Raw genomic sequence first — 52,215 nt, forward strand, 5'->3', positions numbered from 1 at the left:
CATTCTCTTTGAATGATATAAAGTAAACGGGAGAAAAACGGAGTAATTCTGAGATAATTTTAATTTATAGAGGGAGGTGGTTAACGATGGGAAAAGATCGTCAAGAAAAGAAGCTACGAGAGAGCGGACGCGTGGAATCAGATCGTGATGTAGGGCTACGTTATAAAGGCTCTACAAAAATGTCAAGTCCCGAAGAAGCTAGAAGATTAAATGATGGAAAAAAATAGCTGGAAATACAGCGACTTGAATCGATTATTCGTTATGAAATAGATAGGAACTCAACCCTATAATAAACATGATCCAAGATACAAAACGTATATATTTGCGATATCGGTTAAAAACGCGAGCTTACAATGTAATAGGTCGCGTTTTTTATGTACTATAGAAGTATAAGAAACGATTACGATTTGATGAATGAAAAAGATGAATAGACTAATGTATACTATAATAACAACTAGATGTATTCTTCTTATTCACAGCTTCTTTAGAATATATAAGGATGCCCCAATGTAATTGTCATTTTCATTTACTATACTTAACTTTCCAAGGGGATTATATTCCATATAAAAAATATCACATCGAATTATTAAGAAGTTTTTAGAATGCTTGCTATTCTTTATAGAGCCGAATACAACTACAGCAGCGTGAAATAAGGAAAGTTATTTATTACCGATACATACTTGAAATAAAAAAATGAAAAGGATACCTATTAATACAGGCATACTTGAATTTAGGCTGAAAAATACTTAAAAAACAACAAGAGAAGAAGGGGGTATATACATGTTGCCTAAACAATATTTTACGATTGGCGAGATGGCAAAACTACATCATATATCAGAATCTACGTTACGTTATTATGATGAAAAGGATATCTTTAAACCTAACATGGTTGATCAGCAAACAAATTATCGATATTATACGTTAGACCAATTTTCCATGCTTGATACAATAAAATTTTTAAGAAATTTAGATATTTCACTACAGGATATTAAGCATTTCATGGCCAATCGAACGCCAAATACGGTTTTACATATGTTAGAAAAACAGGCCCAACGCTTACAAGAACAGAAAAATAAGATTGAATTTATGCTAGAAAAAATGAATGATAAAGCAGAGATGATTAAACAATCACTGCAAGCTTCTCCGCGCTCAGTTTGGTTTACGACCATTCCTTTAAGACATATTATTTCAATGCCAGTAGCTCCAGATGCATCAGACGAAATGTTCGACTATTATATTAATTCATTGCAAAACCAGCTATTAATGAAAGATTTTTCTCTTTTCTCAGGAGACATAGGTATAACAATTAAACAAGATTCATTAAGCATTCAACAAACACCTCAAATCAATGATGTGTTCATTATACTTCATCATGTGCCTAATAACATGGAGGATCTATCAACAATAAGCGCTGAAAATTATGCATGCATACATCATATTGGACCATATGACAATATTACGGAGAGCTATGAGATCCTACTATTAGAAATCCAACAGCGCGGCTATGAAATCATAGGTAATGGAATTGAGTTAATGATCATTGACTTAGCTGTAACCGGAAACCAAGAAGAGTATGTAACGGAAATACAAATCCCAGTAAAAGCAAAGACTTAACACGTAACCTGTGTAAAGGGGAAAGGACCAAGCTAAGATCTCATTCACCAAGACTATCTATGAGGCCTAGAAGGAAATAGAGGAAACATGTTTTCACGACATAGAAATAACTAAATTTTTCAGTGATTTTATATATACCAAATGTTAAAATAAATGAAGATAATTATACAATTATAAGATTATAAATGGAAGGGAGTGATATAATTGCTATCATCTCAAAGACTATTATTTCGAAGATATGATAATAATGATTTTCCATTTCTGATGTCATTGTTAAGCGATCCAGCGGTTGTCCAATTTATTGGGAATGGCAAGCCAAGAGATGAAAATGAGGGAAAGAAGTTTTTAAGTTGGATTTATCGTACGTATGAGTCTAATAAAAACATGGGCTTAATGGTATTAGTGAATAAAGCAGATAACACGCTGATCGGTCATGCGGGATTAGTTCCACAAACGATTGATGGTAAAGAGGAAATCGAAATAGGGTACTGGATATCTCGTGAGCACTGGGGGAAAGGATATGCAACAGAGGCAGCACATACATTATTAGAACATGGAACTAAACATCTACAGCATGAACGATTTATTGCTCTTATCCAACCTGATAATTTTGCCTCTCAACATGTAGCACAAAAAATAGGGATGTCATTAGATAAAAAGCTCGTATTGAAAGGTCAGAACGTACATGTATATTCAAAGTACACATAACCATGCTGGGTGACGTTACTATCGCGTGAATGAAAGATGGTAACATCTAGGTATCACTGCCAACGTTGCTGATCAATGGATAGAAGCCAAAATTAACATTAATTGATAAAGTTAAGATGAAAGATAGCAATCGAGAAGAAATCCATAGTTCGTAATTATGTTAATCTTTTAGCTATCCTACTACATTTTCCTTAAAATTCTATACTAGAAGGGTGGTTCAGATGCGAAAATTAATCGCCCAAGAGTTAATGTCTCTTGATGGGTTCTTTGCCGGTTTACATGGAGAAGTGGATTGGCATCGTGTGGGTAGTGAATACGAAGCGTATGCTCAAAATTTTTTAGAATCGTTAGATATGCTTTTATTTGGAAGAATAACGTATCAACATATGGCAAGCTACTGGCCTAGCGCTACCGGAAATATCGCTCGCCTTATGAATGCTCATACGAAGATTGTATTTTCCCATACACTACAGGAAGCGACCTGGGAAAATACGAGACTTATACAACGAAATGCGGAAAACGAAATCAGCAAGTTAAAACAAGAAGCTGGTAAAGATTTAGCAATATTAGGAAGTGCTGACTTCTCATCTAATATGTTAAATGCGGGATTAATTGACGAATATCACATTACCGTTGCACCAGTTGTTCTTGGAAAAGGTAAACCTTTATTCAAAGAAGTACAAGAAAGAGTCACTATGAAGCAAATACACACGCAAACACTTCAATCAGGACATGTACAGCTTTTTTATCAGGTTAAGAATAAATAGAGATTTTAAATGGAAAACATGCTATTACTATATCTTGAATGATCAAAGTAATAAGATAACCGTTAAAAAGTGTGTATGATGCGTACACACTTTTTTTTATAGTCTAGGAAAATGAAGGAAATGATAACATTTGCCCAAGTGGATAAAATATAGGCGTGTTGAGCTGCGTCCAGCTCTAGCGCCCTGAATCCCAGAAAACTAGGTGACTTCACAAATCGCCCTACGATAAGTCATGATCGGCTCGCAAGCTCACCGTGAGCTCTTAATATTCGTTGACTGGCTCCAGTCGCTACGTTTCTAATCGGACGCTTACGCTTTTGTTCTGTACCATGTTTAGATAATAAAAAACTTCAGAAACTAAATCATAACAAAAATGAGGTGGTAGCTTGTTTTCTTATACGATGCCAATACAAACAGCGTTTATCATGTTTTTAGTTTTAGGTTTTTTACTTATCATTCCATGGTTAATTTATTGCTATAGAAAATATGGCTATTTAAGCATTTGGACATCTATTATCGTTTATTCCTTTATTTTTTATATGCTCTCAGCCTTGTTTCTAGTTTTATTGCCACTTCCAAGCACTCGAGATACCTGTGCATTTCAAGCACCGGATACCGTTTATTATTCCATTATTCCCTTTTATTTTGTTTGGGATATCGTACATGGCAGTGCGGTAATTTGGTCACAGCCAGCAACCTATATACAAATTATCAAGGAAAGTGCGTTCTTACAAGCTGTTTTCAATTTTTTATTATTGCTTCCGCTTGGTGTCTATATAAGATATTATTTTCAAGAAAGGTACTATTGGAAAAGTGCTCTCCTAATTGGTTTTACAACATCATTATTTTTCGAAGTTACGCAACTAACGGGTATTTACGGACTGTATACATGCCCTTATCGCATTTTTGATGTCGATGATCTTCTATTGAATAGTAGTGGTGCGCTTTTTGGTTTTCTTATCGGACCTGTAATTCTTGCTTTATTTCCGTCAAAGAAAAAGGTGTTAGCCAAAAAAGATAAAATACTTCGTAAAGACATCGTCTTACCTATTCCGCAGTTACTTGCTATATTTATTGATTTTCTATTAGTCCATATTAGCTGGGAAATTTTAACTGGTTTCTTTCTAACAGACCATCTCATAGAAGTCATTTATAAAACGTTGGCCTTTTTTGTGGTATTTTTTGTTGTACCCGTCTTTTGGAAAGGAAAAACAATTGGTACAACCGTGATGCGATATCGACTCATAGATAAGAAGAAGAGATATCCTGCTTGGCCGCTACTACTCAAGCGATTTATAGCACTCTATATACCATGGGTTATTTATCAGGGTTTAAAGGCTGTATCCCTGATTAACTTAGATATGGAATCTGCTTTCTATTATTATCATGTATGGATTAGCCTTGCTGCTTTCTTTTTCATGTTAATACTGTGGTTAGTTCTCTTTTGCCATATTCTAATGGTTGTTTTAAAGAAGGGAAAGCGCCTTTTTTACTTTGATGATGTTGCCGATGTAACACCAACAAAAAAACAAGAAATTTAAAAAGAGGCTGAGACAAAAGAATGAAGAAACAATGAAGAACGAGCGATAATTAGTTGAAATTAATTATCGCTCGTTTTTAGAAAAATTAAATTAGCACCTGAAATAAGCGAGACTCCGGCGGGAACAGCACCAGTCCGAAGATCCACACTTGGTAACTTGTTTTTCTTTACCAAGTTAGCTGTGGCCGTGCTCGGAAAGCGCGTATATGTTCAGGGTGCGGCGATGATACTCCTATTGATAACATAATTATTCGTATTTTGAGTAAAGAAGTTGTGTTTTGTTCCAGCCACTTTTTCATCTGAAGAAGTAAAGGTTTGGATATCTAATTTTAATAACGAACTGATATCATAAAGTGAAACTTCCTTTTTTACAATATCAAATAAGGATAAAAGTTATGAAGTAAAAAAATCAAATGTCATGAAGAGAGTGGAAAGTTTGATAACATGTTAGTAAGAGTCTAAGTCAGAAAGGGGAAGTGAATAATGAGTCAATCATTTGAAAAAAAGCTAGACCTTATTATTATCATTGGTTTAATCATAACTCTACCATTGCTTTCATTGGATCAGCAAGAACATTTCTTGCAAATTTATTTATTTACCATTCTGTTTATTATTACATACATTATCCGAAATTTTATTTTTCATGTTGATTTACATTCTCTTAAAGGAGGAATCATACTTTTTATCCAATTATTCATCGCTTTAGCTATTAATATTTATGACAATTCCTTCATTTCAGAAATATATTTACTAGTGCTAGTTGGTGAAGCAGCGATGCATCGAACAAAGCAATTTAGCATACCATTTACTTTTCTTGCGTACACATTCTTTGTTATAGGTAGATTTATTAATTATCCATCGTTTGAATCGTTACATTTTATTATCCCAAAAAGCTTAGAGTTTGTTTCATTTTTTGCACTTAGTTACTTAGCAAAAATTATAGTCAATCAAAAACAGCAATTAGCAAAGGCGTACGAGAGTATAAAAAAAGCTGCTTTGTCATTAGAGGAAAACACGCTATTTGCAGAAAGGACCAGAATTTCTAGAGAAATCCATGATACAATTGGACATACATTAACAACAACAATCATGGGTGTTAAGGCCAGTAACAAATTGATAGATCATGACAAGAAAAAAGCAAAGCAACTGTTAAATGACATTCAAATTCAACTTCAAAATGGTTTAAATGATGTGCGAAAATCAGTAAAACTGTTAAATAATCAGCAGTCTTTCATTGAATTTCTACCAAGTATAACTTCATTACTAGAAGATACTATTGATCAAACTGGTATTACTATTGATTATCATATCGATGCCCCTAACCTACACATCAGTCCTAAACAAGAACTAGTAATTTATCGTGCTCTCCAGGAAGGTTTGACGAATGGTATTCGTCATGGCCCAAGTACGCATTTTGAATTCTTGCTATATAAAGAAGATTCCAACACAATTTTTAAGTTAATAGATAATGGAAGAGGTTTTGATATAAAACAAGCAACTCTAGGTTTTGGATTAATCTCTATGCAAGAAAGAGTGCGAGAATTAAAAGGAGAATGGTTAATTACATCACTTCCTAATAATGGTGGTACAGAATTAATGATTAGTCTCCCATCCATATCTCAATCTCAAAAATATGAAAACAAAAAATTGGGGTGATAAAGTGAAGCCTATTCATATTTTAATTGCTGACGATCAACCTATCTTTTGTGATGGACTTGCTGCTATTTTAGAAATTAATGACAATTTCCGAGTTATTGCAAAAGCTTACAATGGAAAAGAAGCGGTGGAAAAAGCAAAAGAATATCAGCCGGATATCGTGCTAATGGATATTAGAATGCCAAATAAGGGCGGACTTATTGCTACAAAAGAAATCAAACAAACCTATCCACATATAATTATCGTAATGCTAACAACATTTTCTAATGATGCGTACATTTTACAAGCAATTAAAAATGGTGCGAATGGTTATTTACTTAAAGATTCAGAGACTGATCAAATAATAAGATCCATTCGTGATAGCTTATCTGGTCAAATGATTATTCCTTCATCTGTACATTCCGTTTTAGTCGATCACTTAAATAATAATGATTATGACAAATCAACAGACTACCTATATTATCAATTAGCAGACAAAAATTTAGAATTCACTAAAACAGAATACCACATTTTGAAACTACTAATCTCCGGCAAAAAGAATAAGGAGATTGCGCAAGAATTATACTTATCCATAGGTACTGTTAAAAATTATGTTAGCCAAATTTATAAAAAGTTAGATGTACGTACGCGGACAGAAGCAATTTTATTACTAAAAGAATTATAATTAGTGCTTCATATTGTTGGATAATGAATGTTTGCGTAGAAACTGTCTGATCTCATCTTTCGTAATTCCGATATTCCTTGCAGTGATAATCAGCCAAAGCCATTCTATATCAAGATTTTCTCGCTTCTTTAACTGTTTCATTTTTTCAACTATCCTCCTCCGTTGTTCCTACTGATGTTTATTAGTTTAAAGAACAGGGAGGAGGTGTGGAAGATAACTATAGTCATGATTTTAGTCATAAAAGTCATTATTTAAAGAAGAAGAGCGAATATAGTAATATATGTCGGGATACTAAATTATGCGAACGATATTACTTAGAAATTTGGTACACTTCAATAATATTGACCTAAAAAGTCAAGCTCCTATACATCAAGACTTAACTCCAGTCAGACGAGGTGAAAAGATCAGATGTATTTAAACTACTTAATAGATTGACAATAATGTAATTAAAAGTAATTCATAAAGAACTAGTGACATTATTATCGGGGTGTAAGGGTCATATCCGTATTGACGATTTGAATTATCTATACTAAGGTATAAATGCCTCTTATCACAGCTAACAATAGTCCCTTCATAAACTTCTCCATCTATCGTTTGCACCCTAACTATCTTATTAACATGAAACCTGCATAAATTGTGTATTTGCTCACGAATGGATTGTAGGTGGGGGACAATGTTGGGGTCACCTCTATACAGAACTTGCATTTGTTGTGTATTACTAGGGGCTAGAAAGCTCAATGTTATACCTCCTCATTTATCTAAAATATTCCCTTTCATTGTATGCCTGCAACTATCAAGTAGTGAAAACAACTAATTTTAGACATTTTTTAAGACCATGGAATGGATAGACGTGTAAATGCTAGCGCTATAAATTATTGGGTCATCTTGTTATTTATGTAAAGCTTAGTTCTTTAAGTATCAATCGAGTTAAAAAACTTGACAAAAAAATTTAATTGTGCTAAAATTTACTTTTATGAAATAAAATTATATAATAGAGTTCTCTTGGCCAAGGGAACTCTATTTTTTTGTTCAAAATAAAGGAGTGTATTTGTGTGAAGCAAGGTGAGTCAAGTTTAACTTCATTAATATCAGCGTTTGGCAGATCCTATCATAGTCAGTTTGATACCCCTAAAATCTTTAACGATTATATAGCAAAAGAGTTAATTTCGCAGGAAGAATTTAATAATATCAAAGAAAATATGGTACAAGGCATAGACTTCTTCAGCCATGATATCGCAAAAAAGTTTAAAGGAGATACAGAAGAAATATTAAAATGGATTACACAGGTTCAACTATCTCCAACACCCCTGGCTCGTGCCAGGTATTGTGAAAAGGTATTACTTAATGAAGCTATGTTAGAGTTAGAACAATACGTGATACTTGGTGCAGGTTTAGATACGTTTTGTTTTCGACATCCAGAACTGGAAAACACCTTAGAGATATTTGAAGTTGATTTTTCTACTACACAGGAATTTAAGAAAAAAAGACTGGATGAAGCTGGTTTTAAAGTTCCAAGTAATCTACATTTTGTTTCTATGGATTTTACCAAAGCATTCTCCGATCAACAACTAAGAAAGGAAGGATTTGATACTAAAAAAACTTTCTTTAGTCTTTTAGGTGTTTCTTATTATTTAACGAAAGAACAAATTTCAAATTTAATAAATAATTTATTCGCCAAAGTCCCGTCAGGAAGTTCCATAGTTTTTGATTATGCTGACGAAAAACTCTTTGAAGAAAAAGGCATCTTTAATAGGGTCGAAAATATGGTGAAAATCGCTGCAGCAAGTGGTGAACCAATGAAGTCATGTTTTTCTTATGATGAAATTGTGGGGATGTTAGAAAAATCCGGTTTACTTATTAATGAACATTTAGCACCCGATACAATTAATGAACTTTATTTTAACGATCGAAAAGACTATCTATCAGCCTTTGAAACCATTCATTACATGCATGCTATAAAAAAATAAAGCATATAAAAAGATACTTAATACCAGTTAAAAGGAAGTACCTATAAAGTGACTAAATAACTCTCAAGCAAGCTTTTCCTGGGAAATTTCCTGTTAATGGATATTTCCTGCCTTGCTTTTTCGAGAGCTACCTAAATAAAGGAATTTTCACCTTGGTATAGTTGCAAAGGTAAAGCTTTGACCCTGTTTTTATTACACAAAATGAGTTAAGAATTAAATAATAAGATATAAGCTATTCCTGCCACATCTGTACTTATAAACCAACGACGTTATTAAGACCTGGATATCTTCTTTATCGAAATCCCATATTAGCCTCTAGAAAAAAACTATATGACTAAAACACAACCTGAAGGTAATTCTTAACAACTTAGGTAAAAAAATCAAACCTTTTAACGGGTCTATAGGGGGAAGCGTCTATGAATTTATCTGATATTTTGAATTTCCAATTATTACCCAAGTCCAACTCAGTGATGGAACTACTCAGTTTAAATGAAAAAACTAAAGAACAAGGCTTGGTTCTCACACCAGATGATATAAAAACATTAGTTGTGTTCAGGAATAAAGTACTTCGTGACTATGCGAGAGTTGAGCTGGGCATTGAAGTGCTACAGGAGTTAATTAAGGTATTTTCTTCTTCCCCTTATATGGAAAAGGATCATTATGTTGATACACTTAATGAGCTCCAGGAGATTTTTTATTATCTTAGAAATGAAACAGAAGATAAGGTGGAGGACATAAAACTTATTATGAAGATGAACGATTATTTTAATGGATCCTGCGCAGGATCTGTAGAGCTATTAAGAAGTAAAATGGAAGAACTTGCAGAGAATTTCAAAAAGGACATGATGTGTCTTGATTCTTTATTTGAAGGTGATGAATCAGCGTGGGATTAGATAACACACAAGATTGTTCTCGCTCAGTTTCCAATATTATTATCGATCGATCTCGGTTAAAACGAAATAACTATATACTGTCTCTTCTGCAGGAAGGTCAGCGGGTGGGAGCGATTACCAGTAAGAAGGCTTATCAGATACAGGGTGAGATTATGCAGGTTCTGCAACAATTGATACGAAAGTATACTCAAGGGAAAAGTACGTCGGTGACATCGGAAACTGCGGAAGATATCATGGTATCTCTGATATACGCTATGGATGTATATGTCCTTCATTTTAACAACCCTGAAGATGCTATTGTTCATTTAAATTTTGAGAGCATAAAGGATATACATGCTAAAGGTGTTGAATTACTTCGCCAATACTATGAGGACGCAAAGCAACTGTATCAAGAAATGAAAAAGATAAGATTAGCTGTGCCAGTGGATGCCTATAATATGACCATTGATGAATCATTACCTGTATTTATGAAACAGTATAATATTATTTTTGGGGCGCAAAATACAATGGCTAGTATCGACTATCCTTTAGCCATTGATGATATGCGACTTCAGGGTGTTATTTATATTAAACAATATTTAGAACGACTACGAATAGAGACAAAGTTCTGCCAATTTTTTAGTCATCAGGATTTAATGTATGTCTTAACGAATTTTGGGAAGATATACCACTTTAATTATCACGTAGAGCTATTTAACATATTTGAATTAATGGTAAACAATGCTGTTTTTTCACTTCTAGCTGGTAAGAAAGCCAGTCAAGTTAGAATCTCTGAAACTCAATATAAACAGTTAAACCGCATGTTAATAGCCTGTTGTGCAGATCAAAGATCTAAGTTGATTCATGAATCGATCAATCAGTTACAAAAAGAGCTACAAACGGATCAAGCACTTACCCATTATATTGATCTGTACCGTAATGAATTGGTTCAAAGGGTAAATAACGCAGCTAAAATCGGTAGTTTCGAGATAATGATTATTAGAGAAATCGAAGAGCACAAAAAACCAATGGTCTTAATGTTGAATGAGAATAATCGAATGAGTGATATTCAAATGCGGAATTTAGTAGATCGCATCACTGGAAGTGACAACACAGAAAAAAAAGTACAACTAATTCGAAGGTATTTTGTTTCACTGCATGATTACCTAGATTTACTAAATTCAGGATGTCTGTTTGCTGATGAATATGATGCGCTTTTTGATACCTTAGGTGATGTCGAACTAGCTATTTTAGCCAAAATCGTATTTTACGAGAAATTACGGGGGGATATTCGAGGTTTTCGATTCGTTGTTGCTGACGGTGTTGAAGCAGAGAGCGAGTGGGAAATGCATTATATTGGATTTATGCAGCAGTTGGATGGTGAGCGGATCGAAGCTGTTGAGCATCTTATCTACGATATTGATTATGAAGATCTATCATTTTATTGAGTAAAACCTATAGAATGAGGATGATTGTATAGACAGATACATCTAATCTTATTTTTGGAAGTTAATCTATATCAGTTATTCTCTTTATTTATAACAGCTTGGCTATCATTAAATTTAATCGTTATGTACAAAATATATATTTCATAAAGTGTACATTCAATCAGTGGGGGTTTTATTTATCCCCCGCTGATTGGTAGCACCAAAAGTGGATGACTCAAAGGCCTTTGAACCCATCAGACATTTCCTTGCAGTCGATCCCTCACTTACCAATAGTTTGAAGACGAGGTATTATTGCCAATTATCTGTGAGGTAACATATTTCATGTTGAAAAGAATAATGAGACATTTTTGCAATTTATTTTTTCAATAGTCATGGTAATAGATTGTCATAAGTTAATGCTGGGGGCAACATACTATTTTTGCAAGCATAGCATTAAGTGCGCAATGTTTAACAAAGCAACTAACAAACAAGTATGAGCGTTTTCATAAGGACTTGATGATATTGTGTAAATGGCAATATTTTTCTATATTTAAAAGTACATCTATAGATTTGGAAGAAGCGAAATCAAATGATATTCGTATAGGCTAGACTTTTTAAGTTCTGTAATTTGGCTAAATAAAGGGAAAAGAAATAAGATTATATTTTTAGCAAATTAGAAGAAATCTGTAGTCATCATCTGCGTTAAACTGAAGAAAACAAAAAAGGGAGCAGATTATATGAAAAAAACCCAAAAGGATTTGCAACTACCACCTATTGTTTCACGAGATGAATGGCTTATCGCTCGTAAGGAATTGCTGGCAAAGGAGAAGGAGTTCACTATAGCGCGGGATGGACTGAATGCTATGCGTCGCCAACTCCCAATGGTAGAGATTAACAAGGATTATGTCTTTGATAGCCCGCATGGTAAAACAAGTCTGCTTGATCTGTTTGAAGGACGTCCGCAGCTGATTGTGCAGCACTTCATGTTCGACCCTGATTGGGAGGCAGGTTGTCCTGCTTGCTCTCTCGCTACGGACAACGTCGGTCATCTGTCTCACCTACATGCACGAAACACGTCACTGGCTATGATATCCCGTGCTCCACTCTCAAAGATCCAACATTATAAGAAGCGTATGGGGTGGGACATTCCTTGGTACTCATCCTTTAATAGTGACTTTAATTATGATTTCCATGCTACATTAGACGAATCTGTGACTCCAATTGAATACAACTATTTGACTAAAGAAGAGCTTATGGAAAAGGGCGTACCCCTCGATTCTGAACAGTCCATGGAAGTTCCTGGTTTCAGTTCCTTTCTTCGCAATGGTGATAGAATTTTTCACACGTATACCACTTATGCCCGTGGAACTGACATATTAATTGGAACCTTCAACTACCTCGATTTAACAGCTCTTGGTAGGCAAGAGGATTGGGAAGATCCATCTGGACGCAGTGATGGCAATGGGAAGACATGGCTTCGTCGTCATGACGAATATGAACACTCTTTGGAAATGAATGCTTGTTGTCCTTCAAAAAAGAAAAATCTATAATCCATGTAGTTCATCTATGTATATGAATAGTAGTTAACAGAGGAAGCGATAGATTTGGCTTGATAAGAGAGGTAGCTTGTTTTGCCTCAACGCAACGGGTTATGAGAAAAACAGAAACATCGGAGTTAAAATATATGATGGCCCAATAGATCACGTGTGATATATACGTATTTATCTCAAATGTTTTTAGATTACGGATGTCTCCGTTTTTGCACATTAGCTATAGGTAAGCAAAATGCTGTAATAATAAAATATGTAGAACACCTAAGCGACTTTTGAAGGAGTTACTCTACCAAAATGTCGCTTTTTTGGTGTGTCTAAATTTTGGAGTAGGGAGAGTGAAATTATAACATTATATACGCATATCCATTTACGGAGATACAAACAAAGTAAAGGGCTGGGTATGCAGAGAATCATTACCCAAATTTAGATGTGCAGTTAGAGAAAGAGGAAATTCAAATATCCGTTTTATCTGTGCTTTTGAATAAAGCTATATAACTAGGACTAAAAATAAAATAGAAAATTTATTGCTAAATGTCATCATAGCCACTGTTTGTAATCCTCTACTGACGAATGTCTCACCTTATATTACAAAAGCAGGAGGATTTTTATGATTGGTTTTGATCGTTTATGATTGACTATGAATGAAAATGATTGTATTATTTATGTAAGCGATTAATTCATGAATAGAGGGATACTTATAATGTTAACGATCGAACGTCAAGAGCTAATCATTGGACTGTTGAAAGCGAAAGAGATCGTGTCTGTTCGTCAGATTTGCGAGTCAACAGGGGCATCTGAATCAACCATACGTCGTGATCTAACTGAATTAGAAAATAAACAATTGATCAAAAGGGTGCACGGCGGTGCTTCTCTGTTAAAGAAGAAGCTAGAAGAACCAACACTTTTAGAAAAGACAGCACAATTTCAAATAGAAAAAGAGGCGATCGCGAGTAAAGCTGCCACTTTTATTGAGGATGGAGATTCTATTTACCTAGATGCAGGCACCTCCACCATGCAAATGATTCCTTTGCTACAAGGTAAGTCAGTTGTCGTTGTCACAAACGGAATCCCACATGTACAGCTCCTTATTGAGTATGGAATCGAAACATATGTCATTTCAGGAAAGGCAAAAAAAGGGACGGCTGCCTTAATTGGAACAAAAGCGGTTGATGCCATCAAGGAATTTCGTTTTGACAAATGCTTTCTCGGTATAAATGGTATTCATGCAAGTCAAGGATTCACCACACCAGATCCTGAGGAAGCAAATGTTAAACAAGCCGCAATCAAGCAATCACAAGCAAGCTTTATATTAGCAGATCCAACAAAATTCGGAGAAGTATCCTTTGCAAGTGTAGCAAATATTGAAAACGCCACCATCATCACAACAGATGGGATATCAACAGAACAACATGAAAAGATTGCAAAATTAACAACTTTAGAGGTGGTGTCACAATGATTTATACCATAACCTTGAACCCTGCCGTTGACTATGTTGTAAAACTTGAATTAGTGGAGCAAGGAACAATTAATAGAAGTCAGGATGATTACAAAGAAGCAGGCGGAAAAGGTATTAACGTATCCCGTGTATTAAATCGCTTAGGAACAACAAGCACGGCTTTGGGCTTTGTTGGCGGTTTTACTGGAAAATTCATTACAGATTATTTGGAAGAAGTTGACATCGTCCATGATTTTGTCTCCTTACAAGAAGACACAAGAATTAATATAAAGCTAAAAGCTGGTAATGAAGAGACAGAGATAAACGGAAAATCACCTACCATCACAGAAAAAAACTACAACTCGTTTGTAAACAAGCTACGAGGCTTAACAACCGAAGATATTGTTGTGCTAGCAGGTAGCTTGCCAACCTTTCTTCCTGATGATACCTACCATTCCATCATAACAATGCTGAACGCACAAGGTGTTTCGGTCATTTTAGATACAAGTGGATTGGCTTTAGAGCAAGCTATCAAAGCAAGCCCAGCATTTATTAAGCCGAATAACTATGAACTTGCAGAGCTATTTTCAGAAAAAGCGGAAACAGATCAGGACATTGTTAGACTTGCGAAGAGATTACATGAAGAAAACCGAATTGATCATGTATTCGTATCGATGGCAAAAGAAGGGGCTATTTATGTAGGGGAAGCTGGAACCTTTAAGCTAAGTGCTCCAAAAGGACAAGCCATTCACTCTGTTGGTGCAGGGGACTCATCTGTAGCAGGCTTCCTTTATAAATGGCAGCAAACCACTAATGCTGTTGAAGCGGCTAGATACGCTGTTGCTTCAGGAAGTGCCACGGCATTTTCTAAGACATTGTGTACAAAGGATGAGGTCGAGAAACTATTAGCCGAGGTTCATGTAACAGCAATATAGAAAGAAACATCATCGAGAAGGGATGAGGTCTATGAATATCACAGAATTATTAAAGCAAGATATTATGATTTTGGAAGTGAAAGCAAACTCAAAAGAGGATGTTATTCAAGCAATGGCTGATCGCTTAGGTCAAGCAGGAAGACTGAATGACAAAGAAGCATATATCGAAGCAATATGGAATAGAGAAAAACAAAGTAGTACAGGGATTGGAGAGGGTGTTGCGATTCCTCATGCCAAAACGAGTGCCGTGAAGACACCCGCTATTGCCTTTGCTCGTTCGAGAGCAGGAGTAGAATTTGATTCATTAGATGCTCAGCCTGCCCACTTATTCTTTATGATTGCGGCAAGTGAAGGAGCAAATAATGATCATCTGCAAACATTATCCAGATTATCCACTTTATTAATGGATGAAGATTTCCGTAAAAGGTTAATGGAAGTGGAAACGGAGGAACAAATCATCAACATTATTGATGCGAAGGAAAAAGAAAAGCTAGGGAAAGAAGAAGAGGCTACTTCAACAAGCGGTCCTGAAATCCTTGCTGTAACGGGGTGTCCAACAGGAATTGCTCATACGTTTATGGCAGCAGATGCTTTAAAGGATAAAGCGGAAGAGCTTGGCGTTTCGATAAAGGTGGAAACGAATGGATCTGATGGTGTGCAAAATCGTTTAACAGAAGAAGATATTGCAAATGCGAAAGCAATTATCGTTGCCGCAGATACAAAGGTAGAATTGGAGCGTTTCGCCGGTAAGCAAGTGTTACAACGAGGAGTAACGGACGGTATCCGTAAACCGGAAGAATTAATTAACATGGCACGGAAAGGTGATGCACCTGTCTATCAAGGTGATAGAAATAACTCCAGTACTAGCTCTGGCGGAACAGGAAAAGGCTTCTATAAACATTTAATGAATGGTGTATCCAACATGCTTCCATTCGTTGTTGGTGGAGGGGTATTAATCGCTATTTCCTTCTTTTTTGGTATTCATTCTGCGGAACCAGACCACGCTACGTATAACGAGTTTGCCGCTGCATTAAAAGCAATAGGTGGCGATTATGCCTTTGGATTAATGGTAGCAGTACTAGCAGGTTTTATTGGAATGAGTATTGCAGATAGACCAGGTTTTGCCCCAGCTATGATTGGTGGTTTCATGGCCTCCATGGGTGGTGCAGGTTTTCTTGGTGGCTTAATTGCCGGTTTCTTAGGTGGTTATGTGGTTGTTCTAGTGAAGAAGCTGCTTGCGGGTTTACCGAAATCCTTTGATGGTATAAAAACGATTCTGTTTTATCCTGTTATCAGTGTTTTTGTTACAGGCTTACTCATGTATTTCGTTATCATTGAGCCAATTGCTTGGATCATGTCTGGGTTAGAAGGCTGGCTAGGAAGTATGTCCGGTGTGAACGCCATGCTATTAGGGCTTATTCTCGGTGGTATGATGGCCGTTGATATGGGAGGCCCTATTAACAAAACAGCTTTTACATTTGGAATCGCCATGATTGAAGCAGGAAACTTCGGCCCACATGCTGCAGTAATGGCTGGAGGTATGGTTCCTCCTCTAGCGTTAGCACTTGCGACAACCTTCTTCCGCAATAAATTCACACAGGAAGAACGAGATGCAGGGAAAACAAACTATGCCCTAGGTGCTTTCTTTATTACAGAAGGTGCAATTCCTTTCGCTGCGGCAGATCCAGGAAGAGTGATTCCTTCCCTTGTGGTAGGATCCTCGATCGCAGGTGGTTTAGCTTTACTGTTTGGAGTCGGTCTACCAGCACCTCATGGTGGTATATTCGTTATTCCGACAGTAGAAGGTAGCTGGCTACTGTATCTTGTAGCAATTGCAATAGGATCTATTGTCTCAGCATTAATGATTGGATTATGGAAAAAACCTTTAAATAAAAGTTAGGGAAGAAGCTGAGACATAGCCAAATTAAGCATCTCAAAACGATAAATTCTATTAAATAGTTATCTAGCTTTAAAGCGTTGGGTAACCCACTTTTCATCTAAACACGATCCAGAATTATAAACTTCCTTCTGTCAAAATAGACAGCGGAAATAAAAATTGTGCTTAGGCGGCCTTTACTCTTTATTCCAAGGGGGTTAAGGCCGTTTATTTGTTATATTATAATTGACAACATACCTACAAGGGTATAATATAAGTTTAATAGATGATAATTACTCATTGAAACATGGGAACGATTGAATGATAGCGATCATTGGAGAATTAGAATAAAACGTATTGTAGGAAAGTTAAGAAGAATTTTAAGGGAATAAAGGCTGCAAAGCAGTTATTGCATCAAGAAATTTCCCCTTAAGATGGTTTCATTATTATCTCCAATGTAGTTGAATGTGTTTAAGATGCTGACAAACTGGTAAAAGCACTGGAACCTTAGAAAAAAGTCTCTAAAAGACAGATAAACTACTGGTATTATCCCTCTTGGGTAGACATAAAAAAAGAGCGAATAGTATTACATTCTTAATAGTCTTTCTGGATTGAGTAGTTCCCGTGCTACATAATTAGTTAAAAACCTTAAAGTAATCGATATGATTGAAGAAGACGTCTTATAATTTTTTTGATAAAATAATACCCCATATAGTATTACAAGAATTTCTCAGTTCCGTACTTTAATAGATAAGGAGTGGTATTATGGCAAAGAAAATTTTAATAGTAGGAGGAGTAGCTGGAGGAGCCTCAGTTGCTGCAAGACTAAGACGATTAGACGAGAGTGCAGAAATTATTATGTTTGAGAAAGGTCCACATATATCCTTTTCTAACTGTTCTTTACCTTATTATATAAGTGGCATTATTGAAGATAGCGAATCATTGGTATTATCAAGTCCAAAAACCTTTAAAGACCGCTATAATATCGAAGCAAGAGTTAATAATGAAGTCGTCGAGATTAAGCGCGATAAGAAATTGATTATAGTCAAAGATACAACAACTGATCACACCTACGAAGAACATTATGATAAGCTTGTTCTTTCTCCAGGTTCAGCACCTATTCGGCCAAATACAATAGAGGGAAGAAACCAGTTGAACGTATTTACGGTTCGAAATGTAGTAGATATCCAACGGCTTAATGCTTATGTGAAAGAAAATGACCTAAAAGATGTTGCCGTAATAGGTGGGGGTTTTATTGGAGTTGAAATAGCAGAAAATCTTCATTTAGCTGGTATCCATGTTTCCGTAATAGAATTTGCTAATCAAATCATGACACCATATGACTATGATATGGCACAAATCCTTCACAAGGAAATGGTGGATCATGGTATAAATTTAATAGTCAATGATGGATTAGCTAAAATTGGTAATAATTTTATCGAAACGCAATCTGGTAAACAAATCGATGCACAAGCAGTGGTATTAGCAATTGGCGTGAGGCCTGAAACAAAACTAGCGGAAAATGCTGGTCTTGCAATTGGTGAAACTGGTGCTATAAAAGTAGACCATAATTATTTAACAAGTGATACAAATATTTATGCAGTTGGAGATGCTATTGAAGTGTATCATCGATTATTGCATAAACCAACACGTCTTGCTTTAGCAGGACCTGCCCAAAAACAAGCAAGAGCTGTAGCAGATCATATTTGCGGTATAATAAATCGAAACTTAGGTGTGATAGGATCGTCCTCCATTCATTTGTTTGATCTAAATGCAGCAGCAACGGGATTGAACGTAAGAACAGCAGAAGATGCAGGGTTTAGCTATGATTCTGTTTATATCATGCCAGGCGACAAAGTAGGTTTAATACCCAACAGCAATGTTATGCACTTTAAGTTAGTATATGAAACACCGACAGGCAAAATTCTTGGGGCGCAAGCGATTGGTAAAGGGAACGTTGATAAACGAATCGATGTTATTGCAACGATGATTACTTTAAATGGAACATTAGATGATCTAAAAGATCTAGAATTGACTTATTCTCCAATGTTAGGCACAGCTAAGGATGTTGTAAATCATGCGGCACTAGTGGCACTAAATCAATTAAACGGAAAATATCGTGAAGTAAAAGTCGCTCAAGTTCGTGAACTAGTGGAGAATAGTGCATTCATTATTGATGCTCGTGAAAAAAATGAATATCATGCTGGCCATTTAAAAAATGCAATCAATATTCCATTAAGTGAATTTAGAAATAGGCTTGATGAAATTCCAAAAGATAAACCAGTTTATGTTCATTGTCGCTCAGGTCAACGTAGTTATAACATGGTAATGGCCTTACAAAACTTAGGCTTTACTAACGTATTGAATATATCCGGCTCCTATCTTGGTATTAATTTATATGAATATTTTAATGATCTCGTAACAGGCAGAGAGAAAATCGTAACAGAATATAACTTTAAATAGGGGTTACCATATCCAAAAAAAGAAGTTGTACATTTTAAGACCAGATAAAAATGTGGCAAATCTTTACTAAATTTATTTATAATGAACGTAATTTATTGACATTGGTGTTATTTTCTCATTTCTTGAAAAGGTTTATTGGTATATTTGCGTATAAATTTAGTAAAGATTAAATACGATAAAATAATAAATGTCGATATATTCTATAAAGTAGTAACTACTCAGCTTCCTCACGGAGGCTTTTTTTAATTACTAGTCTGAAAAAATAATCTAGCATTATATCACATATTATAATATTTGTGACAAAACTGTTAAATTTTTGAATATATAGAGGTTTAAACATATTTAAATAGAAATATATAAACGTACCAAAAAAATATATTATAAAGGAGATCATTTATTATGTTTACAAAAAAACTAGTAACCGTAGCAACTACTGTAGCACTAGGTTGTGGATTAACTGTTGGCATTACTCCCGCTTTTGCGGATTCTAATGAGGCTTCCGCGAATTATACAACACATACTACGATCAAGAAACAAGAACAAATACCCTTTACAGGTTATGTTATTTCAGTGGATGGTAATTATCTAGTTGTTGCAAATACAACTACAAAAGAAGAAGCACTTTCGTATCAAGATGATTGGTGGAAATTGGCTTCTCAAAATAAAATTTTAAGAGTTCCTATTTATGCTGAGGATCATTATCAATTAGGTGAAAAGGTAAATATACTCTCAGCAGGTTGGACTTTCTCCATTCCACCAATTGCTGTTATGCCTACTATTGAAAAAATTGCTGATTAAAACGTACCCTTAATAAAGATGTAAAGATATCTTTGTTTTAAGCTTCATTAAGTAGGAAGCCGATTTCTATTCAAATCGGCTTCTAATAATTAGTGCGACACAGACTCTGACATGTGTCAAGTTGTATACCGTACATACTATTTGTCATATATTTAAACGCATATTTTTTCTGTAAATGGAAGGTGAGATATAGTGTTAACTGAATTACAAAAAAAGTTTTTCTCAAAATTACAAATTACACCAAAAGAAAATGTGAAATTTGAAGATTTACATACCATTATTTTACAAATAGTAAATTTATTTCCTTATAAATACAGAAAAAGGAACGCATGTATTAGAAATGAAAAAAGGGAAGAATGGGGAAACCTCGCATTTTCTCGATTCAGACCTTACTGACACCTGGTCTATTGGTTATGCTTTTTATTTAAACGCGATTAATGACAAAAAAGTGAATTATATACAAAATATGGTAATATAGCATCCTGAATCGCCAGTAAATAAGGGGAGTATTATTTGCAAATTAATTGATCACGGTCATATTGCACTAAGTTTTACAGAAATCTTGCATGGAAAGAAATCTAAAAAGAAATAACAGAGCAACAATATCATCAAATACTTAAAAATAAATTTAATATTTTGTTAGACACGTAATTTTTGATACAAGAAAGATGCCAATTGTACAGTTTACGATGGATTCAAAAGCAATCAACTCCTCATGCAGAGGAGCAAATACAATTAGTAAATCGAAGATCTACGGCCGTAAATAAAGGATGTGCAATAGGAAATATATTAAAGAAAAAAGATGTTCAAATAGATTATGTGTGACAATTTGAAGTACGGAATTATACATGAACGACTTGCATGAGCAAACTCCAATTGTAATGAAAGAGAAGTTTCTTTTTTATATTTAGTTCATTTGAAAATTCTAGTTTACATAATATATATTATAGGAAGTTAGTGATAAAATTTATTTTCCATCTCATAAACTAAGTATTGTTAAGATAGTGAGATATTAAATAAAATCGCTATGAGATCCAATAGCGATTTTATTCAGTTTCTAACTCAATTTAATTTAGATGGATCAATTTGTTTTAATGGCTGTTTTGCTGGCCCATCGATCACTTCTCCTGAATAGGAAAATCTGGAACCATGGCAAGGACAATCCCACGTGCGCTCAGCAGAATTCCATTCAACCTCACAGCCTAAATGCGTGCATGTTGTATCAACAGCATGCAAATTATTTTCAGTATCTTTATATACACCCGTACGATTTCCATTAATTCGTGTTACAGTTGCTTGGTCTCTAGCCAATTCAATCGAATTATTTCTAGTATTATCAAGCTTTCCCTGAATCATATGCTTTGCTACATCTGCATTCATTTGTGCGAATTTTCGAATGGATGGATCTGCTTTAAACCTTAACGGTGTAAATAATTCGTGATATGGACTTGACTGCTTCAAGATGTAATCGCTAATTATTTTTGCAGCAACCGTACCATTAGTCATCCCCCACTTACGAAATCCGGTTGCAACAAAAACCGCGTCTTCTGATTTTTTAATAGGCCCTATATAAGGAACTTTGTCTAAGGTAGTTATATCCTGTGCCGACCATCGATATTTTATCTGATCCACATGAAAATATTCGTTAGCAAACGTTTGCAATGCTTTAAAATGACTACGTGTTGATTTTCCTTGTCCAGTTTTATGATTTTCGCCACTAATTAGCCATAGGTCTTCCCCATTCCACTTGGTTGATCGTACCGATCTTGTTGGTGACTCCGCATTAATATACATCCCACCTGGAAACGGTTTATTTGATTGTATAGCCAGTATATAAGCTCGTTCCGTATACATTCTAGCAAAATAAAAGCTATTTCGGTCATAAAAAGGGAAATGAGATGCACAAATAACCTGTTTACACTTGATCCGATGTCCCCTTTTAGTCACGATAGATGGATATTTATTATATTCAACATCGATAGCTGTCGTATGTTCATAAAATTGTACGCCAAGCTCCTTACACGCATGAACCATCTTATTTAAATATTTTAATGGATGAAATTGCGCCTGATTTTTCATTTGCAGAACAGACTTAATTGGAATGTCTAGTGGCATTTCCTTTGACCATTCATGTTCGATATTTAACTGGTCATACGCCTGCTTTTCTTTCTCTAAATCCAACTTCCATTGATCAGAATTTGTATATATATAAGCATCTTCTTTTTTGTAATCACAATCAATATCCAGCTGTTTTATCGTATCTTCAATAAATTGTTTAGCCTCCATCATAGCTTTATAATACAATTTAGCCTTATCAAAACCAAAATGCTTGATTAATTCATCATAAATTAATCCGTGTTGAGCAGTAATTTTAGCAGTAGTATGACCAGTTGTGCCATTTACGATTACATCTGCATCAATTAGTGTTACGTTGATGTTTTGCTTTGCTAAAATATATGCAGCAGTAATTCCGGTAATGCCGCCACCAACAATTCCAACATCTGTATGTACAGATGATTCTAACGTTGGAAAGCTCGGTAATGATGTTTCTCTCCAAAACGAATGTGATTCAGGAGGCATCTGTGTTTTCGTCAATATTCCCACTCCTATTGCTTAGTTATCTATAGTATTAACCTACCTACTCCTTTTTATTTAACTCTATTCAGTTAATGATGATATAATTAAGTGTATAATTTTCATGTAAGGATAAATGTTACGTGAGGTGATGATATTGAGGACACATGCTATCATAAGTGGACGAGTACAAGGAGTGGGTTTTCGATATACCGCTAAACAAAAAGCTGATGAATTAGGAATAACTGGTTGGATAAGGAATAATGAGGATGGTACGGTCGAATTAGATGCTGAAGGTGACCCGGATCAAGTAGATCAGTTTATTCAAGCATTAAAAAACGGATTAACACCTGTTATTCGCGTTGAGCAGATTGATCAGACGTCAACGCATAAAAATTATGGTTATAGAAACTTTTCTATTAAAAGCTAATATAGATAATCCATTTAGCAAATAATGGATACTATAACGTTTACCTGACAAGCAATTACCGTTAAAAGGGGGATTAACAGATGAAGACCCGTTCTAAAAAAACGCTTAGGACATGTAGCAATGGCCATACATACTATAAAAGCTCAGATTGTCCTAGCTGTCCTATTTGCGAGGCAGAACGAGCACCACGTACAGGATTTCTATCACGTCTTGTAGCACCAGCAAGGAGAGCACTTGAAAATGAACACATTACTACACTAGAAACACTTTCTGATTATACGGAGCGCGAAATTCTAAAGCTACATGGCATAGGTCCAAGCAGTATACCTATACTTAAACGTGCATTAGAGGAAGCAGGCTTGTATTTCAAGGATTCATGATATGTCAATTGAAAACAAGCCGTCCTACAAATACATAGGATACGGCTTGTTCATTATTGTTCTTCAAAAAACTTACGATTTAATGCAATATATTCATTTTCTTCTTCTGGTACTTCATCTTCCATGTAAATGGCCTCAACAGGACAAACAGCTTCACAAGCTCCACAATCAATGCAAATATCTGGATCGATAAAGAACATGTCTTTTCCCTCTTCTATACAATCAACAGGACAAACTTCTACGCATTCTCCTGCTTTTTCATCTTTACAAGGTGATGTAATAATAAATGCCAAGTTTCTCTCCTCCTTCTTCCGATCAGTAAACTCATTACAAAATAGCTTATGATATAATTGTTATTATAACGCATATAAGTTGAAAAATAAAAGTAATATTGTTGAATTTCCTATGGATTATTCCATCATTCTACACATTTTTCACTAATATAAACATATGATTTAGTATTCGTTCTATTAGGGAGAGAATACAATGGAAATTACTGTTCGCTAAGGGGATACTTTATGGTATTACAGCCAGCTTTTTGGTATTCCGTTACCACTAGTCGAAGATTCAAATCGTGGGGTAAATGCAAACCAACTCCAACCCGGCATGCAAGTATTGCTACCAGGATACCGTACGATCACTTACTCTATTCAGCCAAATGATTCATTATGGACAATAGCAATAACCAATAATATACCTGTAGATAGTATTGCTTTATTGAACCCAACGATCCAACCGATGAATTTACAGATCGGAAAAACCATTCTACTTCCAGAGAAAGTTAGATCCGCGATTATTACAGATTTAAACAAGTATACGTATGAAAAGTTTCAACAGGATTTACATAACTTACAAGCTATTTATCCGTTTATGTTTCAACAATCCATTGGGAAGTCTGTAATGGGAAAGGAAATTGTAGAGTTGCAAATTGGAAGAGGTTCAAACGACGTTCATTTAAACGGCTCCTTCCATGGAAATGAATGGATAACTACTTCTGTTATTATGAAATTCATTAATGAGTATGCACTATCGCTAACCAATCACAATCCCATTCGTGGCAGGTTCACTCTACCTTTATACCAAACGACTCAACTATCCGTAGTGCCAATGGTAAATCCTGATGGAGTTAATCTCGTTATTAATGGAGCAAAAGCTGCAGGAGATTATGAAACAAAAGTATTAGAAATGAATCATCAAAACACTAATTTTTCAAATTGGAAAGCAAATATTAAAGGAGTGGATTTAAACAAACAATATCCTGCACGTTGGGAAACAGAAGTAGAGAGAAAACCAACTTCACCTCAACCACGAGATTTCCCAGGTTATGAACCCATGACTGAGCCGGAAGCAATAACAATGGCAGATTTGGCCAATGAAAGGAATTTCTCCATTGTCAATGCTTTACATACACAAGGTGAAGAAATTTATTGGGGGTTTGAAGGACTTGAACCTCCTGAATCTGAACAAATTGTTAATGAGTATGCACGTGTCAGTGGATACCTTCCTGTGCAATATATTGACAGTTATGCAGGCTATAGGGATTGGTTTATCCAAGAATTCAGAAAGCCTGGTTTCACAATTGAATTAGGTACGGGTGTTAATCCATTGCCGTTTGAACAATTCCCTGAGATATACGAGGAGACATTAGGAATTTTATTAGCAAACCTTTACCTATAAATCTGATTTCCAATCCACTTGTACTGGTCGGACTATTTGTCTTCCTAATTGCAATGTGTAAACATCAGGATTTTGCATTGCTTTCCATGTATCAAAACCAAAAGCTTGATCATATCGGTGAAGTAATAGAGAAAGTAGATTTCCATGACTAACAATAACAATATTACGAAAAGTTGTCGATTTCATCTGATCAATCACTTCATGCGCACGCTCAATTGCATCATTGGAGGACTCTCCACCAGGTAGTGAAAAATCCAACTCTTGAAACGAATGTTCCAGGACATCTAGCCAATCGTCTATTGGATCTTCACTTAATATTCGTTCTTTTAACCGCTCGTCAACATGTATTGTAAGTTGAGCTTTATTTGCAAAGGGCTTAATACTATCGACTGCTCGTAGATAAGGGCTAGAAATAATATGATCAATTTCCTCATCTAAATTCGAAAAGAATTCAGCTAGCTGATTTGCTTGTTGTAAACCATTCGTTGTTAATGGAGAGTCTCTATGTTGACCATGAGCTGAACAATGTCGCACCAAATAAATCTTTTTTTCTGTTAAATTTGCTTGTTCCATTCATTACCCTCCATTTAAAACAGAATAGTATGATAACACCAATTATCTTTAGTATACCATTTTTTATGAAATATTAGTATTCATGTATAAAAATAACAGGGAAATTCCCCTGTTATTTTACCTCTTCAAAGTATTCTTTTCTAAATCCAGCAATTCGTTCACTGTTGTCAATGATAAAGTAGAATTCATCCGTCTCATTCTTTACATCATATACTTTTCCTGGTGTGAGCTTATTGTCCACAATAAATTTCTTTGCATCAGCATGTACGCATTTTAGTCGTTTGATTGTCTCTCGTTCTTCCCAATTTAGATGAATCATAATCGTTACTCCCCTTTTTGAGTTTACATAATATTTATATTGTCAACTTGTCGTTTACTCGAACAAACGTAGATATTCCTCATACCCTTCTTCCCTTAGCCTGTCCTTAGGTATAAATCGCATGGCTGCGGAATTTATACAATATCGAAGTCCGCCTTTATCCTTTGGACCATCCTCAAATACATGACCTAAATGGGAATCCGCGGTTTTACTTCTTACTTCCGTTCTTACCATTCCATGCGTCGAATCTATTTCCTTTTTCAACTGATACAAATCAATGGGCTTGGTAAAGCTTGGCCAACCACATCCCGCATCATATTGATCCGTAGAAGAAAACAAGGGTTCCCCAGAAACAATATCTACATAAATCCCTTCCTCTTCATTATTCCAGTATTCATTTTGAAATGGTCTCTCTGTTCCATTTTCCTGTGTTACATGGAATTGAATGGATGTTAATTGTTTTTTTAACTTACTTTTATCAAGTTTATTTCGCCAGTTTTTCTTTATGAAATCCTCCCTACCCGATCCTTTTTTATACAATCTATAATGAAAGGATTGCTTTTTATAATAATCTTGATGCTTTTCCTCAGCTGGATAAAATGGCTTTGCAGGAAGTATTTTGGTGACGATTGGCTTTGAAAATCTTCCGCTATTTTCTAATTCTTGTTTAGATGCTTCGGCTATCTGCTTTTGCTCATCAGTATGATAGAATATAGCAGTTTGATATGATTCTCCACGATCATGAAACTGACCATAAGGATCTGTAGGGTCGATTTGTTGCCAGAATGTTTCAACTAACTTTTTATATGGCATTATAGATGAATCGAACTCAATTTGTACAGCCTCCACATGGCCAGTTGTATTGGAGCAAACCTGTTCATAAGTAGGATTTTCTACGGTGCCACCAGTATAACCCGATGTTACGCTAATAATACCAGGACGTTCATCGAATGGCTCGACCATGCACCAAAAGCAACCCCCAGCGAAAGTCGCAAACTCTTTCGTTGTAGTACGCACATATATCATTCCCTTTTCAGCATTTTCTTCTATTTTTCCTTTTATAGAAGAAAAAATCAAGCTGGGAGCCTTAAAAATTAAATAAACAGCTTCGGAACAGACTGACCAGGCTGTGAATTTCGCTCGGAAACGCGATCCGTTGATGTCAGTTGTAATGCATCTTCTGACAGTTCTGCACTACTTTCGATAAGGGAATCCTCTTCGGTAGACTGTTCATCAGAATCATTTTGATTACCATCTCCACTTTCCATTGAATTGAATGCTTTCATCATTCTATACATAGCAGGTAAATTTTTCACCATAGGCCCATATTCTTGCACGATCGGTGCAGCACTTTGCACCATTTTTAAAACTTGTTGAACATTATTTAATGTTCCAGACAGACCACCTACCCCATTGCTTAAAAATCCAGCACCTGTTCCAGCAGCAGATTGCGGTCGTAAAAAGCTAAGCAGATTTCGTAAATTGCCTCCTCCAGCTTGTTGAGCTCCGGGTATGGATGCCCCTGGAAATCCCCTTCCTGGAAAAGCTCTTGGAAATTGATTACCGTACATCATATTTCCTGGGTTTACTTGCTGCATATTAAACGGAAAATTACCTGGCTGATTAGATGGAAATACCATATCATTACCCCCTATACCTAACTAAATCATTTATAGTATTGTACGTAAACCCAGAAAAAAGGTGTAGGCGGTAGTTCTTATAGAACTGTATATCATACATATGAGTGAAATATTTCCCGGGCAACCGCACAAACTAACATGTTTCCCTAAATCCAGTGCCATTTTTGCCGAATTCTGGTTTATTTACTCAAATAATAAATATTAAACAAACGTTTGATTAAAATACCGAACTGGAGGAAAATCATACAGTTCCATGCTAGTATTAGCGTAAATAGGAGGAAGTTAGAAAACCACATACGCTTATCATTATATTATCTAACAACGAATAAGCTTTAGTTATTCCTTATATATAGATGAATATCGCACTCAATCCAGCCAATCAGCTACACAGTATAAACTCTAACTTTTGGGGTAACCACCTAATTATTTTAAAATAATTATCTTTCGTTTATTAACAGTTTAGGAAATTATAAAATCAGCTCATTAGTTTACTTTTTTATCAGAGTATAACTGATGCTGTTTAACTTTTTTATCACTTCTATTAGAAGGAAAGCGAAGCCCCATTGCGATTGCAGCGCCAATACAACCGAATAGACATCCAAAAAATAAGTATAAAGTTGGTTGGGAGTCCCCGATTATTACGGAGGCAATCCCTCCGATAGCAGGAAAAAGAGCTACCATGTAGCTGCTTAAGGACGCTCCGATTCGTTCTACAAGTTTAAGGTAGAACATCCATGCAACAAAGGACGCAAAAACTGTTAACCATACCAATGCACCAAGATAAGAAATTGATGTTGGGAGGTAGAAATCCTGACCTTGGAAAGTACAAATAATAAATAATAGGAGTGCTGCTACTACTCCACCGAAACTATTTGAGTAGACAGGATTAATTCCTCGGTTGGCATTTCGTGCTGAACTTGCATCACCTACCGATGTTAATAAGGTACCGAGTAATGCGACACCTACCCCTTTTAATTGAGCAAGATTAAATTGCTCGGATAAAAGAGGATAAATAACAATACATACTGCAATCATACCAATTATTCCACCTATAAGTATTCTAAGGTGTAACCTCTCCCCTAGAAATACGCGCAATGCAATAGGAGTCAATATAGCTTTCATAGAAAACATAAGAGTCACCAGCGCTGCAGAACTCCAGATTGTGCCATAATATAATAAAAGATAACTCAAAGCAAAGTTACAAGCCCCAAATATAATAATGGGTAAAGTATCCCTGCGTGAAGGTCGGCCAGATGGCCGATACAAACAAGCCAGGATAACAAATAACAACGCAGCCCCTGCAATACGGTAGGTTAATGACACTTCAAGACTGATAGGTGTACCTTGAATTTTAACAGCTATAAAGTTTAACCCCCATACAAGGAGACAGAAAATGTACATAAAAATAGTCATTGCATAGTCACATCTGACTGTTCCACAAACACAATATCAAAATGATTAAAAACCTCAATCAAAGCATCTTTTAATTGTAAGATTTGCTCCTCAGTATGATTAGGAGTAACGTTAACACGAAAGCGCTCTGTTCCGACAGGAACGGTTGGTGAGTTAATAGGCTGTAAGTAGACACGATGCCTTTCTAGTAAGCGCTTTGCCGCATCCTTGCACTTTTGAGCTTCACCGATTAAGACAGGGAGGATATGAGTTTCACTAGATTTCATTATAGGGATGCCCGCACGATTGAGTTCCTCTCTCAATATTTTCGTCTTTCTATGTAAAACATCTCTCTCATGATTTGATGCTTTTAAATGCTCAAGACTGGCATTACAAGCTGCCACAATAGATGGGGGCAAAGATGTAGTAAAAATGAACCCGGATGCAAAAGATCGAATGACGTCAATTATCTCATTTGATGCAGCAATATACCCACCTATAACACCAATTCCTTTCGCCATAGTTCCTTGAATTATATCAAGACGATGTTCTATTCCTAATTCCGCAGCTTTCCCCGCTCCTCTTGGACCATACATACCGATAGCATGGACCTCATCGATAAATGTTAAAGCATTATACTGTTCTGCAAGGTCGCAAATTTCTTTAATTGGAGAGACATCTCCGTCCATGGAATAAACGGATTCAAAAACAATAATTTTTGGTTGATCAATGGGCTGTTCTACAAGTAGTTCTTCTAAATGACTCACATCATTATGTCGGAAAACTGCACAGGCAGCCTTAGTACTACGAATTCCATTAATGATTGAAGCATGATTAAGTTCGTCAGAAAATATGGTGCAGTCCGGCAACAGACGAAGTAAGCACTGTAATGTGGCATCATTTGATCCATAGCCTGTTGGAAAAACTAACGCTGCCTCTTTGTTGTGCCAATCCGCAAGTGACGATTCTAACCTATTATAATGTTTATGGGTTCCTCCTATGTTCCTCGAACCACCTGAGCCTACCCCAAACAACTGGATAGCTTCCTGAGCAGCTGCGGTTACTAGGGGATGCTGAGACATACCCAAATAGTCGTTACTACACCAGACAACAACGGATTGATCATTCTTTTTACCACTTAACGTAGCCAGGGGATATTGACCACGTATTCGATTAATAGTAACGAATTCACGATATTGTCCACTTTCTTTTAGTAATTGAATTTTGTTTTTCAATAATTCAGCGTACATAACAAGTCCTCCTTCTTAATCTCTAGTAAACTCAATGTTAATTAGAACTCTACGAAGAATGAATACTATGTAAATTAATTTATTAACATATTCCTCCTTTCTTTCAAATATAAAATTTAGAGTACTTAATAAATTACATACTAATGATGTTAATGGATTTAGTCAATCATTTTTTCAAAAAATTAGTAAATTATATATTATTTTACCAATATAATTATAGTTACAATTCCTAATATTACTTTTCTAAGGGGATTTAGATTGCTCGTCTATGAAAGATACCTGGTTAGCTTTATCTGGAGACAACCATATATGGAGTTTTTATTAATGACTGTCATGGCTTAGATCAACCAATTAGAATGTGAACTGAGATTTCGTATTAGAATGTGAACTGAGATTTCGTAACTGTGCAGGAAAATATAGAGGCAGAGTAAAAAAGACATGAAGGAATTAATTAGCTTATATTGCACAAAAAAAGACGCTAGAAACAATTCTAACGACTCTCATGTTCATGTATCCTATATATATCCCAAAGCTCATCAAACACGGTTACTGCTGTAGGAAATGGGCTATTATATTCAAGGTAGCTACTTATTTCATCATATTCCATCGCGTGCTTTGGAAAATAATGATCCGCAAAGGCCCAATCTGCTAAACGACTTTTTTCATCTGGATTTTTCTTTCCCCGATATGTCATTAAAAAATGATAAAAAGAACGCAATCCGATTCACCTCATCCATCTAAACGATCACTTTCCATGAATTCTTTATGTTTTTTCAGCTTACGCCGGTACACAACAGCAGCTAAATAAATACTAATCTCATACAAAATAATTAATGGTACTGCTACAACAAGCTGCAATATAAAATCCGGTGGCGTAACTATTGTTCCGATAATAACAAGGATTAAATAAGCATATTTACGCGTTTTACGCATAAAATCCGGTGTTAGTACTCCTAAAGCAGTAAGGAACATAGCAATTACTGGTATTTCAAACAACACAGCAAATGGCAACGTAACACGTATAAGAAACTTAAAATAACGATCAACGGTGAACATTTCATTAAACATTCCATCATTTAAGGACAAAAGAAATGGAAGAATTAACTCAATGAACATATAATACCCAAATACTAATCCCGCAATAAATAAAAGAAAGACGGCAGGTATATATGCTAATGTTGCTTTCCTTTCCGACTGTGTTAAACCTGGTCTAACAAACAACCAAACCTGTAATGCAAAAATTGGAATGGTGCAAGCAATTGCCACTATCCCCGCGAGCGTAAAATGAATCCAGATAATTTCACCCGGACTTATTACAGTTAATTTAAAGTCCAAATCACTTTGAAAAAAAGAATATATATCTTTGGAGAACACAAATCCACCAATAAAGAATAAAATGAAAAAAACAGCAATAATTATTATCCTATTTCTTAACTCCGATAGATGATCTGTAAGGTTCATTTCCTTTTCATCCATTGATACGTTGTTAGGCATCCTTTCACTCTCCTACTTACATAAACCTTGTACATAGTACCTACATAAAAGAAGATGCAAGGGTTATACCTTACACCTTCGCATATCAGCTTTTACTAGATGTTTGCTTTTCCGTTTTACTAGCATCATCATCGGTGACGATATCCTTCGTAGCATTTTTAAATTCTTTTAACGAACTTCCAAATGCTTTACCGATCTCTGGAAGTTTAGAAGGACCAAATACAACGAGCGCTATGATTAAAATTAAGATTAACCCAGGAACACCAATACTTGAGAACATTCCCTTCACTCCCTTATGTTATTTACTGCTTTTTTGATCAGTAATAATATCTTTTGTTTCCTTTATTTCATCTGTAACATCACTAGTTAATTCATTTGCAGAAGTTTTAAATTCCTTTAACGTTTGTCCTGCCGCTTTACCAATCTCCGGCAACTTTTTCGGACCGAATATTACTAATGCGATGATTAAAATCAAGATTAGTCCAGGAAAACCTATACTAGAAAACATCTTCACACCTTCTTTTCATAATTAATCTTATTATAATCAAAATTTCAAAAAACAAATATCCTTTGTAAAAAAATTCATAGCGTGTTCAATGATTAAGTATAAAGCGCTTTTAGTGTAACATGTTTTTCTTCTCTTAAACAAGTCTCATTGTCTTAGCGTGTTCATATTGTTCTGGCGTATTCATATTGAAAAAATGACGTTCTACTTGATCACGTGGGAATCCATGAAAATCATGGATAAAGCGAATATTCATCTCCTCAAAAAAACCAGTAACTTTTCGTTCACCCTTATCCAGTTGCTTTTGTACCTCTTCAAGCACTGATTTTTTATAAACAGCTGCTAAAGGATGCATATGTGTTTGATAAACGGGTACAACACCATCATAGTCTTCCAAGTTGTCTATCATATATTGTAAAATCGGATATTGGATAAACGGCATATCACAGGCAGTGATGATAAAAACATCCGCTTTATTATAATAAAGCGCTGCTTCTATGCCTGCTAATGGTCCACTTTCTTGATACCTATCTGTTACAAATCGAGCTGGTAAATCGTTATAAAGCTGGGGCTGATGTGTAACAATGGATAAGCAATTCGTCACCTTCATCAATTCAAGAAAGATACGATTTATCACCGTTTGATTGCCAATTTTCAATAAAGACTTATTTGTTCCCATTCGCCGAGATTTACCACCAGCAAGTATTACCCCACAAGTATCCATTCGTTCCTCCCTACTACTTAAATTCGATCATACTGTAAAAAGTAATATTCGTAAGGATTTGTATCATTTCTTTCCCCTTTAACCTTAGAAGTAAGCCTCCATTCTTTTTCTGAGAATGTAGGAAAATATGTATCCCCATCAAAAGAATGATTAATCCACGTAATATACATTCTGTCAGCTATCATCATCGCCTGCTCAAATATTTTTCCACCACCAATGATAAAATATTCCTGATCAGGGTGGTTCTCACTCCACTGTTTAATATGATCTAAGCTATCAATTACTTGGACATCGTCAGGGAAATCATTATCCCCTCTCGTAAGCACAACATTTGTACGGTTGGGTAAACTACGTCCTAATGAATCATACGTTTTTCTCCCCATAATGATAGTTTGATTGACTGTCTTTTCCTTAAAAAAGCGTAGATCCTTTGGTAATCGCCATGGTAAATCATTATCTACACCGATGACATGATTGCGATCCATTGCCAATAATAATGATATCATTCTTTGTCCTCCTAATATCTAACAGTTGCTTACACAGCTATCGGTGCCTTGATGGCTGGATGTGGGTTGTAATCCAATATTTCAAAATCAGAAAGTTCGAAATCAAATATAGACGTTTTTTCTGCATTTAATTGTAATGTTGGAAAGCTTCTTATTTCACGATTTAGCTGTGTCTTTACTTGATTTATATGATTCGTATATATATGTGCATCCCCCAAGGTATGGACAAATTCACCTGGTTGTAGATTACATTCATGCGCAATTAGGTGTGTAAGTAAAGCATAACTTGCAATATTAAACGGTACGCCAAGGAATACATCCGCACTCCGTTGATATAGTTGACAAGAAAGCTTACCTTCTGCTACATAAAACTGAAATAATGTATGACATGGAGGTAAAGCCATTGATGGTATATCTTCAGGGTTCCATGCTGATACAATGTGCCTCCTTGAATCCGGCTTGTACTTAATGTTCTCGATTACTTCTTTAAGTTGATCGATTACCTCATTTTGTGATGTCTTCCATTGACGCCACTGTTTTCCATAAACAGCTCCTAAATCGCCAAACTTTTTAGCAAACGCATCATCAGCGAGAATTCGCTCTTTAAAAATGGACATTTGCTCTTTATATTGCTCATGGAAACGAATATCAAGCTGTGAACGGTTACCAAAATCCGTCATATCTGGTCCATGATAACTATCACTTGTAACCCATTTTTCAAACGCCCATTCATTCCATATATTATTGTTGTTTTGTAGCAGGTATCGTATATTCGTATCCCCTTTTATAAACCATAGGAGCTCACTTGCAACTAAACGAAAAGGCACCTTTTTGGTAGTTAACAATGGGAATCCTTTTGCTAAATCGAAGCGCATTTGGTGACCAAAAACAGAATAGGTACCAGTATTTGTACGATCTTGTTTATTAGTACCATTATGTAAAATGTGATTACATAAATCTAAATATGCCCTTTCTCCTGTAACCATATCTATTCCTCCATTTACTATCTACTATCCAACTAATTGTAACACAAACTACAATTTTAAGCAGTTTACACATCACGTTAACATACTGTATTTGAACAGGCGCACTCCAATTTTTGAGGCATTGTCAGTCTTAATAAGATTTAGAGTTTACGTTTGTAACACAATCGTAACTCATAAACATGCTAAATACTCATAAATCTGTTAGAGACAGTCATAAATTAGAAAGGGGTATTTGCATGCTAAATGGGACTGTAGAGCACGTAGTAAAACGTTCTTTACTTTATGGCTACGTGTTAAGTCAACCACTTGTAGCCTATGTTGATGCATATCCTGAACTACAAAATAAGCTTTTATTCGAATCAGAACAACTAGAGTTTGGCAAACATGGCGAAGCTATTCGCATCCTACAACAAAAGCTTCATACATTATCCTATTTTGATAATAATATAGATGGTAAATTTGGAATCTTAACCGAGCACGCACTTAAAAACTTTCAAGCTGAACATAGCTTAACGATTAATGGGAAAGTTAACGAGGATACATTAAAAGCAATAATCAAAGATGAAGAACAAGAATATATAGATCAGTTAGAAAATTTTTCAGATGAGATCCGGCCTGGAATGTACAACGCAAAAGTAAAGATCGTTCAAAAGTCATTACAATACTTTGGATACTATGAGGGTGAATTAGACGGAATATATGGCCCATTAACGAAGCAAGCATTACAAATTGCTGAAGACGAACATAAAATGGATTTAATTGATGATACCTACCTTACCTCAAATGCACCAGTAGAAAAAAAGAAGAAGTCAGAAAATGTGCAGCAAAGAAATGAGGAGTCTGTTGAAGAAAAGCAGGAAGCAGCAAAGGAAGTTAAAAAAGTTCGCATAGAAGGCAATGATGGAGCGACTATAGTTCAAGAAGCTCGTTCACAAATTGGTACGCCATATACTTGGGGAGGAACCTCACCTAGTGGATTTGATTGTAGTGGTTTTATTCAATATGTATATCAACAACAAGGCGTGCAGCTTCCGAGAACCGTGAGTGATATTTGGAATTTTTCCACTCCCATCTCGAATCGCTCTGTCGGTGACCTCGTATTTTTTGAAACATATAAACCAGGACCATCCCATATGGGAATTTATATCGGTGACGGAAAATTTATCCATGCAGGTGAATCGAATGGCGTGGAGATTAGCGAATTAACTAATCCTTATTGGGAAGCTAGGTACCTTGGCGCAAAGCGAGTTAATCAATAATAGCATAAAGTGGGAGTCTTACTGAAAAAGATACCCATCAAACGATGGATATCTTTTTAGCTTATGTACAGTAAAGCAATACCTTTACCACTCGTTATAAAATTGTTCTAAATATCTTTCCATAAATTGATGACGTTCGTTAGCAATTTCTTGGGCTGTTTCTGTGTGAAGCAGCCCTTTCAGTTTCAATAGTTTATCATAGAAATGCTGGATGGACGTATGCTTCGATGTTTCATGGAATATAGGTTGCCCTTTTGCACCTCCATAAGCAAAGGTTCGAGCAATGCCAATCGCACCAATTGCATCCAGTCTATCAGCATCCTGCACGACTTTTCCTTCCATTGTAGTTGGAATCCTCCCTTTTCGGAAAGAAACATTTCTCATAATTTGCCTAATTTCCTTGATATCGCTCTTTGTAAAATCTATGGAATGAAGGAAAGCATCCATTTCGTTCAATGATTTGATCGAATCATGAAATAATTTTTCATCACCTATATCATGGAGCCAAGCAGCAGCTTCACAAATAAATGGCTCTGCGCCCTCCTTATTGGCGATCATTCTAGCCATTCGTGCTACTCGCTCCATATGATAATAATCATGGCCAGTAGGATCATCCGTAAAACAACTAAAAACATAGGCTTTTATCTTTGCTAACTGTAAAGCTGCCTCCATTAAAACAGCCCTTTCACCTTTCCATCTGCTGTTACGTCCATATTTAGCGCTGCCGGTTTTTCAGGAAGTCCAGGCATCGTTAATACATCACCTGTTAATACAACAATAAAGCCTGCACCTATAGATGCTCGTAGTTCCCTAATAGTGATCGTAAAACCTTCTGGTCTCCCTACACGTGCAGGGTCATCTGAAAGTGAATATTGTGTCTTAGCCATGCAAATTGGGAGGTTATTCCATCCCTGCTTTTCAAATAGCTTTATTTGCTTCGATGCATGCTTTGAAAGCTCAATATCCTTCGCTCCATAAACTGTTTGAGCTATTTTTCTAATTTTTTCTTCAATAGAATCTTCTAATTCGTATAGTGGTTTAAAGCTTTTCTTCCTGCTTTCGGTCTTAGCGATAATTTTGTTAGCTAATTGAATACCACCTGATCCACCACTTGCCCATACGTCAGTCAATGCTACTTCAACATGTTGTTCCTCACACCAGTTCTCAATAAAATGGACCTCATTTTCTGTATCGGTTGGAAACTTATTGATAGCAACTACAAATGGAACATCAAACGCTTCAATCGTTTCCATATGTTTTTTCAGATTTTTCATACCTGCTTTAAGTGCTTCTAGATTTTCTTCGGCAAGTTTATCCTTTGCCAACCCACCATGCATTTTTAATGCACGAACTGTAGCAACAATAACAACTGCGGCAGTGTCAATGTTTCCAACACGTGATTTTATATGAAAATACTTCTCAGCACCTAAATCTGCACCAAACCCCGCTTCTGTTACAACATAATCACCTAGTTTAGCCGCAGTTTTTGTAGCGATAATACTGTTACATCCATGCGCTATATTCGCAAATGGCCCGCCATGTATAATCGCTGGAGTATTTTCGATCGTTTGAACAAGGTTCGGTTTTAATGCATCTTTTAAGAGTAACGTTAATGCTCCCTCCGCTTTAAGATCACTCACAGTAACGGGTTGCTCATTATAGGTATAGCCAATCACAATTCTTGCCAATCGTGATTTTAAATCTACTATATCGGTTGCTAAACATAAAATGGCCATGATTTCAGATGCAACTGTAATTGTAAAGCCATCTTCTCTCGGAACACCCTTTGATGGTCCTCCTAGCCCTACGATGATTTGACGTAATGCTCGATCATTCATATCCATGACACGTTTCCATTCTATTCTTCTCGGATCAAGATCGAGTTCATTTCCTCGATGAATATGATTGTCAATCATTGCCGATAGCGCATTATTTGCACTCGTAATAGCATGTAAATCTCCGGTAAAATGAAGGTTTATATCTTCCATTGGTAATACTTGAGAATAACCCCCTCCTGCTGCACCACCCTTTATTCCCATTACTGGACCTAATGATGGTTCACGCAATGCAATTACTGCTCTCTTACCTATTTGGTTCAAGGCTTGTCCTAAGCCTACTGTGACTGTGGATTTCCCTTCTCCTGCAGGGGTTGGGTTAATAGAGGTAACAAGAATAACTTTGCCATCTGGCTTATCCTTTAACGTATGTAAAAGATGATTGGATATCTTTGCTTTTGTATGTCCATACGGCTCCCATTCATCTTTACTTAAATTCAAGTTCTCAGCAATTTTATGTATCGGTTCTAGCTTTGCTTCCTGTGCTATTTCTATATCCGTTTTCATGTAATAGTACCCCTTCCTAAAATTTAGATAAATATGGTGGGAAATAACTTCATCCTATCTACTACATTTCGATGTAAATCATGATCGTTCATACAGTAATTACAGCAAATTCTGCCGCTTGCCTTCATGCTCTCCTTGCATGTCTCTTGATACCGCTTCACCTAATCAAATTATAGACGAGTAACGAAAAAATGTCGACATAACCTTGCTTATTTTCTTGACTCACTTATGTAAATAAGCTATATTAGACACAAGCAAAGAAGATGTACGGATTCATTAATGACGCAGGCAGCTTCTATAGAAGTGGATGTAATAGTGATCCTACACTTCTATAGAAACTGCCTATTTTTATGTTCTGTCTATCTGCTTTGTATTACCACGTTTGTGCTTAAAGAAACGTGAAAGTTTTTAGGAGGATTATTCATGGAAAATGGTGTAGTTAAATGGTTCAATGCTGAAAAAGGATATGGCTTCATTCAGCAAGAAGAAGGAAATGACGTATTTGTACATTATTCGGCAATTCAAGAAGAAGGCTTTAAAACACTTGAAGAAGGACAAGAAGTTTCTTTTGAAATCGTTGAAGGTGAGCGTGGTCCACAAGCAGCTAATGTTGTTAAAAAATAAATAGTGATCAAAATATATAAAGCGGTAATCTTAATGGTTACCGCTTTTTTTGGTGGTTATAATAGGAATATCCTTGCTTTTCGAGTTAGTTCTTCGTATAATAGCTTTTGTGTTTTTCGCGGTTCGAGAACTCCCGCGTTACCAAAACTAAGGAGGAATAATAATGCCTAACGAGCTTATATGGATTTTATTTGCGTTGGTCAATTTTTCGTTATTGCTATTGTTCTATCGACTATTTGGTAGAACAGGCTTATATGTTTGGATCGGAATGGCAACAGTGATAGCCAATATTCAGGTGTTAAAAACAGTGGATTTAATTGGCTTAACAGCTACTCTTGGGAATATCCTATATGGAACTGCTTATTTAGCTACCGATATAATTAATGAAAAACATGGTAAAAAAGAGGCGAAAAAAGCAGTATGGTTGGGATTTGCAACATTAGTTACCATGACAATCATCATGCAAATTGCCTTAGCATTTGAACCAGGTGCTGAAGACATTGCTCATGATGCGCTGGCGACTATATTTAGTTTAATTCCACGAATAGTGGCCGGAAGCTTAGCAGCGTATATGATTAGTCAATACTTTGATGTTTGGATTTATGATAAATTACGTAATCTATTTCCAAGTGATCGGCAGTTATGGATTAGAAATAATGGGAGTACGGTGATAAGTCAATTTGTAGATACGATTGTTTTCTGTACTATTGCATTCTATGGAACATATCCATTCGATATTTGGTTGGAAATATTTATAACAACCTATGTTATCAAATTCGCGGTGGCAATTATCGATACACCATTTATGTATATTGCTAAGAACATGCATGTTGAAAAAAGTAATAGCACAAATTAATGCAAAAGGAAGCACAATAACCTATTTAACTATTGTGCTTCCTTTTTTTCTTATCAAGTCCCCATTTATTCTTGTATTATAGTTACCTCTTGTTATATGCATACATATGTATATTAGCTTGGACTCATTTTATCTTCCATTAGTATCTCCTGAATAAATAGACTCATTAAACAATTTTCAATCTATATACTCAAAGACCCCCAACCTGACGAAATTCTTATTCGTTGGCTTCCTTCACACTGGTTCTTTTATTTCGACAACTAAAAAATAACTTACATTTATTCTGTAACATCTTTGAGGAATAGGATAAGATACTATTCATTCATACATGCCTCTCCCTCCTCTCTATCTAAATTTCGGTTTCGCGGCAGTTTGCATTCTTAGTTCAAACGACATTTTTGCATGATGCTTCAACACTAATCAAATTTGCTAAGTTAAAACATGCTGACTTCGTTCCGTTTACCTTTTATCAATATGCTCCCTGCTCTGTTAGGCTTACTAATTACCTAATTATCGTATTCTAAGCCATGCTTAAGTCAGCAGGATAAGCTTGTTTATGTGCCTTACTTTTTAAACATTTGTTTCAAACAGCTACTACTTCTTTCCTACAAGGTAGTTTTTCACTTAATTGCCACTTTTTCTTCACAAATCCTTCAATTACTTTTCTAACCTAAATGTTAGTAAAGTACTGATACAGAGCGGTTCGAACATAATTGAACAAATTGTGAAAACACTAACGAACAATGCTAATTCGGGCAGTGTTTTGTGTATGATGAAAATAGAAGCACTACTTTAGTCATGAGGGGGGAGTAGAATGGAAAATGCTGAAAAGCAGAAATCTGAAGAGCGTGTAGAAACGCCAAACCTGAAAGGTACACTACTATCTGTGTTATTACTAGGAGTCTTCATTATCGTTAGTTGGTTTGGTGTATTTGCCTTATTTTTATCTAGGTAATTGGAATGAATTTAGGGGGGAGTGTTAGCATGCATTTGCATAAGTTTGAGAAGGTATGGTTAATATTTGGAACTGGATCACTTCTATTATTCTTGCTTGTGATTGGGGTTGGTGCATTTTATAAAGGTACCCATCCTTCCAGTCATTTAGAAACAATTGACTTAAAGAATATTGAAAGTCATGAGGCCTTTCAACCAGATAATTTAGGCGTAACACAGGTAAAAGAGGATCAGTATATCGTTAATTTTGTTGCCTCTGCCTTTAACTATGATTTTGGTGTTGATGATAATGGTAAACCGCTAAAAAAGATTAGAATTCCTAAAGGATCTACTGTTTTATTTCAAGCAACAACAAAAGATGTAATTCATGGATATCAAGTTGCTGGGACGAATGTAAATATGATGCTGGAGCCTGGTTACATTAGCCGCTACGAAACGGTTATGGATGAGACAGGTGAATTTACAATTGTATGTAATGAATACTGTGGATTGGGTCATCACCAAATGTTTGCTTCTGTGGAGGTGTATGAATAATGATTGCTACTAAACTTGGTATTTCAAAATCTGATTCCAAACTTACTATGGCCTTTATCTATGTTGCGTTTATTTCACTATTTATTGGTGGGCTAATGGGGCTGTTACAAACACTTGTAAGATCAGGTTCCCTTTCACTTCCATGGGGAATCACCTATTATCAAGTATTAACGGTACATGGAGTAATACTCGGACTCGTTTTAACTACTTTTTTTATTATCGGTTTTCAATATGCTTTGATGGCCAAAACAGTTGGTATTTCAAAAAAACAGCGATTATATGCCTGGTTAAGTTTTATAGTCATGTTAATTGGTACGGTCATGGCCGCCGTTATGGTGTTATTAGGTAAAGCAAGTGTACTATATACATTTTACGCTCCATTGCAAGCACATCCTATATTTTATTTTGGATTGGCATTGGTTATTATCGGTAGTTGGATTGCCTGTTTTGTTAACTTCCGACAACTCTATGTTTGGAAAAAGACTCATAAAGATGAAAAATCACCGCTTCTTGCCTTTATGGTAGTTATCAATATGGTATTATGGTTTATTGCAACGCTTGGTGTAGCAGCCGCAGTCATTGTTCAATTTATTCCGTGGTCCCTTGGATATGCGGAAACGATTAATGTTTTAGTAAGTAGGACCTTGTTTTGGTATTTTGGTCATCCACTTGTATATTTTTGGCTACTACCTGCATATATGGCTTGGTATGCCATAATCCCGAAGATTATTGGCGGCAAAATTTTTAGTGATTCATTAGCACGATTGTCTTTTGTATTATTTTTATTATTCTCTATACCAGTCGGCTTTCATCATCAGCTGACAGAACCTGGAATTGACCCAACGTGGAAGTTTATACAAGTTGTACTTACATTTATGGTCATCATTCCTTCACTTATGACAGCATTTTCTATGTTTGCCATGTTTGAGATAACTGGCAGACGGAAGGGGTTTCGTGGATTATTTGGTTGGTTTAAACATTTACCTTGGAAGGACGTTCGTTTCTTTGCTCCTATGGTAGGTATGCTTGCATTCATACCAGCAGGAACTGGAGGAATAATCAATGCATCCCATCAATTAAACAACGTTATTCACAACACGATGTGGGTTACTGGTCATTTCCACTTAACTGTAGCAACTACTGTTTTACTTACCTTTTTCGGAATTAGCTATTGGTTGATCCCACACCTAACAGGTAGAAAGCTAACAAAGAAGATCAATAATTTAGGGTTAATACAAACCGTTATTTGGGCAGTAGGGATGACTATCATGTCTGGATCCATGCATATATCTGGTCTGCTAGGTGCACCGCGAAGATCTGCCTTCTCTGAATATGGTGGAACTGCCCAAGCATCAGATTGGATAGGATATCAAATTGCTCAAGCGGTTGGAGGCACTATTTTATTTATCGGTATTCTACTAATGGTATATATCTTTCTGCAATTAACTTTCTTTGCACCGAAGGGACAGGAAGAGTTCCCAATTGCTGAAGAAGAAGTGAATGCTCAACCGACACCGCTATTTTTAGAAAATTGGAAGCTCTGGATTGGCATTACAATTGGGTTAATCTTATTTGCATATACCATTCCATTTATCGATATTATTCTGCACGCTCCAACGGGTAGCGAACCATTTGCTTGGCCAATCGGGAATTCATAATATACTAGGAGTGAGTATCCCATAAGGTACAAAGGAATATAGAACTCCTGTAGAAGGAGCAATATCGTGTCACTAACCTGAAGTATTTTATTCACGAGAAGGATGAACCGTCGTTGCCCCATGGCAATAGTATACTTCAGCTGTATAGGTAAAGAGCTGTCTTTATGGACAGCTCTTTCCTATTCTGTTAACTTTGTATCTTTTAACGCATTTTCCTCTGCTGGAATTCGAACAGTTAATAACAGGATGTGCAACAACGGAAACAATACTGCCGTTATATATGCCTCAAACAACAAGGGGATAACCAATAATTCAATTCCCACTACGATATAATTGGGATGTTTTACATATTTATATGGACCTTTCCTCACTAAAGGGAACTGTGGAGATATTATGATTTTCGTGTTCCAAAACTTACCTAACGATGAAATACACCAAAAACGTACGAACTGGAGCAATAGAAACAGTACAAACAAATAAATGTTAAATTGGAACGTAGCTGGATGCCTTAGTAATACCTCGACAATTAGCGAGAGAAAGAATAAGCTGTGTACAAGGATAAACCACTTATAATGCTCTTCCCCTCTTTCTACCCCACCTCTTTCTTTTATCCAGACTTCATTTCGTTTGGCAATGTTCAGCTCAACTAATCGTTGTATGATAATAAAGCACAGTATAACCCACATAAATAATGGCATTAGTCTACCCACTCCATAAGTATTAACTCAGAGCTAAAGCCTGGGCCAAGTGCTGATATTACACTTTTTTCTCCCTTAGAAATGGCTTCCTTCATCCAGGCACCTAGGACATAGAGAACGGTGGCAGATGACATATTACCATGATTACGTAACACATTAATAGAATGCTTAAATTTTTCAGGCTTGGCTTGTAGAACTTTTTCCATGGAATCGATTACTTTTTTACCCCCTGGATGAGCAATAAACGAATGTATATCCTGTTCATTTATTCGTGTTGCTTGCAGAAAGATTTGTAAATGCTCTCGCCAAAACGTTTCTACTAGAGCAGGTATACTTTTCGAAAAAATAACCTCAAAGCCACCATCAGTTATATCCCACCCCATTACGGATATACTGTCTTTTTTTGTGTATGAATGAGATTGCAGAAGCTTGGGAATAGAGCCTTTTTTCTTGCGTAATATTAAAGACTTCTCACCAACCGCTAATGCCGCACTTATTCCATCACCAAATAACGCTGTTCCAATGATATTACTCTTTTTCATATCCCCTTTTTGAAACGTCAAACTACATAGTTCACAGCAAACAATCAATGCAGATTTATCTGGATTAGCTGTTAACCAATCATAAGCTCTTGATAATCCAATTGCCCCACCAGCACAGCCTAACCCCCATAAAGGCATTCGCTTTATATCTGATCGAAAAGGTCGTTCATTAAATAGATGAATATCCATAGATGGCGTTGCTATACCTGTACTAGACACAAATATGATCATATCTATTTCCTCATACAAAACAGGTTCATCTAAAAATTGTTGATTCGTTAAGCAAGCGTCTATTGCGCGCAGGGCATACTCTTTTGCATAGGTCGTATAAAGCTCGTTTCTTTCCTTAAAGGAGTGATCTCGTAAAAACCATTCTGAGTCAACAACAAATTGGCGCTCATTGACCTGCGCATTGTCAAATACCGGAAGCAGCCGTGATCGTTGTCGAAGGGAATACGTAAATACTTTTTGCACAATTTGCTTTACTTCCTCTTGTGGCATACGATAATTAGGAATACCGAGTCCTGTTGAACAAATATATGTCATGGAATACTCCTTCTTTTAGAAAGCAAACAGCTCAACTTAGTTAAACTGATAAATAGCTGCATACTTTTGCTTTAAGTATCTTACTAAGTAATCAGGATTTAATCCTTCGTTTGTAACATCCTTGATAATTTCAAGTGGTTTCTTCATCTTGCCATGTTGATGTACAGCTTCGGATAACCATTGTTTAATTCTACGACAGTCTCCGGTCATAATAATTTCATCAACGTTTACTTCACTTCTTAAGGTGTGATTCAACTGTGCAGCATACATATACCCTAATGCATACGAAGGAAAATAACCAAAATCGCCTCCTGCCCAATGGATATCCTGAAGGACTCCTTCTCTATTAGTTGGAGGGTTTATTCCTAAATAAGCCACCATTTTCTCATTCCATAGCTTAGGTAAATCTTGCACGTTAATCTCTCCATTAATCAAAGCTTTTTCAAGCTCGTAACGTACCATGATATGAAGTGAATAGGTTAATTCATCTGCTTCAATGCGTATGAATGAGGGCTTCACTTCATTTACTGCACGAAAGAATTGGTCCAACTCTACATCCCTAAAGTGCTGGGGGGCATATGATTGAAACTCTTGATAATTAGCTTCCCAAAATGTATGACTCCTTGCTATAAAGTTTTCCCAAAATAATGATTGTGATTCATGAATTCCCATTGACGTTCCTGTTGCAAGCGGTGTATTCATTAAGCTTTCTGCAATATTTTGTTCGTATAATGCATGTCCGCCTTCATGAATAGTCCCAAAGATCGCCATTCTAAAATCGTTTTCATCGTATCTTGTAGTAATTCGTACATCATTTCGATTGAGCGCAATTGCAAAGGGATGAATGGTTTCGTCTAATCGACCAGATTGAAAATCATAGCCCATTTGCTTTAAAATTATTTTGGTAAAGGCTTCCTGATCATTTTTAGGAAAATGTGCTTGCAAAACATCGGTGTCAGGCTTTACAGGACTTGCTTTGATTTGATCCAATAGAGATACTAACGATGTGCGCAATGCAGGAAAAACCTCATCTAACATCGTTGTTGTTACCCCAGGCTCGAAGTTATGTAGTAATGCATCATAGATATTATGCTCATATCCCCAATAAGTAGCAAATTGTTTATTATAATCGACTAGTTTCTCTAAATATGGTTGAAACAATTGGAAATCATCGTTTTGCCTAGCTTCTTGCCAGACGGCTTCAGATTTGGATTGCGTCATAATAAATTCTCTATACAGTTCATGAGGTATTTTACGATTTCTTTCATAATTTTCCTCACAAACCTCAACTGTCCTTTTTAATATTGGATCAGTCGTATCATTTTTTAAAGCATCAATAAAATGTTTCATTTTATCAGAAGTTTCCAGCTTATGAATCTTTTCTCCCAGAAAACCAGCAACTTCAGAACGTTGTTCGACACCATGATTAGGTATTTTGGTACGCATATCCCAATGAATTAGCATCAATGACTCATTATAAGCACTTATTTCACGTAAGTAATGTCTAAAGTCTTTCTCTACGGTATTTATAGTTGTCATTCCAAATCCTCCCTCACCTTTTTACCAAAATATTGATAATAATCTGTTCGGATATATCCATTAAATAACTTTCGTTTCTTCGTCGCTCTTTGACCAAATGCTTTTTCAAAGTTTTCGTAAGCGGTTAGTATATAAATGCTCCAGCTTTCATGATGTTTCATAACAGAGCCTAAATCATTAGCAATTTTTGCAGCATGCTTATAATCACCAAGCCTTTGTCCATATGGAGGATTGCCAATAAGATAACCATTATGCTTGCGAATCGTTAAATCCTTTACTTGCATCTGCTTCCATGTTATCAAGTCCCCTAATCCTGATTCCATCGCATTTTGCTTTGCAATGTCTATCATTTTATGATCAATGTCAGAGCCGATAATTTCTAACTTTTGATCATAGTTTGCTTTATCTTCTGCTTCTTGAAAAGCATCCTCCCAATGCTTTCTTTTTATGAAGCTCCATTCTTCTGAAGCAAACTCACGGTTAAAGCCAGGTGCAATATTCTGACCAATTAACGCAGCTTCAATAGCAATCGTTCCTGACCCACAAAAGGGATCTATTAATGTTTCATCTGCATGCCAGTTAGTTAGCATAATTAAAGATGCAGCAAGGGTTTCCTTTAAAGGGGCATCCCCCTGCCCTACTCGATATCCTCTTTTATGTAATCCTGTGCCAGAAGTATCAATCGTCAGAGTAGCTTCATCCTTCAAAAGAGCAATCTCAACTTTAAACATAGCACCAGACTCAGGTAATTTAGAAACAATTCCATACTTTAATTTTAACCGTTCAACGATTGCTTTTTTTGTTATGGCCTGACAATCGGGAACACTATACAGCTTAGACTTAACCGATTTTCCGATTACTGGAACTTGTCCGTCCTCTGCAATATATTTCTCCCAAGGCAATGACTTGGTACCTTCAAATAACTCCTCAAAGGAGCTAGCTTTAAAAGTACCTACCTGTAATTTAACCCGATCAGCGGAGCGTAGCCATAAATTACAACGAGGAATAGCAGAGATAGGCGCTTCAAAAATAACCTTTCCGTTCTCTACGTGTGTTTCATAGCCTAATGCATTTACCTCTTTAGCCACAACTGCTTCTAATCCCATAGCTGCTGTTGCAATTAATGTTACAGTTTGCATATATAATTAATTCCTTTCCTATCAGTATCATGTTTTCCATAGTTTATCATATCTACATACGGTTTATGAACGCTAATAAAAATAAAAAACCTTTCCAATAACCCAAAAGGGAATCAGAAAGGTTTATTTCCTCGTCATAGACCAATTAAATACTCGATAAGCCATGTTCTGTTCCATTGTACTGCCATCGGTGGTCAACCTCGTACGCCGGTTGTAATCATCTATCTACAAGTTTATACTTGTCCCTTTTTCGGTTCATTTCCCTACTAAAGAGTGCCCCTACCATTATTTGGGTTGCTCACTCGTGGGGTTTACCTCGTTCCACCTGAAATGTTTCCAAATCAGCTACGTCACTGTGGCACTTTCAAGGCTAGCTTCCATATCTAATAGACGTAGGTAGCTATCCTGCCGTTAACCAAATGGTTACCTTGACTTATGAATTCGTCAAGCACGAACACTACAAACATCGCAGTTTGTGTGAGCATGGACTTTCCTCTGTATATATTATACAGCGATCACATGAGTATTTAATTTATTTCCTCAAATTACTATACCATAAGTACTAGATTTAATCAAGTTTCCCTATGACTTTCATTTAGCTTTTGCTTTTCAACTGCCTTAACTTATTAACTCTCTGTCTCAGCGAATTTCTTTCCGAAAACAGCCTTCTCCAAGTTTGACAATCGTTTTAAAACATCATAATTTACTTGCGGATTAGGATTAGGTTGTGCAGAGCGTGTTTTGGGCGGCTGTTCCACGGTTGATGATTTTTTCAACCTATCATTCTCTTGTTGAAGCCTTTCTAACTCTTGCTTAAAAGCATCATAATCCTGAATAATTAAATCTAAAAATTCATCAACTTCCTCTTGATTATAGCCCCGCATTGCTGTCTTAAAATCTTTTTCTAAAATATCTTTACTACTTAATTGTACTCGATTCGTACTCACAGTATCACCTCATCATGTCTACATGTTAATTTGTTCGTATCCATTTCCATTTCATTTAACATTTTATTAATTCTATTTATTTTTATGCCATTTCTTTCTACTTATTATAGCATTAAATTGTCAACCTGAAAAATGAATACATTATTCAGATTTATTCTCATGCTATTCCTTCATTTTTATAATTATATAAAGTAACATACACTGTTCAAAACAACCTAAATCAAGCATGGTTATTGATTCTATTTTTTTCAGACGATAAATTAAGGTATTACGATGTATAAAAAGAGACTTTGCTGCCCTACTTATATTTAAATTGCTATCACAGTATACAATAAAGTTATAACTAAGCTCCATAAAATCGTCATGTGCAAAAAACGGTTCTACTCGCCCGTTTAACTTCGACTGTATTTGAGAATTAAGCTGATACGGAATAAGTTGCATAAGTACATTCCAATCATAATAAGAATAGATGGCCGGTTCTATAGATAGCCTACTTGCAAATTCCACAAGCACCTCTGCCTCGTGATAGGATTGATACAAGAGGTGAAGAGCATCATATTTATATCCAGCAGCAATGGAAACAGTATGAATATTATAATCATGCAACCTTTTAATGAGCAGTACGCTTTTGTTTTTAAATTCTGCCATAAACTGATGAAAAACGGTGTCATCCGTAATCGGTTTTAATAAAATAATTTTTTCTGGATTTAAAAACGTACAAATATGATGTAAGTCGTTATTATATGTTTTTCGAATACACGCTAATATTTCTTTCTTCAAATAGTCTAAGGAATAGGCCTGTCGCTTATCCATCTGTATACTTTTAAGTAACGAATCTCCGATATTGATTACAATACAAAGGCGCTGTATTCCTTCCTCTATCTGCAATACCTTGCAATAGTGGGCGACTCTTTCTTTATGTCGGTTTCCATCTAACAAGATATATTGCACAAATGACTCTAACGTTTTTGCTTCTAAGTCCTCTATATGCGTATGAATTGTTTCTTGCCATATCATCTCCACATACTTCTTAATAAGCTCTGCATATGGTTTAACCTCCAACGGATTTCCGATGATACCTAGCACTCCAATGGTTTGAGAATCTAAATGTAATGGAACTGCTACACCAGGTAAAACATTCGTCATACTAGAAATTTTGTCATTATCAAATAAGATGGTTCGATTCTCTTTAATAACTTCTATTGAGGGAGTATGTAATGTTCCAATTCGTTCAGCATTTGTATCCCCAATAATATATCCTCTCTTATCACTTAAGCTAATGGGAAAAGGCGAAATTTTTGAAACCGCTTTCACTGTTCGTTGTGCAAATTGTACAAAACGTTCCATCTACTTTTCTTCCTTTTATATGGGTATTTTCTAATATTTTATCATAATTTTGATTATTTAAAATAATTATTTCTCTAAGAAATTTTGTATAGTTTTGACATAGATTTTCCAGTCTAGCTTAGGTTATAACTAGTTATAATCATTCCACATATAACTTGAGGTGATTTTCGTGCGTAAGAAAGCAGATATTATCATTATTGGTGGCGGTGTAATTGGCTCAAGCGTTGCCTACAATTTATTAAATGACGGTTACGATGGAGCAATTATTGTATTAGAAAAAGACCCGATGTATGAATTTTCTTCTACCCCTAGAAGTGCTGGTGGTATCAGACAATTATTTACTACGTCTATTAATATTCAAATAAGCAGATATAGCTTACAAAAATATAAAACGTTTCCAACCGACATGGCAATTCATGGAGAAACTGCTGAGATCGATTTTAAACAGCGAGGATACTTGTTTCTCGCCAAAGACGAAAATGTAAACCAGTTAAAAAAGCAATGTGAACGACAGCGACAATTTGGTGTTCCTTCCGACTTTTTAACACCACAAGAGCTGCTAACTATCATTCCAGAATTAACTATATCCGATTTACAGGGTGGGCTGTACTGTGAGGAAGATGGCTACCTTGACCCATACTCTGTTATGCAAGGCTATGCTAAAAAGGCCAAGCATCTAGGTGCTACGTATATATATGAAGAGGTTGACACTATTCTAAAAGACAATGATTGTGTCACCGGAATACAATTAGCGAATGGAGAAAGCTACTATGCTCCAATTGTTATTAATTGCGCTGGCCCATGGGCTGCTGCGCTAAGTGAGAAAATAGCGCTACCTTTACCAATCGTACCTTTAAAACGTCAAATTATTCAGTTCGATATCGAAGAACCCTTACATAATAACCTTCCTCTAACTGTAGATCCAACAGGCGTTTATTTCCGTCACGAAGGAAAACAATTGATTTCAGGTTATTCAGAGCAAGTAAAGCCAGGTATTGATTTTTCGTGGAGACGCTCCTTCTTTTTAGAACAATTATGGCCCGTGCTAGGTCATCGAATTTCTAATTTTGAATGTGCAAAGATTCGTAGTGGATGGGCAGGGATGTACAGCTTTAATACGATCGACCAAAATGCGATTATCGGTGAGCACCCTAAATTAAATGGATATTATACCGCATGTGGCTTCAGTGGTCATGGAATGCAGCAGGCTCCTGCTGTAGGTAAAGGGTTATCCGAGTTGATCCGATTAGGTAAATATGAGTCCTTGAACCTTCATCCATTAAGATTTGAACGATTTCAAGAAAAGGAATTGCTTATTGAGGGTGCTATAGTTTAACAACGTAAACGAATGGAGGTCATTACATGTTATTTTTAAATGAATCGGCTATAAAAGAAGCTGTATCCATGAAGCAAGTTATTCATGCAATTGATAACGCATACAAGCTCTACGGCTCTGGAGCATTTCACATGCCCACTCGAATGCAACTACAGGATGAAACAAATACTTTATTGCTAATGCCTTGCCTAACTAATGAATCAATAGGTACAAAGTTGATTACATCTTTTCCAAATAACACGAGCCATCCTACCTTACAAGGACTTGTAATTTTAACTAGTCGTGAAACTGGCGAATGTCAAGCGCTTTTAGATGGGTCGTTTATAACAGGAATTCGAACAGGTGCAATTGGTGGCTCAGCCATTAGACATCTCGCAAATGTGGATGATAACAAACTGGCAATAATTGGAACAGGTGTACAAGGGCTGTATCAAGCTATTGCAGCATGCACGGAGCGGCCGATTAAGGATATTTATTTGTACAATCGAACGACGGATAAATTACCAGCCTTTAGTGAAAAGCTCAAAGCATGGATCCCTGCAAACATCCATATCCATATGACTTCTACAATTGAAGAAGCAATTACATTTGCTCATATCATTATTTGCTCAACTACTTCGAATTCACCTGTTCTTCCTAATGACCCCGACTTATTAACAAACAAGCTTATTATCGGTATTGGTTCCTTTCAACCAACCATGCGAGAATTTCCAGAAGTATTGTATCAATTAGCGGACCGCCTTTATATTGATACGGAAGACGCTATTATCGAGTCGGGGGATGTACAATATCCACTAGAAAAAGGCTACCTACCAAAAGACTCCATCATATCCATGTCGAAGCTGGTTATGTCAAATGAAGAAGTGTCTCGTTCCCCTGATAAAAGCATCCTTTTTAAATCTACAGGTATGGCTTTATTTGACGTAGTTGTATCGCAATTGGTCTATCGGCAGGCTCTCAAGAAAGGAGTTGGTCAGCAGCTAACCTAGAGTAAAAAACTCTCTATAGGAGCATTCCTGTAATGAAGAAATTTGAGGGTTGAACAAAAAAGAGCCCCCTTGGTATAGTACAGGGTGTCAATGCGCATTGACCCCGAAATTAATAAATACCAAGGAGAGGACCCACTATGAATTATAATCAAAATCACAAACTATCGCAAATCACACCAG

Annotated in this window: 52 protein-coding genes, 1 other RNA gene and 1 pseudogene; 29 read left to right on the plus strand and 25 right to left on the minus strand. The window is 36.0% G+C overall.

The genetic code is table 11. The features are described 5' to 3' along the window. The first annotated feature begins 86 nt into the window (after window positions 1-86). The 7 genes from Q1A47_RS05520 to Q1A47_RS05550 all read left to right on the plus strand — a co-directional run bounded on the left by Q1A47_RS05520 (window position 87) and on the right by Q1A47_RS05550 (window position 6,949). Window positions 87-227, plus strand: a complete 141-nt coding sequence (locus tag Q1A47_RS05520) for a YpzI family protein (RefSeq protein ID WP_080668712.1) — start codon at window positions 87-89, stop codon at window positions 225-227. Between the two features lie 553 nt (window positions 228-780). Further along, window positions 781-1,614, plus strand: coding sequence for a MerR family transcriptional regulator (locus Q1A47_RS05525; RefSeq protein ID WP_026681980.1), 834 nt, complete (start codon window positions 781-783; stop codon window positions 1,612-1,614). Window positions 1,615-1,818: 204 nt separating this feature from the next. Next, window positions 1,819-2,322 (plus strand): GNAT family N-acetyltransferase, encoded by a 504-nt coding sequence (locus Q1A47_RS05530; protein ID WP_166530420.1) that lies wholly within the window; start codon window positions 1,819-1,821, stop codon window positions 2,320-2,322. Window positions 2,323-2,543: 221 nt separating this feature from the next. Next, window positions 2,544-3,089 carry a dihydrofolate reductase family protein gene (locus Q1A47_RS05535; RefSeq protein ID WP_026681978.1) on the plus strand — a complete coding sequence of 182 codons (546 nt, stop codon included), beginning with the start codon at window positions 2,544-2,546 and terminating at the stop codon, window positions 3,087-3,089. Window positions 3,090-3,490: 401 nt separating this feature from the next. Next, complete coding sequence (locus Q1A47_RS05540; protein WP_299631074.1) at window positions 3,491-4,630, plus strand: VanZ family protein; 1,140 nt, start codon at window positions 3,491-3,493, stop codon at window positions 4,628-4,630. A gap of 482 nt (window positions 4,631-5,112) precedes the next feature. Then, window positions 5,113-6,285 carry a sensor histidine kinase gene (locus Q1A47_RS05545; RefSeq protein WP_051388358.1) on the plus strand — a complete coding sequence of 391 codons (1,173 nt, stop codon included), beginning with the start codon at window positions 5,113-5,115 and terminating at the stop codon, window positions 6,283-6,285. After that, on the plus strand, window positions 6,263-6,949 hold the full coding sequence (locus tag Q1A47_RS05550) for a response regulator transcription factor (protein ID WP_246484721.1): 687 nt from the start codon (window positions 6,263-6,265) through the stop codon (window positions 6,947-6,949). The genes Q1A47_RS05545 and Q1A47_RS05550 overlap by 23 nt, the downstream gene beginning before the upstream one ends. Here Q1A47_RS05550 and Q1A47_RS05555 read toward each other — a convergent pair whose 3' ends face one another. Next, window positions 6,950-7,090 carry an anti-repressor SinI family protein gene (locus Q1A47_RS05555; RefSeq protein ID WP_080668711.1) on the minus strand — a complete coding sequence of 47 codons (141 nt, stop codon included), beginning with the start codon at window positions 7,088-7,090 and terminating at the stop codon, window positions 6,950-6,952. Between the two features lie 911 nt (window positions 7,091-8,001). Between Q1A47_RS05555 and Q1A47_RS05560 the strand changes: the two genes are divergently transcribed. The 11 genes and pseudogenes from Q1A47_RS05560 to Q1A47_RS05610 all read left to right on the plus strand — a co-directional run bounded on the left by Q1A47_RS05560 (window position 8,002) and on the right by Q1A47_RS05610 (window position 21,100). Beyond that, entirely contained in the window at window positions 8,002-8,916 is a 915-nt protein-coding gene (locus Q1A47_RS05560; RefSeq protein ID WP_121605123.1) for a class I SAM-dependent methyltransferase, read from the plus strand. 416 nt (window positions 8,917-9,332) lie between these two features. Further along, entirely contained in the window at window positions 9,333-9,809 is a 477-nt protein-coding gene (locus Q1A47_RS05565; RefSeq protein ID WP_166530423.1) for a DUF6323 family protein, read from the plus strand. Beyond that, complete coding sequence (locus Q1A47_RS05570; RefSeq protein ID WP_166530424.1) at window positions 9,800-11,236, plus strand: DUF6179 domain-containing protein; 1,437 nt, start codon at window positions 9,800-9,802, stop codon at window positions 11,234-11,236. The genes Q1A47_RS05565 and Q1A47_RS05570 overlap by 10 nt, the downstream gene beginning before the upstream one ends. Window positions 11,237-11,952: 716 nt before the next feature. Next, window positions 11,953-12,765, plus strand: a complete 813-nt coding sequence (locus Q1A47_RS05575; RefSeq protein ID WP_166530425.1) for a DUF899 domain-containing protein — start codon at window positions 11,953-11,955, stop codon at window positions 12,763-12,765. Window positions 12,766-13,468: 703 nt separating this feature from the next. After that, the gene (locus Q1A47_RS05580; RefSeq protein ID WP_026681971.1) at window positions 13,469-14,224 is read left to right on the plus strand and encodes a DeoR/GlpR family DNA-binding transcription regulator; all 756 of its coding nucleotides are present in this window, start codon (window positions 13,469-13,471) and stop codon (window positions 14,222-14,224) included. Next, complete coding sequence (gene pfkB / locus Q1A47_RS05585; RefSeq protein WP_026681970.1) at window positions 14,221-15,138, plus strand: 1-phosphofructokinase; 918 nt, start codon at window positions 14,221-14,223, stop codon at window positions 15,136-15,138. Before Q1A47_RS05580 ends, pfkB begins: the two co-directional genes overlap by 4 nt. 31 nt (window positions 15,139-15,169) lie before the next feature. Further along, complete coding sequence (locus Q1A47_RS05590) at window positions 15,170-17,038, plus strand: fructose-specific PTS transporter subunit EIIC (RefSeq protein ID WP_026681969.1); 1,869 nt, start codon at window positions 15,170-15,172, stop codon at window positions 17,036-17,038. Between the two features lie 741 nt (window positions 17,039-17,779). Continuing rightward, entirely contained in the window at window positions 17,780-19,477 is a 1,698-nt protein-coding gene (locus tag Q1A47_RS05595; RefSeq protein ID WP_166530426.1) for an FAD-dependent oxidoreductase, read from the plus strand. Between the two features lie 399 nt (window positions 19,478-19,876). Further along, the gene (locus tag Q1A47_RS05600; protein ID WP_166530427.1) at window positions 19,877-20,275 is read left to right on the plus strand and encodes a DUF3221 domain-containing protein; all 399 of its coding nucleotides are present in this window, start codon (window positions 19,877-19,879) and stop codon (window positions 20,273-20,275) included. 192 nt (window positions 20,276-20,467) lie between these two features. Next, window positions 20,468-20,926: pseudogene (locus Q1A47_RS05605) on the plus strand (arylamine N-acetyltransferase). A gap of 24 nt (window positions 20,927-20,950) precedes the next feature. After that, window positions 20,951-21,100 (plus strand): hypothetical protein, encoded by a 150-nt coding sequence (locus Q1A47_RS05610; protein ID WP_161629281.1) that lies wholly within the window; start codon window positions 20,951-20,953, stop codon window positions 21,098-21,100. 237 nt (window positions 21,101-21,337) lie between these two features. On the opposite strand, the gene Q1A47_RS05615 is transcribed toward Q1A47_RS05610, so the two are convergent. Next, the gene (locus Q1A47_RS05615) at window positions 21,338-22,855 is read right to left on the minus strand and encodes an FAD-dependent oxidoreductase (protein WP_121605897.1); all 1,518 of its coding nucleotides are present in this window, start codon (window positions 22,853-22,855) and stop codon (window positions 21,338-21,340) included. A 145-nt stretch (window positions 22,856-23,000) separates the two neighbouring features. Between Q1A47_RS05615 and Q1A47_RS05620 the strand changes: the two genes are divergently transcribed. Together Q1A47_RS05620 and Q1A47_RS05625 are read left to right on the plus strand one after the other, a co-directional pair. Further along, a complete protein-coding gene (locus Q1A47_RS05620; RefSeq protein ID WP_121605896.1) occupies window positions 23,001-23,279 on the plus strand; it encodes an acylphosphatase in 279 nt (92 codons plus the stop codon). An 80-nt stretch (window positions 23,280-23,359) separates the two neighbouring features. Then, window positions 23,360-23,659 (plus strand): RNA polymerase alpha subunit C-terminal domain-containing protein, encoded by a 300-nt coding sequence (locus Q1A47_RS05625; protein WP_121605117.1) that lies wholly within the window; start codon window positions 23,360-23,362, stop codon window positions 23,657-23,659. 53 nt (window positions 23,660-23,712) lie between these two features. Here the strand turns inward: Q1A47_RS05625 and Q1A47_RS05630 are convergent, their stop codons facing one another. After that, a complete protein-coding gene (locus Q1A47_RS05630) occupies window positions 23,713-23,952 on the minus strand; it encodes a 4Fe-4S binding protein (protein WP_021291327.1) in 240 nt (79 codons plus the stop codon). A 313-nt stretch (window positions 23,953-24,265) separates the two neighbouring features. On the opposite strand from Q1A47_RS05630, the gene Q1A47_RS05635 reads away from it, so the two are divergent. Beyond that, window positions 24,266-25,336, plus strand: coding sequence for a M14 family metallopeptidase (locus Q1A47_RS05635; RefSeq protein ID WP_366141113.1), 1,071 nt, complete (start codon window positions 24,266-24,268; stop codon window positions 25,334-25,336). Here the strand turns inward: Q1A47_RS05635 and Q1A47_RS05640 are convergent. From Q1A47_RS05640 to Q1A47_RS05700, 13 genes are all read right to left on the minus strand, one after another. Then, complete coding sequence (locus tag Q1A47_RS05640) at window positions 25,331-25,909, minus strand: histidine phosphatase family protein (protein WP_026681962.1); 579 nt, start codon at window positions 25,907-25,909, stop codon at window positions 25,331-25,333. The genes Q1A47_RS05635 and Q1A47_RS05640 overlap by 6 nt on opposite strands. Before the next feature lie 112 nt (window positions 25,910-26,021). Further along, window positions 26,022-26,228, minus strand: a complete 207-nt coding sequence (locus tag Q1A47_RS05645) for a DUF6501 family protein (RefSeq protein ID WP_026681961.1) — start codon at window positions 26,226-26,228, stop codon at window positions 26,022-26,024. A 54-nt stretch (window positions 26,229-26,282) separates the two neighbouring features. Next, complete coding sequence (gene msrB, locus Q1A47_RS05650) at window positions 26,283-27,254, minus strand: peptide-methionine (R)-S-oxide reductase MsrB (RefSeq protein WP_166530434.1); 972 nt, start codon at window positions 27,252-27,254, stop codon at window positions 26,283-26,285. Between the two features lie 68 nt (window positions 27,255-27,322). Then, window positions 27,323-27,868, minus strand: coding sequence for a VrrA/YqfQ family protein (vrrA, locus tag Q1A47_RS05655; protein WP_051388355.1), 546 nt, complete (start codon window positions 27,866-27,868; stop codon window positions 27,323-27,325). A 483-nt stretch (window positions 27,869-28,351) separates the two neighbouring features. Then, a complete protein-coding gene (locus tag Q1A47_RS05660) occupies window positions 28,352-29,281 on the minus strand; it encodes a DMT family transporter (RefSeq protein ID WP_026681959.1) in 930 nt (309 codons plus the stop codon). After that, on the minus strand, window positions 29,278-30,510 hold the full coding sequence (hemA, locus tag Q1A47_RS05665; RefSeq protein ID WP_121605114.1) for a 5-aminolevulinate synthase: 1,233 nt from the start codon (window positions 30,508-30,510) through the stop codon (window positions 29,278-29,280). The genes Q1A47_RS05660 and hemA overlap by 4 nt, the downstream gene beginning before the upstream one ends. Window positions 30,511-31,000: 490 nt before the next feature. Next, window positions 31,001-31,228 (minus strand): YozE family protein, encoded by a 228-nt coding sequence (locus Q1A47_RS05670; protein WP_121605113.1) that lies wholly within the window; start codon window positions 31,226-31,228, stop codon window positions 31,001-31,003. 11 nt (window positions 31,229-31,239) lie between these two features. After that, entirely contained in the window at window positions 31,240-32,004 is a 765-nt protein-coding gene (tatC, locus tag Q1A47_RS05675; RefSeq protein WP_026681957.1) for a twin-arginine translocase subunit TatC, read from the minus strand. An 85-nt stretch (window positions 32,005-32,089) separates the two neighbouring features. Continuing rightward, window positions 32,090-32,284, minus strand: coding sequence for a twin-arginine translocase TatA/TatE family subunit (locus Q1A47_RS05680; RefSeq protein WP_026681956.1), 195 nt, complete (start codon window positions 32,282-32,284; stop codon window positions 32,090-32,092). An 18-nt stretch (window positions 32,285-32,302) separates the two neighbouring features. Further along, window positions 32,303-32,512 (minus strand): twin-arginine translocase TatA/TatE family subunit, encoded by a 210-nt coding sequence (gene tatA / locus Q1A47_RS05685; protein WP_026681955.1) that lies wholly within the window; start codon window positions 32,510-32,512, stop codon window positions 32,303-32,305. A gap of 133 nt (window positions 32,513-32,645) precedes the next feature. Then, the gene (locus tag Q1A47_RS05690) at window positions 32,646-33,233 is read right to left on the minus strand and encodes a molybdenum cofactor guanylyltransferase (RefSeq protein WP_166530428.1); all 588 of its coding nucleotides are present in this window, start codon (window positions 33,231-33,233) and stop codon (window positions 32,646-32,648) included. Window positions 33,234-33,250: 17 nt separating this feature from the next. Next, window positions 33,251-33,739: a dihydrofolate reductase gene (locus tag Q1A47_RS05695; RefSeq protein WP_166530429.1), complete on the minus strand. Its 489-nt coding sequence runs from the start codon at window positions 33,737-33,739 to the stop codon at window positions 33,251-33,253. 29 nt (window positions 33,740-33,768) lie between these two features. Further along, entirely contained in the window at window positions 33,769-34,725 is a 957-nt protein-coding gene (locus Q1A47_RS05700) for a thymidylate synthase (RefSeq protein ID WP_166530430.1), read from the minus strand. Window positions 34,726-34,961: 236 nt separating this feature from the next. Between Q1A47_RS05700 and Q1A47_RS05705 the strand changes: the two genes are divergently transcribed. Continuing rightward, a complete protein-coding gene (locus Q1A47_RS05705) occupies window positions 34,962-35,984 on the plus strand; it encodes an NlpC/P60 family protein (RefSeq protein WP_026681952.1) in 1,023 nt (340 codons plus the stop codon). 84 nt (window positions 35,985-36,068) lie between these two features. Here the strand turns inward: Q1A47_RS05705 and Q1A47_RS05710 are convergent, their stop codons facing one another. Both Q1A47_RS05710 and Q1A47_RS05715 read right to left on the minus strand, forming a co-directional pair. Next, on the minus strand, window positions 36,069-36,656 hold the full coding sequence (locus Q1A47_RS05710; protein WP_026681951.1) for an HD domain-containing protein: 588 nt from the start codon (window positions 36,654-36,656) through the stop codon (window positions 36,069-36,071). Further along, window positions 36,656-38,326 carry a formate--tetrahydrofolate ligase gene (locus tag Q1A47_RS05715; protein WP_166530431.1) on the minus strand — a complete coding sequence of 557 codons (1,671 nt, stop codon included), beginning with the start codon at window positions 38,324-38,326 and terminating at the stop codon, window positions 36,656-36,658. Before Q1A47_RS05715 ends, Q1A47_RS05710 begins: the two co-directional genes overlap by 1 nt. Window positions 38,327-38,749: 423 nt before the next feature. Here Q1A47_RS05715 and Q1A47_RS05720 point away from each other — a divergent pair, with 423 nt between their 5' ends. From Q1A47_RS05720 to Q1A47_RS05740, 5 genes are all read left to right on the plus strand, one after another. After that, the gene (locus Q1A47_RS05720; protein WP_026681949.1) at window positions 38,750-38,950 is read left to right on the plus strand and encodes a cold-shock protein; all 201 of its coding nucleotides are present in this window, start codon (window positions 38,750-38,752) and stop codon (window positions 38,948-38,950) included. A gap of 163 nt (window positions 38,951-39,113) precedes the next feature. Next, window positions 39,114-39,806, plus strand: coding sequence for a queuosine precursor transporter (locus tag Q1A47_RS05725; protein WP_026681948.1), 693 nt, complete (start codon window positions 39,114-39,116; stop codon window positions 39,804-39,806). A gap of 814 nt (window positions 39,807-40,620) precedes the next feature. Then, entirely contained in the window at window positions 40,621-40,761 is a 141-nt protein-coding gene (locus tag Q1A47_RS05730) for a cytochrome c oxidase subunit 2A (protein ID WP_080668710.1), read from the plus strand. Window positions 40,762-40,790: 29 nt separating this feature from the next. Next, complete coding sequence (locus Q1A47_RS05735; protein ID WP_026681947.1) at window positions 40,791-41,294, plus strand: cytochrome b5; 504 nt, start codon at window positions 40,791-40,793, stop codon at window positions 41,292-41,294. Continuing rightward, the gene (locus Q1A47_RS05740) at window positions 41,294-42,952 is read left to right on the plus strand and encodes a b(o/a)3-type cytochrome-c oxidase subunit 1 (protein WP_121605108.1); all 1,659 of its coding nucleotides are present in this window, start codon (window positions 41,294-41,296) and stop codon (window positions 42,950-42,952) included. Before Q1A47_RS05735 ends, Q1A47_RS05740 begins: the two co-directional genes overlap by 1 nt. A gap of 179 nt (window positions 42,953-43,131) precedes the next feature. Here the strand turns inward: Q1A47_RS05740 and Q1A47_RS05745 are convergent, their stop codons facing one another. From Q1A47_RS05745 to Q1A47_RS05775, 7 genes are all read right to left on the minus strand, one after another. Beyond that, window positions 43,132-43,650, minus strand: coding sequence for an isoprenylcysteine carboxyl methyltransferase family protein (locus tag Q1A47_RS05745; protein WP_166530432.1), 519 nt, complete (start codon window positions 43,648-43,650; stop codon window positions 43,132-43,134). Then, window positions 43,650-44,738, minus strand: a complete 1,089-nt coding sequence (locus tag Q1A47_RS05750; RefSeq protein ID WP_121605106.1) for a type III polyketide synthase — start codon at window positions 44,736-44,738, stop codon at window positions 43,650-43,652. The genes Q1A47_RS05745 and Q1A47_RS05750 overlap by 1 nt, the downstream gene beginning before the upstream one ends. 36 nt (window positions 44,739-44,774) lie before the next feature. Beyond that, window positions 44,775-46,277, minus strand: a complete 1,503-nt coding sequence (locus Q1A47_RS05755; RefSeq protein ID WP_026681943.1) for a carboxypeptidase M32 — start codon at window positions 46,275-46,277, stop codon at window positions 44,775-44,777. Continuing rightward, window positions 46,274-47,416 carry a class I SAM-dependent RNA methyltransferase gene (locus tag Q1A47_RS05760; RefSeq protein ID WP_166530433.1) on the minus strand — a complete coding sequence of 381 codons (1,143 nt, stop codon included), beginning with the start codon at window positions 47,414-47,416 and terminating at the stop codon, window positions 46,274-46,276. Before Q1A47_RS05760 ends, Q1A47_RS05755 begins: the two co-directional genes overlap by 4 nt. A gap of 152 nt (window positions 47,417-47,568) precedes the next feature. Beyond that, window positions 47,569-47,943: RNase P RNA component class B (rnpB, locus tag Q1A47_RS05765), an RNA gene on the minus strand. Between the two features lie 99 nt (window positions 47,944-48,042). Then, window positions 48,043-48,363: a cell division regulator GpsB gene (gene gpsB, locus Q1A47_RS05770; RefSeq protein ID WP_026681941.1), complete on the minus strand. Its 321-nt coding sequence runs from the start codon at window positions 48,361-48,363 to the stop codon at window positions 48,043-48,045. A 162-nt stretch (window positions 48,364-48,525) separates the two neighbouring features. Next, complete coding sequence (locus tag Q1A47_RS05775) at window positions 48,526-49,710, minus strand: sugar diacid recognition domain-containing protein (protein WP_026681940.1); 1,185 nt, start codon at window positions 49,708-49,710, stop codon at window positions 48,526-48,528. Between the two features lie 169 nt (window positions 49,711-49,879). On the opposite strand from Q1A47_RS05775, the gene Q1A47_RS05780 reads away from it, so the two are divergent. Then, complete coding sequence (locus Q1A47_RS05780) at window positions 49,880-51,046, plus strand: FAD-binding oxidoreductase (RefSeq protein WP_026681939.1); 1,167 nt, start codon at window positions 49,880-49,882, stop codon at window positions 51,044-51,046. Window positions 51,047-51,072: 26 nt separating this feature from the next. Then, the gene (locus Q1A47_RS05785) at window positions 51,073-52,035 is read left to right on the plus strand and encodes an ornithine cyclodeaminase family protein (RefSeq protein ID WP_026681938.1); all 963 of its coding nucleotides are present in this window, start codon (window positions 51,073-51,075) and stop codon (window positions 52,033-52,035) included. Window positions 52,036-52,215: the final 180 nt, after the last annotated feature.

The sequence above is a fragment of the uncultured Virgibacillus sp. genome (assembly GCF_947495635.1).
GTDB classification, from domain to species: Bacteria; Bacillota; Bacilli; order Bacillales; family Amphibacillaceae; genus Virgibacillus; species Virgibacillus salarius.

What these genes read in the sequence shown, in the direction of transcription:
- hemA (WP_121605114.1), bottom strand. Translation starts at nt 30,510, where the DNA reads ATGTACGCTGAATTATTGAAAAACAAAATTCAATTACTAAAAGAAAGT.
- Q1A47_RS05725 (WP_026681948.1), top strand. Translation starts at nt 39,114, where the DNA reads ATGCCTAACGAGCTTATATGGATTTTATTTGCGTTGGTCAATTTTTCG.
- Q1A47_RS05520 (WP_080668712.1), top strand. Translation starts at nt 87, where the DNA reads ATGGGAAAAGATCGTCAAGAAAAGAAGCTACGAGAGAGCGGACGCGTG.
- Q1A47_RS05760 (WP_166530433.1), bottom strand. Translation starts at nt 47,416, where the DNA reads ATGCAAACTGTAACATTAATTGCAACAGCAGCTATGGGATTAGAAGCA.
- Q1A47_RS05750 (WP_121605106.1), bottom strand. Translation starts at nt 44,738, where the DNA reads ATGACATATATTTGTTCAACAGGACTCGGTATTCCTAATTATCGTATG.
- Q1A47_RS05745 (WP_166530432.1), bottom strand. Translation starts at nt 43,650, where the DNA reads ATGCCATTATTTATGTGGGTTATACTGTGCTTTATTATCATACAACGA.
- Q1A47_RS05690 (WP_166530428.1), bottom strand. Translation starts at nt 33,233, where the DNA reads ATGGATACTTGTGGGGTAATACTTGCTGGTGGTAAATCTCGGCGAATG.
- Q1A47_RS05540 (WP_299631074.1), top strand. Translation starts at nt 3,491, where the DNA reads ATGCCAATACAAACAGCGTTTATCATGTTTTTAGTTTTAGGTTTTTTA.
- Q1A47_RS05525 (WP_026681980.1), top strand. Translation starts at nt 781, where the DNA reads ATGTTGCCTAAACAATATTTTACGATTGGCGAGATGGCAAAACTACAT.
- Q1A47_RS05640 (WP_026681962.1), bottom strand. Translation starts at nt 25,909, where the DNA reads ATGGAACAAGCAAATTTAACAGAAAAAAAGATTTATTTGGTGCGACAT.
- Q1A47_RS05580 (WP_026681971.1), top strand. Translation starts at nt 13,469, where the DNA reads ATGTTAACGATCGAACGTCAAGAGCTAATCATTGGACTGTTGAAAGCG.
- Q1A47_RS05715 (WP_166530431.1), bottom strand. Translation starts at nt 38,326, where the DNA reads ATGAAAACGGATATAGAAATAGCACAGGAAGCAAAGCTAGAACCGATA.
- Q1A47_RS05740 (WP_121605108.1), top strand. Translation starts at nt 41,294, where the DNA reads ATGATTGCTACTAAACTTGGTATTTCAAAATCTGATTCCAAACTTACT.
- Q1A47_RS05625 (WP_121605117.1), top strand. Translation starts at nt 23,360, where the DNA reads ATGAAGACCCGTTCTAAAAAAACGCTTAGGACATGTAGCAATGGCCAT.
- Q1A47_RS05730 (WP_080668710.1), top strand. Translation starts at nt 40,621, where the DNA reads ATGGAAAATGCTGAAAAGCAGAAATCTGAAGAGCGTGTAGAAACGCCA.
- Q1A47_RS05705 (WP_026681952.1), top strand. Translation starts at nt 34,962, where the DNA reads ATGCTAAATGGGACTGTAGAGCACGTAGTAAAACGTTCTTTACTTTAT.
- Q1A47_RS05660 (WP_026681959.1), bottom strand. Translation starts at nt 29,281, where the DNA reads ATGACTATTTTTATGTACATTTTCTGTCTCCTTGTATGGGGGTTAAAC.
- Q1A47_RS05535 (WP_026681978.1), top strand. Translation starts at nt 2,544, where the DNA reads ATGCGAAAATTAATCGCCCAAGAGTTAATGTCTCTTGATGGGTTCTTT.
- Q1A47_RS05645 (WP_026681961.1), bottom strand. Translation starts at nt 26,228, where the DNA reads ATGATTCATCTAAATTGGGAAGAACGAGAGACAATCAAACGACTAAAA.
- Q1A47_RS05785 (WP_026681938.1), top strand. Translation starts at nt 51,073, where the DNA reads ATGTTATTTTTAAATGAATCGGCTATAAAAGAAGCTGTATCCATGAAG.
- Q1A47_RS05775 (WP_026681940.1), bottom strand. Translation starts at nt 49,710, where the DNA reads ATGGAACGTTTTGTACAATTTGCACAACGAACAGTGAAAGCGGTTTCA.
- Q1A47_RS05635 (WP_366141113.1), top strand. Translation starts at nt 24,266, where the DNA reads ATGCAAGTATTGCTACCAGGATACCGTACGATCACTTACTCTATTCAG.
- Q1A47_RS05555 (WP_080668711.1), bottom strand. Translation starts at nt 7,090, where the DNA reads ATGAAACAGTTAAAGAAGCGAGAAAATCTTGATATAGAATGGCTTTGG.
- Q1A47_RS05615 (WP_121605897.1), bottom strand. Translation starts at nt 22,855, where the DNA reads ATGCCTCCTGAATCACATTCGTTTTGGAGAGAAACATCATTACCGAGC.
- msrB (WP_166530434.1), bottom strand. Translation starts at nt 27,254, where the DNA reads ATGATATATGTGCGTACTACAACGAAAGAGTTTGCGACTTTCGCTGGG.
- Q1A47_RS05735 (WP_026681947.1), top strand. Translation starts at nt 40,791, where the DNA reads ATGCATTTGCATAAGTTTGAGAAGGTATGGTTAATATTTGGAACTGGA.
- Q1A47_RS05710 (WP_026681951.1), bottom strand. Translation starts at nt 36,656, where the DNA reads ATGGAGGCAGCTTTACAGTTAGCAAAGATAAAAGCCTATGTTTTTAGT.
- Q1A47_RS05620 (WP_121605896.1), top strand. Translation starts at nt 23,001, where the DNA reads ATGATATTGAGGACACATGCTATCATAAGTGGACGAGTACAAGGAGTG.
- Q1A47_RS05720 (WP_026681949.1), top strand. Translation starts at nt 38,750, where the DNA reads ATGGAAAATGGTGTAGTTAAATGGTTCAATGCTGAAAAAGGATATGGC.
- Q1A47_RS05575 (WP_166530425.1), top strand. Translation starts at nt 11,953, where the DNA reads ATGAAAAAAACCCAAAAGGATTTGCAACTACCACCTATTGTTTCACGA.
- Q1A47_RS05595 (WP_166530426.1), top strand. Translation starts at nt 17,780, where the DNA reads ATGGCAAAGAAAATTTTAATAGTAGGAGGAGTAGCTGGAGGAGCCTCA.
- Q1A47_RS05755 (WP_026681943.1), bottom strand. Translation starts at nt 46,277, where the DNA reads ATGACAACTATAAATACCGTAGAGAAAGACTTTAGACATTACTTACGT.
- Q1A47_RS05590 (WP_026681969.1), top strand. Translation starts at nt 15,170, where the DNA reads ATGAATATCACAGAATTATTAAAGCAAGATATTATGATTTTGGAAGTG.
- tatA (WP_026681955.1), bottom strand. Translation starts at nt 32,512, where the DNA reads ATGTTTTCTAGTATAGGTTTTCCTGGACTAATCTTGATTTTAATCATC.
- vrrA (WP_051388355.1), bottom strand. Translation starts at nt 27,868, where the DNA reads ATGGTATTTCCATCTAATCAGCCAGGTAATTTTCCGTTTAATATGCAG.
- pfkB (WP_026681970.1), top strand. Translation starts at nt 14,221, where the DNA reads ATGATTTATACCATAACCTTGAACCCTGCCGTTGACTATGTTGTAAAA.
- Q1A47_RS05700 (WP_166530430.1), bottom strand. Translation starts at nt 34,725, where the DNA reads ATGGTTACAGGAGAAAGGGCATATTTAGATTTATGTAATCACATTTTA.
- Q1A47_RS05565 (WP_166530423.1), top strand. Translation starts at nt 9,333, where the DNA reads ATGAATTTATCTGATATTTTGAATTTCCAATTATTACCCAAGTCCAAC.
- Q1A47_RS05545 (WP_051388358.1), top strand. Translation starts at nt 5,113, where the DNA reads ATGAGTCAATCATTTGAAAAAAAGCTAGACCTTATTATTATCATTGGT.
- Q1A47_RS05695 (WP_166530429.1), bottom strand. Translation starts at nt 33,739, where the DNA reads ATGATATCATTATTATTGGCAATGGATCGCAATCATGTCATCGGTGTA.
- Q1A47_RS05550 (WP_246484721.1), top strand. Translation starts at nt 6,263, where the DNA reads ATGAAAACAAAAAATTGGGGTGATAAAGTGAAGCCTATTCATATTTTA.
- Q1A47_RS05600 (WP_166530427.1), top strand. Translation starts at nt 19,877, where the DNA reads ATGTTTACAAAAAAACTAGTAACCGTAGCAACTACTGTAGCACTAGGT.
- Q1A47_RS05680 (WP_026681956.1), bottom strand. Translation starts at nt 32,284, where the DNA reads ATGTTCTCAAGTATTGGTGTTCCTGGGTTAATCTTAATTTTAATCATA.
- tatC (WP_026681957.1), bottom strand. Translation starts at nt 32,004, where the DNA reads ATGCCTAACAACGTATCAATGGATGAAAAGGAAATGAACCTTACAGAT.